This is a genomic window from Paenibacillus amylolyticus (assembly GCF_036894225.1).
Taxonomy (GTDB): domain Bacteria; phylum Bacillota; class Bacilli; order Paenibacillales; family Paenibacillaceae; genus Paenibacillus; species Paenibacillus amylolyticus.
Window position 1 is genome coordinate 3,575,627 of record NZ_CP145892.1, and the last position, 57,671, is coordinate 3,633,297.

Sequence of the window (57,671 nt, forward strand, 5' to 3'; positions counted from 1 at the left end):
GCAGGTGTGTTGGAGAACAAAAATTTCACAGCTTATGTAGGTTATGATCAGAAAATTGAAACCAGCGGTACTTTTAAAGAAGATATTGTTGTTAAAGATGGAAATCTGATTACAAGCCGCGGCCCCGCGACGTCTTATGCTTTCGCTTTTGCATTAGTGGATGCCTTAGGCGGAGACAGTATGGCTGTCAAAAATCGTATGGTTTATTTCAATGCATTTGATGCTGAATAGGAGGGAACTGAAATGACGAATAAAGTAGCAGTATTGATGGCGGAAGGTTACGAAGAGGGCGAAACGCTGACGATTGTTGATATTTTGAGAAGAGCTGGGTTAACCTGTGACACGTTTTATTTTGGCGATAAGCTGGTTAAGGGCATGCACGGCATCTTTGTAGAAGCAGACAAACCTTTTGGCGAAGAAGTAAAGCAGTATGACATGATCGTTCTGCCGGGAGGCCGCCCAGGTGGACAAAACCTGAAGGAAAATCCGGATGTGATTGACATGGTGCAGTACTTCAATCAGAACAATAAGTACATTGGCGCAATGTGTTCCGGTACGGTGGTACTGTCCGATGCAAAGGTCATTGAGGGCAAACAGGTAACAGGTTATGTAGGGTACGCTGAGAAATTGATTGGCGGCATCTTCAAGGATGAAGTCGTCGTAGCTGACCAGAATCTCGTTACAAGCCAAGGGCCTGCAACACCTTATCCATTTGCATACAAAATTGCAGAAATCTTCGGCAAAGATACATCAGGCCTACGTGAAAAGATGTTATACAACTTTGCCGGAGGCAAGTAAAGACAGCTAAGAGGGCGGGGGAATCATATGAAAACAGAGGAATTGGCTAAGGAGATTATCGCTAACATTGGACAGGATAATATTACGTATGCCACGCATTGTGCAACCAGATTGAGATTCAACGTAAAAGATGAGTCTCAGGTTAACTTGAAAGCGCTTGATCGACTGGAAGGTGTCCTGCGAGCCCAGTTTAACAGTGGTCAGTTACAGATCATCATTGGCGCAAAAGTGAAAAGCGTTTTTGACGCAGTAAGTGAAAAGCTTGACTTGGAAAATCAGGACATTGAAGTGAAAGCAGTACAACAAAAAAAGAATGTGATTTCCCGAGTCGTGGAAACGGTGGCAGGTATATTCGGGCCAGTCATTCCAGTGTTGATTGGGTGCGGTATGGTGAAGTCTGTGCTTGCAATCCTGACGACAATGAATCTTCTTGAGACAACAAGTGGTGCGTACCAAACCTTTAGTCTGATTAGCGATCTTATTTTCTATTTTTTCCCCTTCTTCCTTGCAGTCAGCGCGGCCAAGAAGTTCAAAACCAACGAATATCTGGCTGTGGCCCTTGCCGGGGCTTACATGTATCCCACCATTATGGAAGGTGCAGCAAAAGTGGCAGAGACGGGTGTTACCAGTTTAAGCTTTTTCGGCCTTCCATTATTGCTCGTGAACTATAAATCAACGATCATTCCGATTATTATTTCGGTTTGGGTGATGAGCTACGTCTACCGGTTTGTTAATAAGCGAATACCCGATATGTTTAAAATTTTGTTTGTGCCAATGATTGTGTTGTTCATTATGGTTCCACTTGGATTAATTGTTTTCGGACCTTTAGGAACCTACTTCGGCAGTGGAGTTGCTCAAATTGTAACGTATTTGTATACGGTGAATGGCGTCATTGGTGCATTTTTATTTGGAACATTCAGACCCCTTCTAATTATATTTGGCATGCATTACGCGATTACTCCAATTAACAGCCAGCTGATTGCTGAATATGGATACTCGGTAATTTCACCTGCAAACTTGACTGGAAATCTGGCTCAAGCCGGGGCATGTATTGGTGTATTCCTCTTATTGAAACATAAAGCGAGCAAATCCAGTGCTTTATCCAGTGGTGTAACGGCGATGTTTGGTATTACCGAACCGGCTATCTTCGGATTCAACCTTAAGTACAAGCGTCCTTTTATCTGTGCGATGCTTGCAGGAGGTATCGGAGCAGCTTACATCAATTTCTGGGGTGGAGGAGCAACGGCTCTGATTCTGCCAGGTATCCTGGCCTTGCCAACCTATATCGCTGACAGTTATATACACATCATTATCGGGGTAGCAATCAGCATTACGCTTGCACTGGTTGCCGTCTTGATCTGGGGAATTGAAGAAGAGATTCCAGCTCCAGTTACTGCAAGTGTTGGCAATGGAACAGATGGTTCTGCTGCCGCTAATGCGAGTGCGGCGACCTCAGAATCTCATGCTTTGACTCGACCAACCGGAACAATGATTGTTGGCTCTCCAATTAACGGGATAGTTAAAAATATAACTGAAATCGACGATCCCATCTTTGCTCTGGGGAGCGGTGCTGCAGTTGAATCAATCGACGGCAAAGTATACGCCCCATTTGACGGAAAGGTTGTATCGCTGTTCCCAACCAAACATGCCATTGGACTGATGTCGAATGAGGGTGTGGAAATGCTTGTTCATGTAGGGATAAATACAGTCAAGTTGAAAGGAAAGCATTTCACGGCTTATGTGCAGCAGGATCAGGTGATTAAGCAAGGAGATCTGCTGATCGAATATGATCATGAAGCTATTCGGGCAGCAGGATTTGATACGGTCGTGCCCATCATTATATCGAATACTTTTGAATATCAGAGTGTTGAGCAGATTGCTGAGGATCGGGTTGTCCAAAACGAAGCATTGTTACGCATTCACGCTTAGAGGTGGTTAATATGAGTAAATTATCTGATGACTTTCTTTGGGGAGGCGCTGCAGCGGCCAACCAGTTAGAAGGTGGATGGAATGAGGGCGGCAAAGGAGTCAGTGTTGCAGATGTCATGACAGCAGCAACACATGGCTTGGAGCGAAGAATTACACAGGGAATTGAGGAAAATGTATATTACCCTAGTCATCAGGCTAGTGATTTTTATACAAGATACAAGGAAGATATTCAGTTGTTTCATGAGATGGGATTCAAATGCTTTCGAACCAGCATCGCGTGGACTCGGATATTTCCAAACGGAGATGAGACGGAACCGAATGAGGAAGGTCTGCAATTCTATGATGACTTGTTTGACACCTGTTTGGCATACGGGATTCAGCCAGTAGTCACCATATCTCACTTCGAAATGCCATATCATCTAGTGACGGAATATGGGGGATGGCGCAATCGTAAATTGATTGACTTTTACTTAAACTTCTGCGAAGCAGTCTACACCAGATATCGGACAAGGGTTAAGTACTGGATGACGTTTAACGAAATCAATATGATTGTGCGCAAGCCATGGAAGCCGGGAGGTATTCAGTGGAACGATGGGGAAAACAAACTTCAGACCATGTACCAGGCTGCGCATTATATGCTGATAGCCAGTGCCAAAGCAGTCAAGCTTGGTAAAGAGATCAACCCAGACTTTATGATCGGCGGCATGTTCCTTCATCCAACATCATACGCAGCTACATGCGACCCTGATGATGTGCTTGCCCAGGTCAAAAAACTTCAACAAGCTTACTTCTTTCTCGATGTACATGTCAGAGGCAAATATCCACGCTCATATTATGGGTTCCTGAAGCAGCATCAATTGGAAATTGAAACTGCTCCTGAGGATGAATTGATTCTGAGAGAAGGAACCGTAGATTATATCGGATTCAGTTATTACTCCAGCTCTGTCGTTATGGCTAATCCAACCGATCAGGACAAGAGTGAGGGGAATGAAATAAGCGGTTATAAAAATCTGCTCTTGCCTGCCAGTGAATGGGGATGGCAGATTGATCCGGTAGGTCTCCGGATTACATTAAACTGGCTGTATGATAAGTATCAGATCCCGCTATTTATTGTAGAGAATGGTTTAGGCGCAGTGGATACGCTCGAAGAGGATGGGTCAGTGCATGATCCATATCGGATTGATTACCTTAGACAGCATGTGAGTGAGATGAAAAAAGCGATTCTGGAAGACGGAGTTGAAGTGATAGGTTACACTCCTTGGGGTTGCATAGACCTTGTCAGTGCCGGAACAGGAGAGATGAAAAAGAGATATGGCTTAATCTATGTCGATAAAGACAATGATGGAAAGGGTTCATTAAAGCGAGTTAAAAAAGATTCTTTCTACTGGTATAAAGAATGTATTAAAAGTCAAGGGAAGATAATATAACACTTCGTCAAGTACACGAATGATCAATTAAAAGCCCTTGTCTCCATCGGCAACAACTGGAGACAAGGGCTTAAGCTTTTTCAAAGTTTTACCCGAAATTTATTAGGGATTTTTTTTACTGGTGCTTGCTGAGAATATCAAATATGATCTTGGCATTATCTGTGTTGTCGATCAAACCGGCGAAGCGATGACTTGCCGGACCGTAGGCATAGACCGGAACATCTTCACCTGTATGTCCACCTGTTGTCCAGCCGGTATATGAACGGTTATCAATAATCGCTTCAATAGCATTATCAATCTTTGTTACATCCGCACTTTTGGCTGCTTCGTTCACCGATTGAATCTCTTCAGGTTTCAACTCCAGTTTGAGATAACTTTTCAGTGTTTCTTCAACCGAAGCACCTTTTGCAATTTGTGCTGCCATGAAGTCAGGTGTGCGCAGTGCAGCTTTGATTGGGTCTACGAAGAAGTTGTATTCTCCGTCTTTTCCAAGCGTAAGTCCGCCCGTGGAGTGGTCGGCAGTAGCTACGACAAGTGTTTCACCGTCTTTTTTGGCAAAATCAATAGCTGCCTGAAATGCTGCTGCGAAATCATCCATTTCACTCATCGCGCCAACGATATCATTATCATGTCCTGCCCAGTCGATCTGGCTGCCTTCGACCATTAGAAAGAATCCTTTGTCGTTCGAACTGAGGCGATCAATCGCTGTATTGGTCATCTCAGCTAATGATGGAGTTGCAGCAGTACGATCAATCAACTTGTCCAGCCCTCCGTCCGCAAACAGTCCAAGAACTTGTTGATTCTTATCAGCAAGGAGAGAGGAACGATCCGTCACATAGCTGAAACCGGCCTTCTGGAACTCCTTCGTCAGGTCACGACCCTCACGTACAAAATTGGATTTCCCTCCACCCAGAAGTACATCCACCTTATGCTTGCCATTAATCAACTCATCATAATAATCGTCCGCAATAGCATCCATATTTTTTCGACTGATATCATGGGCACCAAATGCAGCTGGTGTGGCATGAGTGATCTCCGATGTAGCCACGAGTCCGGTGGCTTTCCCGTTTTCTTTGGCCTGCTCAAGTACGGTTTTGACTTCCTTCTGCTCAGGGTCAACCGCAATGGCCGCATTGTATGTTTTCACGCCCGCGGACATGGCCGTTGCCGCGGAAGCGGAATCCGTTACATTTTGTTTATCATCATCCGGATAGGTCATTTGTGCTCCAACCAGATAAGGGTCGAATACGGTTTTATCCATGCCCTTCGTCGAAGGATCATCTTTCATATAACGGTAGGCGGAAGTATAAGAGGTCCCCATGCCATCCCCAATGAGGAAGATGATGTTCTTGATTTGTTTTTTCTCCACACTTACAGCTTGAACCGCACTTGCTTGTCCTGCAGACAAGAGAGTAGAAGCCGATACAGCCAGAGTCAGCGCTACCGCTGGTAATACTCTTTTGGATAATTTCACAATGATTCCTCCTCATAATATCTCAACAACAAAAATGAATGCATGAATCTATATTCATTTGTTCATCATTAAGAAGGTTAGCATTTATATGTAAATGAAAACCAAGAACTTTGTATACCTGATGTAAATTAAACAAATATACGGCGATAACTTTAATTTCTTTGCATGAGGAGCAAGTCAAACATTCCAATCAGGACAATATATTTCCTGCGATAGATTCACATGATCTTCTACATACGAGATTACAAAAATATACTTATTCCGCTGTTTTTGAAGTATGATACAACATAAGTAGAACGCTTTCATTTTTTATATTACTGTTAGTATACAATCAATTTCATTTTCAGGAGGCTCTTTACCATTGACCAAAACAACTCCAAATTATGATGGGTATCTCTTTGTACATTTTATTGGCGAACAACCAGACGGAGAGCAGGTTTATTTCTCCTATAGCGAGGATGGTCTTCACTGGAAGGACCTTAATGGCGGCTCACCTGTGCTGTTTTCCGACCTTGGAGAAAAGGGGGTACGGGACCCGTTTCTGGTTCGTTCAGTCAAGGATAATAAATTTTATCTGATTGCTACGGATCTCCGCATCGCAAGCGGCAAAGGATGGAGTCATGCTGTTAATGCCGGGAGCCGTGACGTAATTATATGGGAATCCAGCAATCTCGTGAACTGGTCATCCCCATGGAACGTTACACTAGGTGTTGAGGGCGCTGGATGTGTCTGGGCACCGGAAGCTGTCTATGATGAAATGGCAGATGAGTTTCTTGTATTCTGGGCTTCTGCGACGCAGGAACCTCAGGAGCAAGAACGAAAACAAAAAATATACAGTGCTCGTACAAAAGACTTTCGTACGTTCTCTGCATCGGAAAAATACATTGAGCGTGATAATCATATTATTGATACAACGATTCTTCCTGCGGATGGCTCTTATTATCGATACTCCAAGGATGAAACAACCAAAAACATACGGGTAGAAAAAGGAGACTCTCTCGACAAAGGGGCATTTGTTACACTTCAAGCTCCGGTACTGGAGGCTATGGCAGGTGTGGAGGGACCTCAAATCTTTAAATTCAATGACCGGGAGGAATGGTGCCTGATTGTTGATCGATTTGCTGAAGGCAAGGGTTATCTTCCTCTGCTGACTACGGATCTGGGAAGTGGAGAATTCCGAATCGTCCCTGATGGTAAATTCGATATGGGATCAACTCAAAAGCGGCATGGAAGTGTCCTGCCAATCACAGCTGAGGAGTGCAGCCGGCTTCTCGTGGCTTTTGGGGATGGTCATCAGGTGCTTCCCGGACAATATGCCGATCCTGATGTCGCACAGTTTGGGGATCGTTACTATATGTATCCCACCACAGATGGCTTCGAGGGGTGGTCGGGGACACAGTTCAAAGTGTTTTCTTCTTCAGACCTGAAGCATTGGCAAGATGAAGGTGTTATCCTTGATCTGGGAACAGAGGATGTAGCTTGGGCAACCGGTAATGCCTGGGCACCGGCAATAGCCAACCGTAACGAAAAGTTCTATTTTTATTTCTGCGGCAAAATGCTGAACGGCGACAGTGCCATTGGCGTTGCTGTAGCAGATACACCGATTGGTCCATTTCTGGCCGAGTCGCAGCCTTTAATCACAATGGAGCAGTTGAAACGTCTGGGCATTACTATGGGCCAAGCTATTGATCCCTCCATCTATGTCGAAGATGATGGAAGACCGTATCTGCTATTTGGCAATGGACATGGTGCCATTGTGGAGCTTGGTGAAGACATGATAAGTGTCGTTGAGGACACAATGAGCAATCTGGCAGGCTTGCATGATTTTCGTGAGGCGGTAACCGTGTTGAAGCAGGGTGGACTATACCACTTTACATGGTCCTGTGATGACACAGGTAGCGAAGACTATCATGTGAATTATGGTACGGCAGAGCAATTATATGGTCCAATTACCTATCGATACCCAATCCTGAGCAAAAATGTGGAGAAGAGCATGCTGGGAACAGGTCATCACTGTATCTTTAATGAAAATGAAACCGGTCAACTACGGATTGCCTATCACCGTTTTGTAACGCCACTATCCAGATTTTCATCTGGAAAGGGGTATCACCGCGAAATATGTATGGACCCGATTCTTTTTGGTAAGTACGGACTGATTCAGCCGGTCATACTCTAACATAAGATGTTCAATTAAATCGCTATTTAATGAAGGCTTGATACAGCATGAATGCCTGTCAAATGTCGCTTTTAGCGGTTTTGGCAGGCATTTATCATCCACCTGGAACAAGCAAAGCCGTAGGGTTGAGCGGGTATGCGACTTATTAAACGCATTAATTCCAGAATACATTTGACAGACGAATCAATAAATCGTATTATTACGATATAACGATTTAGGAGGAATACTTTTGAACACTCCCGCTTTTGACAGCAATAACATTAAACAGTTCGATGAACCAGCTAATCTGCTGAAAGCTTTATCTCACCCCATTCGTTTATGCATTGTGCGGGGATTGATGATGAAAAAAAAATGTAATGTTTCTTATATGCAGGAATGTCTGGATCTTCCCCAATCAACAGTCTCACAACACCTCCAGAAGCTTCGTAGTGCAGGTATTGTTGCTACGGAGCGAAATGGTCTTGAAGTGAACTATGTGCTTGCCGATCAACGGGTTGAACAGATTATTAAAACTTTATTTGAAAAGGATGATTGTGAATCATGAGCAAAAAAGTACTAATAGTTGGCGGTGTAGCTGGAGGGGCATCTGCAGCTGCACGTCTTCGCCGTCTGGATGAACATGCCGAGATTATTATCTTTGAGAAGGGACCCTATATCTCATTTGCCAATTGTGGATTACCTTATTATATAGGTGGCACAATCGATGATCGAGAGCGTCTGCTGGTGCAAACGCCAAAAGGGATGGCAGATCGCTTTTGTATCGATGTGCGTACAAGAAGTGAGGTTATAGCTATCGATTCGCAGAAGCGAGTGGTTAAGATACAGTCCCAGGAGCGCGGTGCATATGAAGAAAGTTATGACGAGTTGATATTGTCACCAGGTGCTAAACCGATCATTCCCGATCTGCCGGGCAAGGACAATCCACTAATTTATACCGTACGAAGTATTCCAGATATTGATCGGATCAAAGACCAGGTAAGTTCGTCTAACAACCGATCTGCGATCGTAATAGGCGGTGGGTTTATAGGCGTGGAAATGGCTGAGAATTTAAAGGAAGCTGGTCTGGATGTAACCCTGATTGAGGGGAACGCACAAGTACTCACACCCTATGATACCGAGTTAGCAGCCGCATTAGCACAGGAAATGGAGAATCATGGTGTAAACCTGCTGTTTTCCAAACGTGTTCAGGGATTTCATTCCCTAGAGCAGGGCATAGGGGTTGAACTTGCCGATGGTCATGTGTTGACAGCTGACATGGTTATTCTTGCGATAGGCGTAACGCCGGACACCTATTTTTTGAAAGATAGCGGAGTTTCGCTGGGTGCACGTGGACATATTATCGTAAATGAAGCCTTGGAAAGTAGTGTGCCACATATCTATGCTGTTGGGGATGCCATCGAAGTAACGGAAACCATACATGGTACGAAGGCAACGATACCACTTGCCGGACCTGCCAACAAACAAGGTCGTATTGTTGCCGACCGTATCGCAGGGCTTCCTTCTACCTATAGAGGAACACAAGGTACGTCCATTATCAAAGTATTTGGAATGACCGCAGCGACGACAGGCAGTAATGAAAAAACACTACAGCGTCTCGGCATGGACTATCAAACCGTTATCGTACACCCTGCTTCTCATGCATCGTATTATCCGGGTTCAAGTGCAATTACTCTTAAACTGCTGTTTACTCCGGAAGGCAAAATTTTAGGCGCACAAGCAGTCGGTTATGATGGAGTGGATAAACGAATTGATGATATTGCTGTAGCCATTCATTTCGGAGGACATGTCCGGGATTTAACAGAGCTTGAACTGAGTTACGCGCCACCTTATTCTTCTGCCAAAGATCCCGTGAATATGGCTGGATATGCAGCAGAGAATATGATCACCGGACGTGTTCAGACGTTCACCTATAATCAACTGGCTGATCGTCAGCCGGGGCAGTCGATACTTCTGGATGTTCGCAGTGAAATTGAGCATCAGAATGGTCATATTCCGGATTCACTCTCTATTCCAGTTGATGAACTTCGTCAACGTTTAGATGAATTAGACCGATCCAAAGAAATCTGGCTATACTGTCAAGTCGGCTTACGTGGTTACACTGCTTCGCAAATTTTGCGTCAGCATGGTTTTAGTGTAAAAAACTTGAGTGGTGGTTATAAAACATACCGTCAAGCCCAGTTTAAGCCTGCTCCATTTTCTGCTGCAAAACAAGATCATCATGATCCTGTGATAGACGCAAAGGAAAAGGAGTCTATTCCCACTTCCTTAACACAGCCGCAACGTATTGATCATGAGTTGAACGTCTGTGGATTAAGTTGTCCTGGTCCGCTAATTCAGGTTAAGCAGAAAATGGATAAACTCTCGAACGGGGAAACCCTTCGCGTGAAAGCTTCCGATCCAGGATTCTATGAAGATGTCAAAGCATGGGCGACAATGTCGGGTTCCACAATCTTGCAGTTGGAAAGACTGAAAGGCGGTACGATTGAGTCTGTCATTGTAAAAAATACAGCACAACCCGTATCGGATTCCCCCATCAGCGATCCTGCCAGCACGATGGTTGTTTTCAGTGGTGATCTGGATAAAGCGATCGCCTCACTCATTATTGCTAATGGGGCAGCAGCGAGTGGACGGAAAGTAATCCTATTTTTCACTTTTTGGGGATTGAGTATTATTCGTAAGCAGCAACCGCAGAAGTTATCCAAAACTATGATCGGCCGTATGTTTGATATGATGCTGCCTCGCGGGAGCCAGAAGCTTGGCATGTCCAAAATGAATATGCTTGGAGCAGGCCCGAAGATGATCCGTGGTTTGATGAAAAAACATCATGTGCCGTCGTTGGAGGAATTGATTGAGAGCGCAATTACACAAGGAGTAGAGATCGTTGCCTGCCAAATGTCCATGGATTTAATGGGAATTCAGCGTGAAGAATTAATAGATCAAGTCAAAATTGGTGGCGTAGGTTACTATCTTGGACAAGCATCACAAGCCAATCATAATCTGTTTATTTAAAAAAATTAGTAATGCTGAGCAGGATAATTGAATGCGTACCGAGAGAATGCCACGATGAGTGGCATTTTTTTGTTCAAAAATAATGAACGTTTCATTCAAAAACGGTTCTTTGACTTACATTTAACAGCAACATAGAGTGATGACAAGGACGGTGGTTGATTTTAGCTAGGCAAATGAGAAGCATATACACCCTTGACTTTCCCCTGTACGGGAAACTATATACTCGCATTATGTTAAAAGATTGGAGATGATATGTTGTTCAAAATCAGTGCGTTTTCCAAGCTAAGTAGGGTCTCATTAAAAACACTGCGTTATTATGACCAGATTGGCATACTTAAGCCGAGAAAGGTAGATCACGATACGGGTTACCGTTACTATTCCGCAGATCAGCTTCTCGAGCTTAACCGAATCTTCATTTATAAAGAATTGGGGTTCACGTTGCCACAAATCACACAGCTGTTACAGGAGCATATTACATTGGAGAATATTCAAGGCATGTTTAAGCTAAAAAGAAGCGAAATTCAGCAGGTTATCGATACGGAACAAGCCAAACTCGTCCGGATTGAGGAACGCATGCAGCTTATAGAGGAAGAGGGGCACGTCGAAACTGGGCAAGAAATCCGAATCAAAGAGGAAGGTGCTCGGCAGTTTCTTTTTCAGACAGGTTGTGGGAGGGAAGAGGATATCCCGAGTTTATTTCATCAGTTTGATCAATCATTAACAAAAGAAATGCGCCAACTGATCGACGGACCTCAGGTTGTTTTGTGGAAAGAAATCGCAGGACAAGAGGAAGAGTTCGAGTTTGAAATAGGTTACTTCTTAACCTGTGAGCTGCGATCACCTCCCGACCCATTTCAACGGCGGACTCTTCCTGCCGAGCCCATGATGGCCACCATAGCTTATCGTTCCAATGCCACCTTTGCCTGTAAAGCCTGTGTTCATCTAGCTACATGGATTGAGAATAATAACTATCAGATCAAGGAGAACGGAGCTGGTAGGGAATTATATTTACCCTTATCTCAAGAACAAGATGTACAGTTTATAGAAATACAAATTCCAATACTAAATAGATAACTAGAGAAGACGGAGTGGATTAAAGTGAAAAATAAATGGATTATATATATCTTGGCATTAGCTGTTTTTCTGATCGGAACCCTTGAATACATTATTACAGGAGTCATAGAAATGATCGCCTCAGACCTGAGCGTATCTACTTCCGAAGTGGGTTTACTGGTGACTGTATTCGCTCTGGCAGCGGCCATTATCGCTCCGATTCTCATTGCAATTACAATAAATATGGATCGCAAGAAGTTACTGTTGTCTGCCCTCAGTGTGTTTATTGCCAGCAACGGACTTATGCTTGTTGACCTTTCTTACGAAACTTTACTATGGGTGCGAATTATTCAAGGTGCTAGCGGAGGAGTGGCTACCGTAGTAGCGATGGCCGTATCGACACGACTGGTTGAAAAAGAAAAAAGAGGCAATGCCATCGGCATCATTTTGATGGGGCTAAGCAGTTCGCTAGTGCTCGGTGTCCCATTGGGCACATTTTTTAGTGAAATGTTTGGATGGAGAGTTCTATTTATATTCATTGGATTGTTAAGTGTTCTTCCATTACTTATTATCTACAAAAAGGTTCCGGCAATCAAAGAGGAAGAAAAGATCACCCTCAGAATGCAGCTCTCCATTTTAAAAAATCCACTCATTCTGACTGCCTTGCTTATTACATTATTGTATATCGGCGGCTATTCGACACTGTTCACGTATATTACGCCTTTCTTGCAAGCCACATCCACTCTTACTATGACCGAGATAAGCGGTGTTCTGTTTCTCGCGGGAATTTGCAGCTTTGTCGGATCAAAAGTGGGCGGACAATTGGCAGACGCAAAGGGATCAAAGTTTACAATTTGTCTAGGCCTTCTGTTACAAGGCGTAACTCTGCTTTTGTTTGCTCTAGCTGGAGTTAATCTTATGATGTTAATCTTGGTTTTAATGATTTTTATGTTAGCAACGTGGAGCATATCTCCGGCCCAGCAACTATATCTGGTTACACTGGCACCTCGTAATCCCGACATTGCCCTTAGCGTAAATACGTCATTTATCCAGTTTGGTTTTGCACTGGGATCTGGATTAGGTGGGATTGTGATCAGTCGTACATCTGTCCTGTACTTAAATTGGTTGGGGTTTGGAGCTGTAGGAATTGCTTTACTTCTTGCCATACTGCTATTTAAGAAATCGAGAAGCAGAACTGGAACTCCAGATCCAGTGTAATTTCAGTGATGGGTAATTCTTGCTTATAAGTAAAATAAAAAGATCTCTTCAGCATTCACTGCTCAAGAGATCTTTTTGGTGTATAACAAAGTTAATATTTTTGGAGTTAGATGTAAAATATAGCTCATATATTATTCAATGGATAAATTTTTAATAACGATTAACAACCGGCAAGATTCTTTTCTGGACTGATCAGTTCAGATATGTTATATTTCTGAAACGGGAGGTGTTACTTATCGCCAGGACTAAAGAATTTGACAAAAATCAAGCGTTACACGAAGCGATGCTGTTGTTTTGGAAAAAAGGATACGAGGCTGCTAGTATACCGGATTTACTGGAAGTGATGGGCATTAGCCGATCCAGCCTTTATGATACTTTTTCCGACAAGCAAACCTTGTATAGAGATGCCCTGGAGCATTATAAAAAAGGGAGTTCCAATAAACAGACCATTCTTGAACAAGCGTCCAACGTTAGAGAAGGAATTCTTCAATTTTTTGAGTATCATATTGCTTCAGCATACGATACCAGCCTACCGGGCGGATGTTTTGTAACAAATACAGCAACAACATTGGAGTCACCAGATGAACAGATAAATGTCTTGATACAGACTAGTTTTTCGGATTTGGAACAAGCATTTTGCGAGCTTTTGGAAAAGGGCCAACAATCGGGAGAGATAGATAAAACAACAGATATCAAAACATTGTCTTATTTATTGCTGAATTTACATCAAAGCATAAATATTATGGCCAAAACAGGTCAAAATCCAGAACGTGCAAAAGAGATGATTAGCTTTGTAATTGCAGGGATATAATTTTTTTTAGCAATATTGGAATGATTGTTCCGTTATTATATTCCTCATATTTTGAAGGTGCCATTTGAAAAGTATCTGCAAGACCATAATTTTTTTAATCATTCTGGAACATTCATTCCGTTATCGAAACATTCCATCAACAATAAGGAGATGCAACCAATGAAGGTATCGTTTATTGGACTTGGTAATATGGGGCTTCCAATGGCACAAAACCTGTTGAACGCGGGGTATGAATTAGTCATCTTTAATCGGACCCCTGAAAAAGCTGAACCATTAATAAAACAGGGAGCACGGTATGTCCAAACACCTCTAGAGGCAGCGAAAGAAAGCAATCTTGTAATTACCATGTTATCTGATGATGCTGCTTTGAGAGAGATTGTCGAGGGACCACATGGAGTTCTGAACGGATTATCTGAAAATGGAATTCACGTATCTGCCAGTACGATCAGCGTAGATCTGGCTCGAAAATTATCCGCTTTGCATGCGGAGAGACACCAGCACTTTGTGTCTGCCACCGTAATGGGGCGCCCGGATGCCGCTAAAGCAGCTACATTGCGCATTATTTTAGCTGGTCCGGAACATGCAAGACAACGAGTACTTCCCATGTTAACAGTACTAAGTCAAGAGATATTTGAGATTGGGGATCATGGCGAAGAAGGTAACATTGTCAAAATAGGCGTTAACTTTCTAATTGCTTCAATGCTGGAAGCTTTGTCGGAAGCGCAGCTCATGGTTGAAAAGCACGGTATTAAGCCGTCCCGATATATCGATGTTGTGAATGCTCTTTTTCAATCTCCGGTATATCAGAACTATGGCGCGATCATGACCGAACAGCGGTTTGAACCAGCCGGTTTTAATATGAAGCTCGGGTTAAAGGATGTTGCATTAGCTATCGAGGCAGCCAAGTCAGTTCAAGCTCCACTACCTTTAGGTCAGCTTATTCATCAACACCTCTCTGAAGGAATTACCCATGGTTATGGTGAGTTGGATTGGACGGCTTTAATCCGTTGTCTTGAGCATTCCTCTTAAGGAAAGAAAATCTAAGGAGAGATTAATTATGGAAATAGGTGTTACTTCATTCGTAGAAACAAAGCCTGATACTAAGACCGGAGTTGTGATGAGTCACGCACAGCGATTGCGAGAAGTCGTGGAAGAAATCGTCCTTGCAGATCAGGTAGGACTTGATGTGTTTGGCATAGGTGAGCATCATCGTGATGATTATGCAGCATCTTCACCAGCAATGGTGTTGTCCGCTGCCGCGCCCCTCACAAAACGGATTCGATTGACAAGTGCTGTGACGGTCCTATCTTCAGCAGATCCTGTCCGTGTGTTTCAGGATTTTGCCACGCTTGACGGTCTCTCCAATGGACGTGCCGAGATTATAGCGGGTCGAGGTTCCTTCATTGAGTCCTTTCCACTGTTTGGTTATAACCTGCATGACTACGAGGATTTATTTAATGAAAACATTGAATTGCTTCTTAAATTACGGGAATCCGAGAAAGTAACATGGAATGGAGGCCATCGACCAGCGATACATAATCTGGGGGTATACCCGCGTCCTGTTCAGAATTCTATACCTGTATGGATTGGTAGCGGAGGTACTCAGGAGTCTGCCATACGTGCTGGAATTCTAGGTCTGCCACTAGTTCTGGCAATTATCGGTGGTAATCCAACGAAATTTGCGCCACTTGTAGAACTGTATAAAAAGGCGGCAACTCATGCTGGTCATGATGTATCACAGCTTCGGGTAGGTTCACATTCTATCGGATTTGTTGCAGAAGATACAGAAAAGGCCGCAGAACTCTTTTTCCCGTCCACTCAGTACGGCATGAATAAACTCGGCAAAGAGCGGGGGTGGGCATATTACGATCGTTCCAGCTATGACGCTGCCCGCAGCTCTGATGGTGCGTTGTATGTAGGGGATCCGGAAACAGTTGCTCAAAAAATTATTCATCTGCGCAAGCATGTAGGAATTACACGTTTCATGATGTATGTTCCCTTAAGCACGATGCCACATGAGTTGGTAATGCAGGCTATAGAACTGCTCGGTAAAGAGGTTGCACCGCGAGTACGAGAGGAAATTTCCAAGTGGGAAGCTGAAATGAGATAAGGATTAACTAAAAAACATAAATGAACGAATTCATTATTATATTTGGAGGAATTATCATGAGTATTGAGACACGTATATTACCAGAATTAAGAGAGGTATATTCACAATTTCCAGGGTTTGAATTGGAGAAAAATTTAGAGTGGAGCAGAAACTTAGTATCGGCTGCATCGGTGAAAAAATCAGAGCATGTAAACACAACTAGCCGGAAAATTCCGAGGGATGGAGGTGAGATGCTGGTCAAAATTTATGAGCCAGCCGAACGAACGAATGATTTACTACCAGCCATGTTATGGATTCATGGGGGTGGGTACGTGTTAGGACATCCAGATATGGACGACAAATTGTGCGAACGTTTTGTTCAGACAGCAGAATGTATTGTCGTATCAGTCGATTATAGGCTCGCTCCTGAGCACCCTTATCCTGCGGGGATTGAAGATTGTTATGCTGGATTGGTATGGATGACGGAGGAAGCAGCAATGCTTGGCATTGATGTGAATCGGGTTGCGATTGCCGGTGCTAGCGGTGGCGGAGGACTGACAGCAGCACTCGCGCTGATGGCACGTGATAAAGGAGGTCCGTCTATTATCTTCCAAATGCCATTGTATCCGATGTTAGATAATCGTAACATCACGCCATCTAGTCATGAGATTACAGAAGAGGGTTCAATCTGGAACCGAACGGACAACGTGGCTGCTTGGAATATGTACCTTGGTGAGGAGAACGATATCAGTGGAAGTTCTTCTTATGCAATACCTTCGAGAGCAGAGAGCTTGGCCGGATTGCCACCAGCCTATACTTGTGTAGGTCAGCTCGATCTATTCCGAGACGAGACGATGGAGTATGTGGCACGATTAGCACAAGCAGGTGTGGATGTAGAATTTCACCTCTATCCAGGTTGCTTCCACCTTTTCGAAATTCTTGCTCCAGAAACAGAAGTGAGTCAACGTACTGTTAAGGGTTATATGGATGCAATGGCTCGTGCTCTTCATCCCAATAGAACCCTTAATTAAGGATTGATGAATCAGAACCTTTTAAGTTAAAGAAAATTTATAATAGGAAACTTTATGTCAGAAGAAGTCACTAAATTAGTGACTTCTTTTGTTTGGAGACATAAGTATAGATAAATAATCCAAAAAGTTCGAAATGGGGTTAAGCTGCAGGATTCCAATCAGGAAGACTCTTGGATTTGGTCTTTCCAATGTAATCAATCTGTTCAATCCAGAAGTGATTATTGTTGGTGGAGGAATGTCGGCAGCCGGTGACCGCTTGCTGAATACAGTACGTGACACGGTTAAAAATCATGCATTGCATCTCTCATCCGGTGTATGTCCTATCGTACAAGCAAAGTTAGGTGGGCAAGCAGGAACGATCGGCGCGGCTGCATATGCAAAAAATAAGATGCCATTATAAGGTATCACAATATGATAATTGATCAATCATGCTTGAGAATATGTCATTGCATCATACAGTCTAAAACCTTAACTTAAAATGACAGCAGAGAACGCTAACAACCTCGATGACGTTTATACCGATTGAATGGCTAAGGTATGTGTAAACGCCCATTGGACAGAGTGGGAATTTTTCCATTGATCTAAAGCACATCCCCCTTAAAAGTGAGATTTATATCCCAACTCTGTTAAGTCAGCCGGGACACCTTCACGTCGTTTATGAAACTGTTTAGGCGAGGAACCGGTCATTTGTTTGAACTGCCTGCAAAAATGCTCGACATTACGGTAACCGCATCGATCGGCAATCTCTGCAACCGTATACAAATGATGTCTGAGATATTCTTTGGCCAAACGTATTCTGCTATGAATAACATCCTCCATACACGAGAGGCCAAACGATTTCTTGTACATCAACTGCAAGTACCCCGGACTGACGTTTATGATCTTCGCCATTTCTGATATTGTCCAAGGATGGCTGGGATGGTTATGAATTGCCGTTCGAAGCTTCAACAGAGGATAGTGCTGAGGACTAATATCCTCTTGGACACAAGACTCAAGCAATTTATTGAACAAGGTTCGCAGCAGGCAATTGATGGATGATTCCCGGTAATCGTTCTGAAAAGAATGCTCTGCAACAAGCAATTGGAACAGCTTATGACAGTATTCCGGATCATCCAGTGGGAAAGGTGTGCCTGGCGGAAGGGAGGTATCGGTTACAAACGGTTCATCACTTTCAAAACGAATCCAATCATTTATATAGCGCTCTGAACAAGCCCGATAATATATTTTTTGATACGGTTTGAAAAGTACAGCACAATGAGCCGGGTATTCCTTAAGTTGTCCATCAACCCAAAACTGGGCAGGGGTCTGTGTAATGACTAATAACCAGGCATCATGCCCTTCAGGGATATCAAAAACAAAATGATTCTGATGTACCGCGTCACATTCAACGTAAAAAATAGATGTCATGGTTCTTCCCCTTTATCTTTAAGTTGTAGAAAAGAATAACCCATACACTACTTAAGCTATTTTCTATTATACGAGAGTTATCTTTATTTCATAGAACGAATGTACTATTACAATTATATGAGGAGTGTAGCTGGAATGAACAAGCAGGGGTTCAACCCATATCTTCCATCCTGGGAGTACGTACCTGATAGTGAGCCTTATGTATTCAATGAAAGAGTGTATGTGTATGGTTCACATGACCGTTTTAACGGACATGCCTTCTGTCTGAACGATTATGTATGCTGGTCTGCACCGGTGAATGACCTGGGGAATTGGAGAAATGAAGGGGTGATCTACCGAAAAACAGATGACCCGTTGAATCCGAATGGCCATATGTGCTTGTATGCGCCAGATGTTACGCTGGGTCCTGATGGGCGGTATTATCTGTATTATGTGCTCGATAAGGTACCCGTTGTTTCGGTGGCTGTATGTGATGCACCTGCTGGCAAATATGAATTCTATGGTTATGTACAATATGGCGACGGCACTCGTCTGGGCGAAAGAGAAGGGGACGAGCCCCAGTTCGATCCCGGCGTGATGACTGAAGGACAGCACACTTATCTGTATACCGGCTTCTGTGCGGCCGGAGACCAATCAAGACATGGCGCGATGGCCACGATGCTAGGTCCGGATATGCTGACGATTGTAGAAGAACCCATATTCGTAGCACCGAGCGAGCCTTACAGTGAGGGCAGCGGTTATGAGGGCCATGAATTTTTTGAGGCGCCTTCCATTCGGAAGAGAGGTGATACCTACTATCTGGTGTATTCCTCCATCGTTATGCATGAATTATGTTATGCCACCAGTCGATTTCCAAATAAAGGATTTACATATCAGGGCGTCATCGTAAGCAACTGTGATCTCCATATCGACTCCTACAAACCTACTGACAAACCCATGTATTATGGAGGCAATAACCATGGCAGCATTGTGGAGATCAACGGAGACTGGTATGTCTTCTATCACCGTCATACCAATGGGGACGCATTCAACCGGCAGGGCTGTATTGAGAAGATATCTTTTGAAGAGGACGGCAGCATTCCTCAGGTGGAAATGACCTCCTCTGGTCCAAGTGGGAGACCGCTTGAAGGAAAAGGCGAGTACCCCGCATATCTTGCATGTAATCTTTTGACCAAAGATGATCAGAAGTACACTGGAGGTTTCGGGGCAGGAGCCTGGCTGGACAGCCGCTTTCCAAAGATCACCCAGGATGGTAGAGACGGTGATGAAGAAGTCGGATATATCGCCAATATGGTTGAATCCGCAACGGCAGGTTTTAAATACTTTGATTGCCGAGGAATTCGCCAGGTCTCGATCAAGGTACGGGGATATTGTCACGGGGTATTTGAGGTCAAAACCGCATGGAACGGTCCTGTCCTGGGTACAATCCCGGTACATTTCACCAATCATTGGAAACCCTATTCAGTCGAGATGACCATTCCGGATGGTATACAGGCTTTGTATTTTACGTACAGAGGTTCTGGAAGTGCAAGCCTTGCATCATTTATTTTAGCGTAATCCTCAAACACATGATCTGAGCAATCCAGACAAAACAAAGCAGCTGCTGGTCATCCAGTAGCTGTTTTGTTGACCGATCAGCCTATGCGGCTCAGACAATTGGGGGGGTTATGATTAAACTTTTAGTCATCCACAACGTTGGCTTCTCCTGCCTGCTGCGAATGGCTGCGATATTCGCTTGGCGCGATGCCTGTCCACCGCTTGAACTGGCGGCTGAAATGCGCATTGGTCTTATACCCCAGCATCATCGCAATATGGTCTATGTTCAAGTCGGTTTGCTTTAACAGCCGCTGCGCTTCGTTCAGAAGGGTTTCGGATAGAAACTTGCGTGGAGCGATGCCGTATACCTCCCGAAAAATACGATTAACCTGTGACGGGCTTATGCTCAGCGATTTGGCAATGTCCTGAATCCAGGTTCGATCGCTCTCCTGAATTTCCCCGTGAAGATGGATATACCTTACCGAATCCTCAATGTGCTCAGCAATCTGATGGGCAATGGTTTCTTTTCTCGACAACGTAACGGATGCTTGCTGAGATAACTGACCGACCAGGGAACCGAGCAGTTCAAACACGGCGGCGTGTACCTTCATTTGTTTGGAGGAAGATAGCGAGCTAGACAAATGCTCTGTAGCCAAACTATACAAGGTAGACAGGGAAGGGGAGAGCCCCAGAGCCAAATTCGAATTTGCCGGATAATAGATGTCTTTGCAACGGTTAAGTTCTCTGCAAAAGGATGTATCGTGTATGCTGAAATGCACGGAAAAATAAGTGAACCCCTCCGGTCCGGCTCCGGTGCAAGAGTGGGTCATACCAGGCCGGATGAACAGAAGGTCACCAACCGACTGACGATAAGACTGCCCGTTGACAACCATGTTCATCTGCCCGTCCATCATCCAGTGGACTTCATACATTGAATGTTCATGAGACGGATAAGTCCAGCTGGAATCTACCTTTCTTGCATGCAGCCCCAATAATTGAAAAGACATGCGAACATCGGGTAGACGACCTAAATACACAGCATCCGAAAGCTTGGTCACAGCAAACCAACCCCCTTGTACTATTCTATATGCCAACATCCTGTCATCGGATTGTCCTCGTAAATTATCTTTAGTTTAATGGATCTAACCTCATCTTAACAGAAAAAAATGCGTGAAAAGGGTAAATCGTCGGAGTGATTAGAACATCGTCATGAACCATAGCGGGTGCTATGGTAGTATTATCAACCCGATGGGGAAAAATGGAGGCAAGCCTGAATGAGAATTATTCGATTTCTGGACGGACAACAGAAGTGGCTGGCAGCCGTTACGGATGATGAACAAGCGTATCGTTTGCCACAAGCAGATTTTATGACTTTGATCCATCTAGCAAGAAAGCAGGGGATTTCTCCAGTTCAACTTGTTGAAAGCGCTTTTAAACCGTTAAACAAGTTAACTGACGATTGGACTTCCTTACATCTAATCACTCCATTGGAAGCTCCGGAAGTATGGGCGGCGGGTGTGACTTATCAGCGCAGCCGGGAAGCGCGAAATTATGAAGCAACGGAAGGCAAGCTGGATGCAAAGACCTTTTACGATAAAGTTTACGATGCCGAAAGGCCGGAGATCTTTTTTAAATCTACAGCAGCCCGCACCGTCGGGCCCAATGAGGCTGTCACACTTCGCAGCGATTCCAATTGGCAGATCCCTGAGCCGGAGCTGGGGTTGGTGCTTTCCGGGGATGGCAGCATTGTGGGATACATCGTTGGCAATGACATGAGCTGCCGCGATATTGAAGGGGAGAATCCGCTATATCTACCGCAAGCAAAAATGTGGCGCAATTCCTGCTCGATAGGGCCAGCCATTCGTCTAGCGGAAACGGTGCAGAATCCATATGCGTTCAACATCGTCTGCGAAATATATCGCGAAGGTGAAATAGTTGTCAAAAGCGAGGCAAGCACAAGTGAGTTAAACCGAAAACTCGATGAGCTGGTCTCCTTTCTGGCCAGAGATAACGATTTGTTTGACGGTACGGTGTTATTGACAGGTACTAGCATCGTGCCACCCAATGATTTTACACTTGCACCAGGGGACCGCATTGAAATATCCATTAGCGATATCGGGACACTTATTAATCCAGTCATTTCAAACTAATGTACAAGGAGGATGAATACAATGACCACATTTCAGGTAGAGCAGACATACAGCAATTACATTAACGGAGAATGGGTAAAGGCGACATCCGGTGAAACCGAACCGAGCATCAACCCGGCGAATCGGAAGGAGGTAGTTGGCTACGTACCCACCTCAGGCGTAGAGGATCTGAACCGGGCTGTTGCAGCCGCGAAGGAAGCAGCAAAAGATTGGCGGAGGTTATCGGGCGCGGAACGCGGAAACTATCTATTTCAAGCAGCCAATGTGCTGGAACGCCGGGCCGATGAAGTTGCAGAGGCGATGACCAGGGAAATGGGCAAAACACTCCCAGAAGCTAAAGGAGAGACACTGCGCGGTGTAGCAATCTTAAGGTATTACGCCGGAGAAGGCATGCGAAAAACCGGGGATGTCATTCCATCAACGGACAGCGAAGCACTGATGTTTACGACTCGCGTACCCCTTGGCGTTGTTGGGGTTATTGCTCCTTGGAATTTCCCGGTAGCCATTCCGATTTGGAAAACGGCTCCGGCCTTGATTTACGGCAATACGGTTGTGTTGAAGCCTGCTCAGGAAACTGCGGTCACTGCGGCTAAAGTAATGGAGTGTTTTGAAGAGGCGGGCATTCCGGCAGGCGTTCTTAATCTGGTATGCGGCAGAGGCTCAGTGATCGGATCTGCACTTGCTGAGCATCCGGATGTGGGCGGAATAACGTTCACAGGTTCCAATGAAGTGGGCAAACGGGTCGGCGGCGCAGCACTGGCACGTGGGGCCAAGTATCAACTTGAAATGGGTGGGAAAAACCCGATTATTATCGCGGCTGACGCTGACCTGGATTTGGCTGTGGAAGCCACGATCAGCGGTGGGTTGAAATCGACCGGGCAAAAATGTACGGCCACCAGCAAGGTCATTATTGAACGAAAAGTATACGATGCCTTCAAAGAAAAGCTGCTCTCGCAAATCCAGGAAATTCGGCTGGGTGACGGCATGTCTTCTGGAAGCTGGATGGGTCCATGTGCAAGCGAAGGACAGCTCAATACCGTGCTGAGTTATATTCAAAAAGGCCAAGATGAAGGTGCCGTTCTGCTCACTGGCGGAAAAAGAGGGGACGGTCCGGGACTGGAAGAGGGATTCTATGTGCAGCCGACCGTATTTGAAGGGGTCGAATCCCATATGTCCATCGCCCGGGAAGAAATTTTTGGCCCGGTTCTGGCCTTGATTGCGGTAGATTCCCTGGAGGAAGCGATCGAAGCGGCTAATGATAGCGATTATGGCTTGAGTGCTTCCATCTATACACAGAACGTCGGAGCCATGTTGTCTTTCATCCGGGACATGGATGCAGGACTGGTCAGAATTAATGCAGAAACAGCCGGCGTAGAGCTGCAGGCTCCGTTTGGCGGAATGAAGATGTCAAGTTCACACTCCAGAGAACAGGGGCAAGCGGCTATCGAGTTTTTCACGGCAATCAAAACGGTCTTTGTGAAGTCATAAACTGTGGGAGGCTATCATGTACGAACAGATTACGTCGATTATGGGAGAGACCGCGTCCAACTGCTTCGATATCATAGCACATGCTCCAGGGGCTGCCGGACGTCTACCTTTAACGGATGATTTGCTGCGGAATGCTCCAAGCGGCGACTTGTTCGGCATGTCCCAGAATGTTGGAATGGGCTGGAAGCCCGGGGAATTGAACGGAAAACAATTTCTGATCTTGAGTACACAAGGTGGCATACGCAATGAAGATGGCAGCCCCGCAGCACTCGGTTACCATACGGGCCACTGGGAGGTCGGCCTGCTGATGAAGGCTGCCGCAGAAGAACTGTCAAGCCGGGGAGGAATCCCGTTTGCTGGATATGTCAGCGATCCGTGTGACGGCAGATCACAGGGGACAACCGGCATGTTTGACTCGCTTCCGTACCGGAACGATGCCGCTATGGTATTTCGCAGACTGATTCGCTCGCTGCCAACTCGTAAAGGCGTGCTTGGTGTCGCCACTTGTGACAAAGGTCTTCCAGCGATGATGCTCGCACTTGCCGGCATGCCGCAATTGCCTGGTGTAATCGTTCCCGGTGGCGTCACACTTCCGCCTACCGACGGAGAGGATGCCGGTAAAATTCAGACCATTGGTGCACGGTACGTCAACGGGGAACTTTCTCTGGAAATGGCGTCGGATTTAGGATGTCGAGCTTGTGCTACACCGGGAGGAGGCTGTCAGTTTCTAGGTACCGCGGCTACGGCCCAGGTTGTAGCAGAGGCACTGGGTATGACAGTGCCACATGCCGCGCTTGCACCTTCCGGGCAGCCCATCTGGTTTGAAATGGCGCGCCAATCGTCACGTGCACTCATCCATATGGAGTCACAGGGGATGAGGATGGCAGACATTGTCACCGATGCATCCATTCGCAATGCGATGACCGTTCATGCCGCGTTTGGCGGATCGACCAATCTGCTTCTTCACATACCGGCGATTGCCCATGCCGCCGGTTTAACCGTACCCACGGTACAGGACTGGATACAGGTCAACAAAAATGTTCCAAGGCTGGTTAGCGCCCTGCCAAACGGACCGATCTTTTATCCGACCATACGTGTCTTTCAGGCAGGAGGTGTACCGGAGGTCATGCTACACCTCAGACAGCTTGGTCTGTTGGATGAGTCTGTACCAACGGTTACAGGTACTTCATTGGGTCAGGTACTGGACTGGTGGGAATCGTCGGAACGCCGTCATCTCATGCGGAAGCAGTTAAAAGAGCAGGACGGCATCGATCCGGACAGTGTCATCATGAGTGTAGAACACGCTCAGCGGCTTGGAATCTCATCGACTGTAACATTTCCAACCGGGAATATCGCTCCAGAAGGTTCTGTCATCAAATCTACCTCTATTGATCCTGCTGTGCTGGATGAGCATGGCGTATACCGTCATCGTGGCAGAGCAAAGGTGTTTACCACTGAACGTGAGGCGATCCATGCGATTAAGACCGGAGGTATTCTGGCTGGCGACGTTGTTGTGCTTCTCGGGCGAGGTCCATCGGGAACTGGAATGGAGGAGACGTACCAGCTTACATCTGCGCTTAAACATTTGCCTTTTGGCAAATACGTGTCACTGATTACGGATGCCCGGTTCTCCGGTGTTTCCACCGGAGCGTGTATTGGTCATGTTGGCCCCGAAGCGCTGGCAGGCGGACCGATTGGCAAGCTGCGGAACGGAGACCTGATTGACATCACGGTTGATCGTAACACGCTGGAGGGTAGCATTAACTTTGTCGGAGAAGGCGATCTGGAGTTTTCGCCGGAAGAAGGTGCTCTCATCCTGGCACAAAGGCCCTTTCATCCAGATATGAGGCCTGATGAAGCTTTGCCGGATGATACAAAGCTCTGGGCTGCATTGCAATCGGTCAGCGGTGGGACTTGGAGAGGGAATATATATGATGTCGAGCGGATCGTAACCGCCCTGGAAGCCGGCAAAAAAGCGCTGGGCTGGTACTGATATCCACCTTTTGTGTATCTGTTGTTGTACAGATCATTACTTTCATACCGGAGGTTTCTTCCATGAATAAGACCAAGAAAATGATCACCAATCCCATCCTTCCCGGTTTCCATCCCGATCCGTCCATCTGCCGAGCAGGGGAGGATTATTATATCGCCACTTCCACCTTTGAATGGTTCCCTGGTGTACGGATTCACCAGTCCCGGGATCTGGTTCATTGGCGGCCCATCGCTTCTCCGCTGACTCGTGTAACGCAGTTGAACATGGAGGGCAACATTAATTCCGGAGGCGTATGGGCACCCTGTCTTAGTTACAACAACGGTGTGTTTTACCTGATATACACCGATGTCAAAAGCCGGGTAGGCGCTTTTAAAGATACCCACAATTACCTTGTGACAGCAACGGATATCGAGGGACCTTGGTCCGAGCCGGTTTATCTGAACAGCAGCGGTTTTGATCCTTCCCTGTTTCATGATGAAGACGGACGTAAATGGCTGGTCAATATGATATGGGATCACCGTAAGGGCAAAAATCGGTTTGCAGGCATCGTTCTTCAGGAATATTCCGTCCAGGAACATAAGCTGATCGGACCGGCCGTTAACATATTTAAGGGAACAGAATTAGGCCTGACCGAAGCACCCCACCTGTATAAACACAACGACTATTATTATCTCATTACGGCTGAAGGTGGAACCGGTTATGAGCATGCGGTTACCGCAGCACGTTCCCGTACGTTACAAGGTCCTTATGAGGTCGATCCTGTCAATCCGATCCTCACTTCATACGGCAGACCAGATTTAGCTCTGCAAAAGGCAGGCCACGGTAGTCTGGTCGAAACGCATACCGGCGAATGGTACATGGCTCATCTGGTCGGACGACCCGTTCAGCACAAATATTGCATTCTTGGACGTGAGACCGCACTTCAGCCATGTACGTGGAGTGAGGACGGCTGGCTGAGACTTGCGAGCGGTGACCGATATCCGGAGGTTCAAGTGCCTGCACCGATGATCCAGTCCCATCCGTTTGAGCCGATTGCTGAAATGGATCATTTCGATCACTTTGAGCTTCTGCATGATTGGAATACACTTCGCATTCCACCCGATTCAACTTGGCTCAGCTTGACGGAACGTCCCGGTTACTTACGCTTGCACGGCATGGAGTCGATGAGTTCAACGCACAGGCAAAGCATGATCGCACGGAGACTTCAGGCCTTGGAGTGTGAAGTCGAGACGTGTCTGGAATTTACGCCGGACCATCCACAACAAATGGCAGGATTGATTTTGTACTACGATACCCAGGACTATCTCTACTTACGTGTAACTTATCATGAAGAGAAAGGGCTCTGCCTGGGGATCATTCAGTCCAAATACGGGGTATACGACGAACTGCTGGAGGATATTCCGCTAGAGTTGGTGAGCACGCTCCGTTTAAAGGTTGTGGTGGATCAAGATCGCGCCCGCTTTTATTATGCGTTAAATACTGATTCATCCTGGAATACAGCAGGCGAGTGGGTTGATATCACACATCTGTCCGATGAATCTCCAGAGTATATCCGGTTTACGGGAACTTATATCGGTCTTTGTGTGCAGGATCTAGGTGGAACCCGAAAACATGCCGATTTTGATTACTTTAAATATAAAGAAACAAAGCATGTAGCTGGTGTATTGGAAAACATGTGATGGTCTTTTTGGAAGGAGCAGAGGACCATGAAATGAAATTGGGTAGTATAGCAGCAGAATAGAGGAATACATGCTCACAGAAGAAATGGATGATGGGATAGTGCGGGGCGGTAAGGCTGCGTGGAATTGTGACGATTCTGCTGGGGCTGGACTTCGAGACACTTCGTACATTAACATAGATGGAGTGAGTCAAAGATCGGTACAGTAATGTACCGTTTTTTTTGTGTTTAGAGAGATTGTTTTGAGATAGTACTTGATAGAGGTGATCAAGCATGAGTGATTATTCGAAAGACAAACCGTATACAAGCTCCCGATCTGATATTCAAAATGTTCTGCGTGATTCTCGTCTGCCTGCTTTGATCTGGGGTATTCTGATTTATTTTTCTGCATTGTACTCCCAGCTACCGATGTTGCCCACATGGTTTGAATTTATGATGTTTACAGCTCTCATTCTGGTTCACGTTCTGCTGCATTGGTATGCAGGATACGTTGTCGATCGAAGACCCTGGATTTATTTTGTGACACAAGGATGTATTGTCTGGGGGTGTGCGTTATTCATGCCTAATGCTCATTCTCTCATTTTTGTAAGTCTATTGACGGCTTTGGCCGGTCAGAGTATTGGCGTATACGCTCAACGGATGAAGGTGCTTCTGGTATGTACCTTTTACTGTACCTTGTTTTCTGCCTCCCTGGTTTGGCTCGGGACTACCGAGGATTTGCCATCTACAGTACCATCGCTCTTCTTCATCATGTTTTTCGTAATCGGCTATGCTGCTTTGTTCTATAAACAAGTTCGTGCCAAATTGCGGACCCAGTCGTTTTTACGTGAATTGGAACGAGCGCACAGGAAAGTGGAGGAGCTAACGATTGCCAATGAACGTCAAAGGATGGCCCGTGATTTACATGATACCCTTGCACAAGGGCTGGCAGGTCTTATCATGCAGCTTGATGCCGTGGATGCGCATTTAGAAAATGATAATAACCATCGTGCCCACGAGATTGTTCAGTTGTCAAAAGCCCAAGCAAAGCGCACGCTTTCAGAAGCGAGAAGCGCAATTGACGACTTGCGTTCGTATTCTGCAGAGGTCATAGATATTTCTAAAGCAGTGAAGGAAGAGGCTGAACATTTCTCACATATAACAGGGATTCGTGTTGTCACTCGGTTATCGATGCCCCATCTGGTGGTGCCGAAGTTGATCTTCGAACATAGCTTACATATCATCCGAGAATGCTTGGCCAATACAGCTAAATATGCTAATGCTACGAATGTAGAAATCGTGGTTGCTGCACGGGAAAAGGAAGTCGAGCTAAACATAACGGATGACGGAATAGGGTTCGATACCAACCTCATCGAGAGACAATCCGGTAGTTATGGTTTAATTGGTTTATATGAACGAACTCGAATTATGGACGGGGAGATCGAAATTGAAAGCGGAAAGCAAGGAACCCAAGTTTCTGTTCGCATCCCATTACAGCAGGAGGAAACCAACGCATGACTATCAAGATTCTTATCGTGGACGACCATTTCGTCGTTCGGGAGGGACTTAAGCTGATCCTGGAAACCAATCAAAGGTACGAGGTAATTGCAGAAGCATCTAACGGTAAGGAAGCGATTCGACGGGTAGATACTTACAATCCGGACATAATTCTATTGGATTTAAACATGCCTGAAATGGGCGGCCTGGATACCATGACAGCGCTCAGAGCTAAAGGAATGGATATACCGATCATTATTTTGACTACATATAACGAGGATGAAATGATGATCCGCGGGCTGGCTTTAGGTGCTAAAGGGTATTTGCTAAAGGACACGGGAAGAGAGATGATATTTCGCTCGATTGATGCAGCGATGCGGGGGGAAACGTTGCTACTTCCGGAGATCAGCGAGAAAGTATTTGCTCACAAGACATCAGAAAAGGCGAAAGAGTCATCCTCCGCGAGGATATCTCTTACAGACAAAGAGCTGATCGTGCTTCAAGCAATTGCCCGTGGCTCTCGAAGTAAAGAGATCGGCTTTGATATGGGCATATCCGAACGGACTGTAAAGACTCATTTAACGAGTATTTACAATAAATTGGGTGTGGATTCGAGGTCGCAGGCCGTCGCCGTCGCCGTAGAGCGTGGAATATTGCATTTATAATCAAACATTTCATAGATTTGCCCGATCGTACACTTGGGTCTTGCCCTTTTGTACGATTTTTTATTTTTCTCATCCGTTTATGATAGTTGCATGAATACAAATTGGAGGAGAAATGATGAAAAAAAGACTGACAACGATTCTAGCAACTGTTCTCTCACTGACCATGCTCTCCGCTTGCAGCATCACTAATAGCGGGACTTCAACACAGGAGGAAATTCCGAAACCTGAAAATAACGTTGCTTCCGCACAGAATGAGTTTCCGAAACCAATGGGAAGTTATACGGTCGGGCGTACACAGATGGACTTCAAGTACACAGCATCAGACCAATCAGAAAGAGAACTGACAGCATTATTTTTCTATCCGTCCGACAGCAATGAGGGCAAACCAACGGCAGAGTATGCATTTCCGGAGTTTCATTCACTGAGGGATGAGCTTTTGGTTAGATTAGGGGGCACCGCGGGTGGTGAGCAGCTTTTTGATTCCAATTTCAAGACATGGTCTTACGACGATCTGGCCTTGTCTGAAAAGGAAAAACAATATCCGGTTTTATTCTTTGTTCATGGCGCAGGCGCTTACCCACAGCAAGGCACTTTGTTCGCACAAGACCTGGCAAGCGCCGGCTATATTGTGGTATCCATCGGCCATGCCGAAAGTGGCGTGTACAAACTTAAAGATGGACGAACGATGGGTATGTCAGAGAAATTTATGGACGAAGTAACGAAATACGGAATGGAAGCGGCCACCCTAACCCCACCTGAAATTGTGACAGAGAAGCTTGAGGAAGAAGAAGCTATTGAGATTGCTCGCAAATTAACTTCCGCGCCTGAAGCAGTCAAGTTTGCTAACTATGCCGTTTTACAGAGCGAGGATATTCGATATGTTGCAGATAACTTGTACAAAATGAATACAGGTGACATGGAATCTATGTTTAAAGGCAGATTGCAGCTTGATCTCGGTATGGGTGTGTTCGGACATTCTTTTGGAGGAACGACAGCGGCAATTGTTAGCCGTGACGATGACCGATTTGTCGGCGCTGTAAACCTTGACGGTAATATGTTAGGTGCCTTGGATAGTCATTTTAAGAAACCCTTCATGCAGCTCAGCACTGTACTTGCCTATAATACGAATGCATTTCTTCTTGAATCCAACAGCAAGGACACCTACTTTGCCATTATTGATAATGTAGTCCATGGTGACTTCTCCGATTCCTTGTTTACAACTACGGATAAAGCATCCAGAGGAACCCGGGACGCGATGGAACAGCGCAACATTATCACTTCTTATACAAAGGCGTTCTTTGATAAATATATGTTGAAAAAGGATGCGGATATTGATAGCCTTACCTTTGACGGCGTAGAGATGATTAAAAAACCTCAAAAGCCTTAGTATTGATTTGCCTGAATTTCGGGAGGGTTTATCGCGTAATAAAAGGAGAGAACCGGGTGGTCGGATTTAACTGCACGTGATTCAACTCTGATCTTGAAATTAAAATGATAAAGAGACCTTACTTTTGCTTTAAAACGTTAAGGTCTTTTTATCATTTGGGGAAATATATTTCGAATGAGAGAATGATACATAACTTAAAATAGTTCATATTTAATAAGTTTTAATCATTGATTTGTTCAATACTCACAACCGTTCTAATGGGTGGCGAGGGTTCTAGTTGGTCAAAGCCAGTAGTAATTCTTACTCTTTGCCCTACCTCAATTGTTTCATATGTTTCTCTATTGACCAAATAATACGAAGCTTCCTGGTCTTGTGCTAATTCTATAAAATCCTCAAGATTTCCATTCTCCAGGTCTTCCTTACTTACATTTTGAAGAACAAGGAATTTGTACTTGTCATTTTCATCTGTTTTAAATACTACAGTGCCCTTGAAAACTGGATAATTCTCTTTCTCATCCTTGTTAGAACAGCCCGAAAGTATAATCATACTAATGAAGATAAACAATATTATTTTTTTCATAATGACCTCCTTGATTTGAAATAAAGTTTTCCCCTTGTTTTTAAGTATACCCTACGTAAAAAAAGCAAATTATTACTATAAGGTAATTCATACGAAAAAAGTATGCAACATGGCATGAGAATTCCTTTAAATAATAAGTCCCTAGAGTAGAAAAAACAAAAAAAGAGGTCACGATGATGGATATCCTAAAATGGATTCAAAGCTGGTATTATGAAAACTGTGACGGTGATTGGGAGCATTCATACGGTGTGCGAATTGATACGGTGGATAATCCTGGTTGGTCTGTCGAAATCGATTTGACGGATACCTATTTAGAAGATGTGCCATTTGATTCGATTGAAGAAGAGAGAAATGAAGAAGATTGGTTCTACTGTATCGTGAGAGATGGAGTGTTTCACAGTGCAGGGGGAGCAAAAAATTTAGAAGAAATGCTTAATTGCTTCAAAAATTGGGCTTCAAGTTTGGATAGAAGTTAATAATGCACTAACCATCGGGAGTAATCTAAGGAGAGAACCAGATGTATCTAAAAGAACTCAATTTGGATTTACCGTATATTGTAGATGATGAAAATATTGAATCTATAATAAAAAAACAAAAATGTGAGTACAACGAAGCAACAAAATTAGATTATGCGTTGAATTGGAAATGGAAAAGACGCTCTTTTAGTTTGGAAACTCGCTGTATTACAGCGATGTATGAACGTCTGTTGGGGAAATACAAAACGAAAGATTGTTGGAAAGTCCTAATAGATTGTGTAGAAAACATTACGGATGAACGTATTGTTAACGATTCTGGTGTGTGTTCGGTACCGATCCAATTTAGTTTGAATGACTTTAGTGGAAAAAATGAGTTGGAGAAAAAAAAGGCTACGCTTCGCCTGCTAATGGAAGGCATAGAGAAACTTGCTCTACGTAATAATTGGGATATTGATCCATTTAGGGAGATAGCTTTGCAAATAGAGGAGTTAGATTATGTAAATGAATGGACTTGGAAAAAAGACGTGAAGAGCCCTAATAAAGAGTACAATGCTAGAGTCATTTGTCATCATAATGTAGATAGCATGGATATATTCCTATCTATTTTACAACGTGATGGTACGCAAGTACATTTAGAGAAGGTCATATCAGAACAACCAGATGAATTTGCCTATGCTGAACATCTAGGTGAACTTACATGGGTATCTGATTTTGAAGTTGCTTTAATTAATAAAACTGGTACTGAAAAGTATTCTGCAACCCTGAATAATTAATACGCTGTTAAAACTTCCACTTAGAAGACTAGGTCGAATAAAAAAGAAATAGTAAAGGATAAAATAATGAAAAAAAGAGTTTCGGTGAAGATAGGAGATGTCTTCTCAATAAAACTAAATCAGGATTTGAATTGTTATGGACAAGTTGTTTCTGAAGGAAGAATATCAGATTGTATGATTGTATTTGATTTGATATCAATGGAACACCCAACAGTAAGTGAGATCACTTCTAATCCAATCATTTTCTTATTACAGACTGTAAACTCCAGGATTGAAGATGGTATCTGGAAAGTGATTGGTAATGCTCCAATACCTAGGATGACATTTCCCATGTACAAAGAGGAAACTGAAGATGGATATACATTGGTAGATCATAAGGGTGATATTGTGACTGAAAATCCCAGTGCTTCACAGATTGAAGTTGCCTCCGAACTGGAGTCTTGGTCACCTGTTAGTTTAGAAAAAGCAGTCATTGCTAGATTTGTAACTGGAGAATGGGACCCGTATTATAATGATTTAATTTATATAGAGTAGTCTATGTTCAATGGTCTAGAGAAAAGGACATAGTCCGTTTACCGCTTGGGCTTGTATCTAATTAATTTTCACTTAGGCATGCATGTACCTTGAGGATTTTATTCCTCTCGTGTAAATGCATGCCTGTTTTTTTTATTTGTGCTGTAAATCCCTTGTGATTTTGCGTCCTGTTGGTGTCTGGGCATGTCCCTGAGTAATCAGGAGCATCTGCTCCATCTGCAACTAGCCTGTTATCTAAGGCAGACATATCGTTCATCGTGATGTTCACAAATCAACTTACTCGAGATCATGATTCAAACGTGTTACCGACATAATGAAAAGAGTGAATATGCGTTTTGGTGAGTTCAATCACGTTTTTGATAAATGCCTCGCGTGATTCACGATATCCGCTTAATATCCAATTGTTTAGTAGTCCAAAAAAACCGTAGGCGGTATAGTACTTGAAATAGTCCATGTTCACTGGGGAGTTGTTGATCGTCTCAAAGACAAATTGCTCCTGATAGATTTTGAGTATGGTTTGTGGAAAGCCTGTATGTAAACCGGGTAACGTATCATCGTATTGAATCAACTCGAAGAAGTCACGGTGTTCGTAGATATAATCCACGATTTGAAAAGATTCGGCATCCAGCTTGTTTGTTGAAACCTTTTGACCGTGCCAATAAGGTTTGCCTACTGCGCCCCTCAATCCTTCGAGTGTCATAATTAACAACTCTTCGGCGAGAATATATTTATCCTGGTAGTGTAAATAAAACGTGCTGCGATTATAACCCGCCTGATCAACGATGTCTTTGACAGAAACACCATGGAATCCTTTTTTCTTAATGAGCTGAATCAGAGCAGTTTTTAGGTGCTCCTTGGTTCGATTACGATGTTGAGATGTCACAATAAGTTCATTATTCATTCAAAAAAACTCCTATAAATATAGACATAGTTTTATAAAGTGTCTACGAGGTAGACACTTGGTCACATCTTAATGATTGGATTGTTACAATTTTAAGCATAGAATTAGTTTTGTAAACATCATATAGCACTATTTATATAGGCGTTATTCAAAATATTATACTGGGGGATTTATTCATGGGCAAACTTCAAGATAAAGTTGCAGTCATCACAGGAGGAGCATCCGGGATTGGCGCAGCGACAGCTCGCTTATTCGTTTCCGAAGGAGCTAAAGTGGTCTTGGTGGATCTAAATGAAGAAAAAGGCAAGGCGTTTGAGCAGGAACTGAAAGCGCTTAAAGCAGAGGCTCTCTTTATTAAAGCAAACATAACAAGTGAAGAAGAGGTTTCTGAGATTTTCAAACAAACCGTAGAAGCATTTGGTCAAGTCGATATCGTATTCAACAATGCGGGAATCGGACGTGTTCATCCTACGCATGAGCTTGATTATACCGAATGGCGCAATACAGTCAATGTTGATCTGGACGGCGTATTCTTGGTTGCACGTGAAGCGATTCGCGAAATGCTCAAAATTGGTGGAGGTACAATCGTCAACACGGCTTCCATGTACGGATGGGTTGGTTCACCTGGCTCTGCAGCCTACAATGCAGCTAAAGGCGGCGTTGTGAACCTGACTCGTTCGCTCGCGCTGGAGTATGCTGAGCAGAATATTCGGGTGAACTCCCTTTGCCCAGGCTTTATCGATACACCGATTATCCCGGAAGAGAGCAAACAAGCACTTTCAGCGGCAACACCAATGAAACGTCTGGGTCAAGCAGAAGAGATGGCCAAAGCCGTTCTGTTCCTAGCTAGCGACGATTCTTCATATATGACAGGAAATAGCCTGATCATAGACGGAGGATACACCGCTCAATAAGTGCAGCAAATATCGAAGCACACAAAGAACATATTTCCATTAAAAGTCGCTATTCTAGCGGCTTTTTTTATTGTATTGGTATAAGAGCAGTTCCCAATCCAAAGACGACTAGCAAACGGCGGTTCGGTTATTCATAATAGATGGCCTCATAAGGAAACTCTAACTTATTCAAGCGATATTCTTTGGGAGACATGGACATATATTGCCGAAAAACTTTGCCGAAATAGCTGGGACTCTCAAACCCGCATTGTTGACCAATCTGAGAAATCGGAAGTTCCGTTGTGCGGAGTAGTCGGATTGCAACCTCAATGCGTCTGTCTTTGAGATAGGCTAGCGGTGATGTTTTCTCGGATTTCTGAAATAACCTGCACAAGTAGTGTTTATTGATATCGCAATGGCTGGCTAGAAGATCCAACGTCAATGGAGATGCATAATTCTCTCGGATGAACTTTTTACATTTCTCAATCGTTGTTATGGATAGGGCACCGATATCCTTCTCCGCATCCCGACTCGTCTGTACCAGGATAAGCAACCACCGATAGATTTGCATGGACAAGCGATACTTGTCCGTAACCTTCTCTTGATGAATCAAATGGATAATTTGCCATAACTCTTGAATCAAGGGAGAGTCCGCGTTTCGTCGAATGACATGTCCCTCATTATCATGCATCATATCCCAAATTCGGTTAGCTTCATCCCCGCGAATGTTGATCCATATAAATTCCCATGGTTCGTTGTTCTCTTGTTTATAGTAATAGCAATGTTCTCCTGCAATTTTGACAAGTAGGGCATGTCCCTTCGGTAAAGGGAGCGTTTGATTGTCAATATCCAGATAACCCTGGCCATTAAGCGTGTATTGAAAAACGACGTGCCCCGGGTCCGGTCTATCATCACTTGGACAACGATATTCCTCGCTAGAAACGATCTGCCATCCAATAGAGTCCAGTGTCATGATTGATGTATCGTCATTACGAAAAGCATAAGAAACCGTATGAACCATCGTTTCATCTCCTTCCTAAAAAAGTCAATTATCTTATATAATACGTCACATTTTTTAGATTGTCTGTCTTTTTTTAGACCTGTAAGATAAATGAAAGCGGTAACATAAAAAGGAGGTGGCTGTAAATTGTGTTCATATGACAACAAGCTGGGCAGGATCGAACTGATGATTCTAAAAATGAATTTTTAGATAAGGGGGAGTTAATCGAATGATCCGAAGAACTGTTTCCATCCAGAAATCGATGTTTGTATCTTTTTTAGCACTCCTTATGGTTATTTCACTGGCTGTCCCTCCGGCGCCAATACGTGCAGAGTCATCAAGCAGCCTGCCGGGTCGCCAAGCAGAGTATCTTAACCGGGGGTTGGTTGCGGTTCTTGTAGACAACGGCGTTTTTCTAAGCTGGAGGTATTTGAACAACGACCCAGATGATATCGCTTTTAATATATATAAAAATGGAATCAAAGTGAACGCATCGCCCATAAGCGATGTGACGAACTATGTGGACACCACTGGTTTCGACAGCTCGCAATATCAGATCTCCACCGTTATTGCAGGCAAAGAGCAAATGCAGCCGGAGGTTGTATCGGTCTGGCATAACGATTATCTGCCTATTCCGCTCGATAAACCGGCCGATGGCCGGACTAAGGATGGTGGAACCTACTCCTATTATGCAGGTGACGCTTCCGTAGCTGACTTGGATGGGGATGGCGAATATGAAATTGTTTTCCTGTGGAGTCCGAGCAATTCCAAGGACAATTCGCAGGCCGGTTATACCGGCAATGTGTATATCGATGCTATCAAACTGGATGGCACAAAGCTGTGGAGGATTGACCTGGGTGTCAACATCCGCGCCGGAGCGCATTATACGCAGTTAATGGTGTATGACCTCGATGGCAACGGAAAGGCCGAGGTTGTTGTCAAGACGGCGGACGGCACAAAGGACGGCCAAGGCACGGTCATTGGTGACGGCACGAAGGATTATCGCAACGACGGCGGATACATACTCTCAGGTCCAGAATATCTCACGCTGTTTAACGGTGAGACTGGCGCGGCTGTATCTACCGTGAACTATGATCCTCCAAGAGGCAACGTCAGTGATTGGGGTGACGGCTATGGCAACCGTGTAGACCGTTTCCTTGGCGCCATCGCTTATCTGGACGGTACGAAGCCAAGTGTCGTGATGAGCCGGGGTTATTATACCCGCACAGTGCTTGTTGCTTATGATTATGTTGGCGGGGAACTCGTCAAACGCTGGACGTTCGACACAAACGAAGCAGGATCACAATATCAATCACAGGGAAACCATAATCTAAGTGTGCTGGATGTCGACAAGGACGGCAAGGACGAAATTATGTTTGGCGCCTTGGCCATTGATGATGACGGCAGCTTGCTGTACAGCACTGGACTCGGCCACGGTGACGCCATGCACGCCGGCCAGCTCGATCCGAACCGGGAGGGCTATCAGGTCGTAAGCGTGCATGAGCATTCGGATGCGGCATACGGACTGGAGATGCGCGATGCAGCAACAGGTGAAATCCTCTGGGGTGAGAAAACAGGTTTTGACACCGGTCGCGGGATGTCGGCGGACATTGATCCGAACTATCCAGGTTACGAATCATGGGCCACGACCGTTACCAACGGGCAAAGTGTACCTGTAACCAATACCTATTCAGCAGCCGGAGAGGCTATCTACACTGTGGAGGAAGGGCCCAAAACCGCCAATTTCGCCATCTGGTGGGATGGAGATCTTCAGCGGGAGCTGTTGGACCATGAGTGGGATAATAGCACAGCCAAAGGTATTCCACTCATCTATAAGTGGGATTACCAAAACAAAAAGCTGAATGAAATCTTCCGGGCGACCGGTACGTTAACGAACAACCATACCAAAGGCAATCCGGCACTTCAGGCGGACATTCTGGGCGACTGGCGTGAGGAGCTTCTGCTGCGGAGCGAAGATAGTTCGGAGTATCGTCTCTACACAACGACCATTCCTTCAGACTATCGCATCCCTACGCTGATGCAGGACCCTGTGTATCGACTTGGCGTAGCCTGGCAAAATGTAGCCTACAACCAGCCGCCTCATACCGGCTTTTATCTTGGAGCGGAAGCTACAGCATTCCCTAAAGCCGATCTGACTCTGACCCGCGAAGCTGAAATGCTGGAGCCGGTCTACCGCTTTAATTTCGGTACAGAGACTGCGTCAGGAAGTACGAACATACAGGATACGCTCTACGCACAAGATCCGGGATACGGCTTCAAGGATACAAGTGATGTTACGGTAGGGGCAAACCAGGTCTCGGTCGCTACAGGTACGACATTTGCTGTTGACCTGCCAAATGCCAACTATAAGGTGACGCTGCGATTGGGCAATGATAAAAAAGACTCGAACGTTGGAGTCAAATCCGAATTCGTCCAGAAGCTCGCCTTAACCAATGTGAAAGCAGGAGCACCACTGCAGTATTCCTATGATGTTGCATTGGTGGATGGACAGCTCGATCTTCTCTTCACGGGTACAGCCATAGACATCCAAGACGTCATCATCGAGAAATATCCAGAGAAAGCGGCTGGTGCGGCAACGACGATCTATATGGCTGGTGATTCAACCATGCAATCTTACAGTGAAGCGCAGGCTCCTCAAGAAGGATGGGGGCAGCAGTTCGGACGTTATTTCTCCAATGGGGCAGTCGTCGTGAACGATGCGATCGGTGGCCGAAGCAGTAAATCCTTTATGGTAGACGGTCGTCTCGATACGATCCTGCAGCGAATTAAGCCGAGGGACTTCTTCTTCATTTCCTTTGGTCATAACGACGCGAGTGCAGGGATACCGGACCGTTACGCATCACCGGAGGACTATAAGATTTACTTGGCTCGTTATGTAAACGGTGCCAAACAGCGCGGCGCCACACCGGTATTGCTGACTCCGGTTGGACGCAGAGATTTCAATACAGTGACTCAGGAATTCAACGTCAGTTTCCCTGCCTATGTGCAGGCTGCCAAAGAAGTGGCTGAAGAGCAGGACGTGCCGCTGATTGATCTCAGCAAGTTGAGTATTGCTTACTACGACAAAATTGGAAATACAGCTACGGAAAAAGTGTTCCTGTATGCTAATCCGGGTGAATATCCAAAATACCCGAATGGGATCAACGATAATACGCATTTCAGCAGCTATGGTGCGCAGAAAATAGCCGGACTCGTTGCTGGTGCAGTCAAAGACATGGAGCTGAGCATTTCATCACTGGTCATCGACCCGGATATTTCTGAGCCAGAACCAGAGCCGGAAGCCCAGCTATATGAGGAGGACTTTGAAGGCGACGCTGCCAACTACCAATATGCGATGGTCAATGCCACGGGTATTGCAGGAACCATGACAGGAACCGTTGTTGAACAGTCTGGAAATAAGGTACTGTCCGTCGCGGGTTCCGGATCGGGTAATCGGGCCAAGGTATTCCGTCTGTTCGATGCCGTAAACGGCGATCAAGTGAACGTGAATTTTGACTGGCAATCCGGTAATGTGAGTGCCTATCCATCAGAAGGTCACCTCACAATACAGGATTCTAACGAAAATGCCCTGTTCACGCTGTATACCAAAACCGGAAGCACCAAAATTCATTATTTTGTCGGTGCATATAACCCAGACTACGGCACAGGGGATACAGCCATACCCGAAGGGGGAACGGCTACAGATATTTCCAAGAACCAGTGGGTCAATGTGGATGCAACCGTTAATTTTGCCGAGAAGACATTGGATCTGACATTAACGAACCTAGCCGATCCGACAGTTACCCAAACGATTGCAGATATCTCGCTGAGTTCCGGTGCATATGCGGACAACGTCAGATCCATGCGGTTCCTGGGAACGAGAAAAGGCGGTGGAGGCACGTTGAACTGGACTACCCAGATCGACAACGTGCGGATTGAAGGCACTCAGCTCTCTTCGGAGAGTGGCGATCAGACGGCCTTAATCGCTCTGTACGATGAGATCAAAGCACTGAATCTGTCGGATTATACAGATGCATCGAAGGCCGTGGTGAACCGGGCTTTGGCAGCTGCGGAAGCTATATTCAATACGGAAGCCACGCAAGCTCAAGTTGACCATACGTTTAACATGCTAACTGTTGCGAAGGATTCATTGACAAGTGAACCGAGCGAAGAGACAAGTGAATACAAATTTGACTTTGGTGCCGGCAGCGCAGCCGACGGATACATCAAGGTAGATGCCAAAAGAGCGTACATTGAAGGCAACGGGTACGGTTTTGCCGATACTGCACTCACCAAAGATGAGAACCGGAAAACCGGAGATTTGCTCAAGGAAGATTTCACACGAGTAAACGGTACCTCTTTCCTGGTGGAAATGGAGCCGGCGAATTACCGGGTAACGATGACCATCGGGGATGCGGAGGAATTGACCAGCGCAAATGTCGTTGTAGAACAGATGACAAAGCTGCCGCTTACAAGCATTGCCAAGGGCGAATTCAAAGAAATCACGTATGACATTGCCCTGATCGATGGGGTCTTTAACTTCAATCTCACCGGAAATGCACCGAAGATCAATGCGCTGAAGCTGGAGCGTTTGCCAGATCACAGTGCAAGCGATAAACCTGTTATTTATTTGGCCAGCGATTCCACTGTGGCCAATTACGCGGAGAACTACCGTCCGCAAGCGGGCTGGGGAGAAACGTTAGGTGGATTTTTTGATCCAAATGAAGTCAGTATTGATAACCGGGCAGTTGGAGGTTTGAGCAGCAAAACCTTCCTGGTCGGTGGATATCTCAACGATATTTTACTCGACATTCAAGAAGGCGATTATCTGTTCATGCAGTGGTCTCATAATGATTCCACACCTTCACGTCCAGAGCGTTATCTTACGCCTGAGCAATTTAAGGTATATCTAAAAGAATACATTAACGGTGCTCTGCAGAGAGGGGCAATTCCAGTTCTGGTCACGCCAGTGAATCGTCGTGATTTTACCGGAGAGGTGCTAAATAAAAGCTTCCCGGAATACGTACAGGCGATGAAAGAAACGGCGCAGGAAACGGAAACGCTTATCATCGATCTGAACCAAGCCAGTTGGGAGCATTTCCAGGAGCTTGGCACAGAAGGAACCAAATCGATATTCATGTGGGTAGGCACAACGGAAGACAATACACATTTGCAAATGAACGGTGCAATCAAGGTGTCTGAACTCGTAGCACGCCTTGTGAAGGAATTGAATATACCTTTATCTGATTTTGTTACGTTGGAAGGAGAATCTCCGGAGCAGGAGGCCCCGCATACTACGGCAACTGTGGAAGGAGAATTGCAGAACGGCTGGTATACTTCTCCGGCACAAGTAACCTTCACAGCAAGCGATGAAGATTCCGATATTGAAGGGACCTATTATCAAATTAATGGTGGCGAAACGGTAAGTGGTACACAGTTGACTCTAACTGAAGAAGGTACACATACCATCACCTACTGGAGTGTCGATGTCGACGGTAACAAAGAGAGTGAACAGTCTTTGTCCATATCCATTGATCTCGTACCTCCAACCATTGAAATTCATGGTCAAACCGAGTACACCATTGATCAGCAGGTGGAAATTGGCTATACAGCCTCCGATTCGGTATCCGGTGTAGAAGAACCAGAGGGTGTGCTTCTCGACACTCCTGCGTATACATTGGAACCCGGACTGAACCAGGTTACGGCAACCGTCTCCGATTTGGCTGGGTGGGAACAGACGGTAGAATATAGTTTTGCAGTTATTACTACATTCGACAGCCTGATTAATCTGACCAACACCTTTGCTGATGAATCGATCGATCCTAATGCCAGCATTCTTGCTGATCAGCTCACAAACACGTTACAGCAGGCCAAACAGGCAGCAAACGATCGTGAAGGAGCAAAAGCGCGTCAATTGCTTGCAGCCTACGCTAATGACGTTCAAGCAGTTAGAGGAACCGTATTTACGGATGAGCAGACAAGTGTGCTGATTAAGTGGGAGGAATGGCTCCATCAGACAACGCCACTTGCAAACGGTGCCCCAGGTACTCCGGTGTTATCTGATAATAATGGTTACGTCACGGGGCTCAAAGACGGAGACTATACAATCACTATGAATCTGTGGTGGGGGAATAACGGCAATCAGTTCAAGCTGTATGAGAATGGTGAATTGATTAAAGAAATTTCTCTGGTCGATCAATCCCCGTCCGCCCAATCTGTTCAAGTTGATATTACTGGAAAGAAAAATGGCACCTATATCTATACTGGAGAATTGATCAATGCACTGGGTTCAACCATGAGTGTTCCACTGACAGTCATCGTCACGGATGCTTCCCCGGGGCAAGCTGTTCTGTCGAACGACAACTGGGATGGTGACGGCAACTATAATGTCACCATGAATCTGTGGTGGGGAACAAACGCAACCGAATACGAACTTTACGAAAATGGAGTATTGATTGACACACAATCGCTGCAATCTCATTCTCCTGTTGCACAGTCTGCGGTTACCTCAATCTCTGGAAGGGTACCTGGAATCTACGAGTATGAAGCTGTACTTCGTAATTCTTCAGGGGAAACCAGATCACACAAATTAAATGTGACGGTACGAGAGTAGACTGAAATGTTCGAGCATTCCATTAACAAGAAGTGATACAACTGAAGTAAGGTACGCATACAAAAGTGCTATTCCTCATCATTTTGAGGAGTAGCACTTTTTATATGCGCACAGTATGAAAGCGTTTGACTTATTTGAATATCAATCTATAATGATGAAAGGAAATTGGACTTGGACGAGGCCTATGGAGAAAACGATAACCGGCATAGCTGTATGTATATCCATAGCAAGCTTCCATACGCAGGAGGCTTGCTGTTTCATTTTCAGAAGGAGAATAGGTTCCCATGACACTTAAAAAAAGAATATTTTTACTGTTCTTTCTCAGTGCGTTTATCCCCTTTATCAGTATATTTGCGATTTCTTATTATACGATCGACTCCATTTTCGCAAATAAGATCGATGATGGTATCCGTAGCAATTTACAGCAGGTGACATCCTCATTGGAGAATTCCATCACCAATCTGAATCATGTGACGCAACAATTATCTTACAGGGGTACTTTAGGCAAAAGAATGGATGAATTCTTGAATCCGTCCTCCGATATCTTCGAACTGATTGAGGCCAGGGACGAATTAAAAAACGAGTTAAGTGTTGTGACCTTCACCAATCCTAATATCGGATTGACCCTATATTACTTTCAAAAAGAAGGTACTACTCAGTTCGGCAACTTTCCGATCAAGGATCGTTTCTCTCCTGAGTCTCTGCCTGTGCTCTTCCAAACCTATGGCATTAAGTACTATGGCCCCCATATGAGTATGAACCGATTTGATGATCAACTCGTTCTGTCTGCTATGCGCAAAGTGCAACTATCCGAGAGGAACGACGTGTTCATTTACGTAGAATCAGGCTTTCGCCTCACTCAAGATATCTTGGGTTACAATCAATACAACGGCGCATTATCTCATCTCATCCTGGATGGTGAAGGCAACATTGTGTACAGCGAAATACCGGAAGCCATGAAGGTAGGGGAGAATTTCACCAGCTTAACGGTCGATCCTGCCAAGGACGGAATATCCCGCGGGTATCACTGGTTCAAGGAGGATTCCTCACAGAAATGGAGTGTCGTATCGGTCATTTCGCAGTCTCAATATCAACAGGAGAAAAACCAGTGGTTGCTTCAAATTTTGCTGGTCGCTTTATTTTTCCTCGGCTTTACCGTGTTTCTCGCTTGGCTCCTGTGGAAGATGGTGTACAAACCACTCGGTCTGTTCCATTCGGAGATCAATGGAATGTCCAAAAATCCACAAACAAAAGGGAGCCGAGCTCGCACTCAGATTCCCGAATTTGATTTTCTGTTGGGTGAATTTTCGAACATGCAGCATCAGATTGGTGACCTCTTCAAGGAAGTACAGCAGAAAGAGAAGATTCGTGCAGACCTGGAAGTGGAAAAGCTGCTCTATCAGATCAACCCGCACTTTCTGATGAATACGCTCGATACGGTGCACTGGCTGGCCGTCATGAACGGACAAGGGGAGATCGACAAGCTGGTACAATCGTTGAACAAGCTGCTCTATTACAATCTAGGCAAATTAGGGCAAGTATCCACCATGGAAGAGGAGATCGATGCGTTAAGACAGTATCTGATTTTGCAGCAAATTCGCTATGACTTTGAATTTGACGTCCGCATTACTGCAGATGAACAAGTGCTTCAAATTGCTGTGCCCCGCTTTATTCTGCAACCGCTGGTTGAAAATTCGTTATATCATGGATTAAGTGACGAAGGTTTTATTCAGATTGAAGTGACATGCACTTCAACGTTGAACATTATGATACAAGATAATGGTGCAGGTATGACTGAGGAAACCATTCATAATCTGCTGAACAATCGTGAAGCTGAACAACAAAAAGTAGGGATGGGCATCGGACTCAATTACGTTCACCGCATGTTGAAAGCACAGTACGGGGACCAAGCACAACTGGTGATTGAGAGTGAATTGGGAACAGGGACAAGCATACTGCTCGTATTGCCTATTAAAGGAGAAGATATCTCGGCATGATTAAGGTATTGATTGTAGATGATGATAAGCTGGTACGCAAAGGTATTAGCTCTGCGATGCCATGGAACGAGTTCGACATGGAGGTTGTAGGGGAAGCAAGCAACGGGGCGAAAGCACTGGATTTTCTGAAAACCCAACCGGTCGATCTGATGCTAACGGATCTTGCGATGCCCGTCATGTCAGGGATCGAACTGATGCGAGCTGCGAGGCAGCTCTATCCCGAACTTCATATCGTTGTGTTAACACTGCATCAGGATTTCGATTATATCCAGGAAGCACTAAGACTCGGAGCCATCGATTATATAGCCAAAGTGCAGCTGGAGAAAGAGCAATTCGAACATGTTCTGCAACGAATTCATACCCGAATTAACGGGTTGACAAGCACCATAAGAAAGATGCCTTCGCTGGATGAAATCAATGTCCATTATCGAAATGTGTATGCACTTGTTTCACAGGAGCGGAAATCAGAGCATAAGTGGCCAACGGAGTTAACTGCGCATGAAGATGAGATAAGGTGGGAGGTTGAGCGTAATAGCTGCATGTGGGCTGCACCCCCGTCCGAAGAGGATCAACTATTTCATCAATTGAAGGAATGCCTGCATCAAGTTCCCCAGTGTACGTTGTTAGTTTTGTCTGATGTACAAGAGCGAACATGGTCGCAAATCAAAAACTGGATTATGAGTTATACAGAGTCGTCTTTATTCTATGTTTACAACCCCAATAACCAAGTCATTACCATTTCCATGAATGAGGAAGATACATGTTCAAATGAACCGCAAGATGAGGACCTTGACCGGATTAAACAAAGTTGGTTCCAAACCCCATGGACCCACCATGAGAGTTACTATAACCAACTCATTGACCAGTTTATATCCTTACGATTACATAAAGGTCAGTTGATGGGATTGCTGTACTCAATCGTGATGGAATGGAACCGTATTTTTGCCCAAACTACGCTTGGAAGAATCGCGATGATCCATTCTTTCGAGTCTTGGTACGAGGTTGAAGAATGGATCAAACAGACTGCTGCAAGCATTCGAAAGGCTGATGAACAGACTTCGTACTCACAGGAAATCATCGATGCCGTGAAAAAAGCGGTGATGATCGTGCAGCAGGATTTGGAGCAGGCCTATACAGCTTCAGGTCTCTCCCAACAACTCAATATCAGCCGAAGTTATTTCAGTCAATGTTTCAAAGATTTGATGGGGAAAACCTTTAATGAGTACTCCCGCTTCATCCGGGTAGAGAAATCCAAAGAGTACTTGCTCAATACGAATAATACGATTTTCTGGATTGCGGAGCGAGTGGGTTATTCGGATGAAAAATATTTCAGCCGGATTTTCCGCGAACTGACAGGTCTTCTGCCAAGCGAATATCGGCAGCTAGGTAGAGGAAATAAATAGCCGACAGTCTCCTGTTTTAGGAGCTGCCGGCTTTTGTTTTTTGATCGAGAAGAGGGGTAGATAGACAAATGTTGGTCAGTAGGTAGGGTAAATGATCACAAGTTAACCATACTTCATAATACGGACTGAAAACTGTAACCATTTCTCTATCCAAACGGACGTGTAATCCCTATCTCGATTGGCCTTCACTTCATTTTATAATGAAAGCGCAAACAAATATATTGAACATCAGAATAAAGGGGAATCGAACTAGATGAGAACAAAATGGTCTATGAAAAGCAAGCGGATGACAAAGCGTCTGGCCGTGCTGTCCATGTCCGCCTTGATGGTTGCAGCCCTAGCGGCATGTGGAGACTCTTCCAATCCTCCTACTGCAGAGGAAGCAGGCAAATATGAGGTAACGCCGGGAGATCCGTTCAGTGCCTATAAAGACGAAATCACCGTAACCATGGGACGGGTAACCACAGCCAACCCAAAACTGCCGGCTGGTGATACCTATGAGAACAACGCATATACTCGGCTGGTCAAAGACACGTTTAACGCTCAGATTACAGATCAATTTGAAGCCAATGGTGAAGATTATAGTCGTCAAGTATCGCTTGCCATTGCATCCGGGGAATTGCCTGACATGATGCGTGTTGATTCCAAAGATGAACTGAAAGAACTGGTGGATAACGATCTGATTGAGGATCTGACGTCCATTTACGATCAATATGCTACGGATAACATCAAGCAGATGTACGATTCCTATGATGGACGTGCATTAGAAAATGCAACGATTGATGGACGTTTGATGGGCCTTCCGGCGACTTCCCTGGATTCCGCACCAACGATGGTTTGGGTTCGTCAAGATTGGCTGGATCTGCTGGGGATTCAACTGGATGCAGACGGAGACGGTGCCCTTTCACTGGATGAAGTGGAGAAAACAGCGCTGGAATTCCTGAAAAGAGATCCTGGCCAATCCGGGAACCCGGTAGGTATTCCATTTGTGAACACGATGAATACAACAGATTATAATGGCTCTGCTTATACGATGCTGGGTGTGGCCTCAACCGAGGGAGCCTTCCCGCAATATTGGATGAATGGTGAAGACGGCAAAATCGTGTATGGTTCCACGACAGAAGAAACGAAGAAAATGCTGGGCACCATGGCAGATTGGTTCAAGAATGGCATCATTGACCCGCAATTCGGAACCCGTACGTTTGATGATATTACCGCACTCTACGCCAATGGCCAAAGCGGTATCGCCTTTGGACCGTGGCATATCCCTGACTGGGGACTGATCAGTGCAAAACAGATGGATAAAAATGCGAAATTTTCGGCTTATACGCTGGAGGATGCAAATGGCAAGGTCAACGTGGCGCATGCCAACCCATCCAATCAGTTTATCGTGGTGAGAAAGGGATATGAACACCCTGAACTGGCGGTTAAGATTGTAAACCTGTTCTACGATAAACTGGCCAATGATAAAGATGCCGCAGCAACCATGCCGGAAGCTGCCAAGTATCAGGAGACCGGCGTAGACGGTTCCACGAGACCTTTTAATATCGAAGTCAATTCGGCTACATCGCTGTTGGATGATTACTCTGACGTTGTTCGCGGGATTAAAGGAGAGATCAGCCTGGATGAGGTTCGCACTACCGAATCGAAGAACAATATCGGAAGCATCAAAACCTATTTGAGCGACATGGATACGGATGATGTGACTGCTTGGTCAAAATATCATTCGCGGATCAACGGTGTTGGACTGATCGACAAACTGACACAAGAAAACAAATTTGTATGGATGACACCTGCTTTCTCTGGCACTACACCAAGCATGAAACAGACGTGGGCCAATCTGACAAAGTTGGAGCAGGAATCGTTTATCAAAATTGTAACGGGTTCAGAACCGCTCGATTATTTCGATACATTCGTCAGCAATTGGAAGAAACAAGGTGGTGATCAAGTCATTCAGGAAATTGAAGACGAGATCGCATCGAAACAATAATATCCATGAACAGTGGAAGGGCTGCGATACGCAGCCTTTCTTCAGGAAAGGGGTTCATCCATGAAACAGGGGAATTGGAAAGCGCGAGGGCGGCTCGGCCCAGGTGCCATGTACCATATGATGATGCTTCCGGGCATTTTGTTTTTGCTTGTATTCAGCTATGTTCCTATGGTCGGCATCATTACGGCGTTTCAGGACTATATACCGGCCAAGGGCATGTTTGGCTCCGAATTTGTAGGCCTGAAGCATTTTATGTATATGTTCAAGCTTCCGGATATCGCGCAGGTCGTCAGCAATACGTTGGTGATTGCGATTGGCAAGATTCTGCTCGGAACGATGATGGCCATCATTTTTTCTGTTTTATTAAATGAAATTCGTATCAAATACGTTAAAAAATCCGTGCAGACGATTGTTTATCTGCCACACTTTCTATCCTGGGTTGTACTGGCATCCGTCGTTGTCAACATGTTCAGTTTGGATGGCATTGTGAATCAAATGATGGCGTTCTTTGGCCTCGAAAATATTAATTTCCTTGGCAGCAACACATGGTTCCAGCCACTGATTATTGGTACAGACGTATGGAAAGAGTTTGGTTACAGTTCTATCGTCTATCTGGCTGCCATTACGTCGATTGATCCTGGGTTGTATGAAGCAGCAGGAATGGATGGAGCCAGTTGGTGGAGAAAAGTGTGGCATATTACATTGCCAGGCATGTTACCTATTATTCTGCTCATGGGCGTAATGAGCTTGACCAACATTTTGAGCGCCGGTTTCGACCAAGTCTATAATCTGTATAACCCGGTTGTCTACGAGTCAGGCGACATTCTGGATACCTATGTTTATCGGATCGGTCTCGTTGGACGACAGTATAGCTTCGGTACGGCAGTTGGCTTGTTCAAGTCCGTCATCGGTATTGTTTTGCTCATGTCTGCCAACCAGTTGGCCAAAAAATATACGGACCGAAAAATATTCTAAGGAGGCCAAACCTGTGTCCTATTCTGCAAACTTAAAAGATCGAATTGGCCGGTTTGCCATCTATGCCATCGTCATCATGCTGGCATTGGTCTGCCTTCTTCCGTTATGGAATATCGTCGCCATTTCATTCAGCAGCAGCGAGGCAGTATCCGCGAACGCAGTAGGTCTCGTTCCAGTTAATTTCACAACAGCAGCGTATACCAAAATTATCGAAGATGCACAGTTCTGGCGCTCCTTTGGTATATCCGTTCTACGTGTTGCGCTAGCTCTTGTGCTCAACATGATTCTGATTATTTTAATGGCGTATCCGCTATCCAAATCAAAAAGAGATTTTAAAGGCAGAAACATTTATATGAATATCATGATTTTTGCCATGTTGTTCAGTGGAGGCATGATTCCGAGTTACCTTCTGATCAAAAACCTGGATATGCTGAATACGATCTGGGCACTTGTTCTGCCAGGCGCTGTCCCGATATTCAGTGTCATTCTCGTGATGAATTTCTTCTCCGCTGTACCTAAAGCGCTTGAAGAAGCAGCATTCATCGATGGGGCCAATCCGCTCCAGGTCTTGTTCAAAGTGTATGTTCCCGTATCCATTCCTGCACTGGCGACAGTCGCCTTATTCAGTATAGTGGGTACGTGGAATGACTTTTTCGGCGGTTTGATCTATATGACCAAAGTTAGCAACTACCCGCTAATGACCTATATTCAGTCCCTTAACGTGAATATTGCCGATTTGCTTCAAGCCGGCACGAATTCCAGCGAACTCAGTAATCTGACTGAAATATCGAACAAAAACCTGAATGCAGCCAAAATCGTAGTCGCTGTTATCCCGCTATTGCTGATTTATCCCTTGCTGCAAAAATACTTTGTGACGGGCATTGTCGTAGGATCGGTCAAAGAATAACCTTAGAAAGGTTGAATGGAACATGGAAAATAAAAAATGGTGGAAAGAAACCGTTGTATATCAAATATATCCACGTAGCTTTCAAGATCGAAACGGTGATGGAATCGGAGACTTGGAGGGCATAGTGTCCCGATTGGATTATTTGCAGCAACTCGGCATTGGTGCGATCTGGTTATCACCCGTGTGCAAGTCTCCTCAAGATGATTTTGGATATGATATTTCAGATTATCAGGACATCGATCCGATGTTTGGGTCTTTGGAAGATATGGAAACATTAATTCAGGAGGCCGGGAAACGAGACATTCGAATCATTATGGATTTGGTGTTGAACCATACCTCGGATGAACACTCCTGGTTTCAAGAAGCCAAAAAAGGTAAAGACAATCCGTACCATGACTACTACGTCTGGAGAGATGGTGTTGAAGGAACACCTCCAAACGACCTGGGGTCCACCTTTGGTGGTTCAGCCTGGGAATGGGTGCCTGAGATCGGGCAATATTACTTACATCTATTTTCCGTAAAACAGCCAGATCTCAACTGGGAAAACCCCAAAGTCCGGCAGGAGATATACAACATGATTAACTGGTGGATCGACAAGGGTGTGGGTGGTTTTCGCCTTGACGTGATCGACTTAATCGGTAAAGAACCGGATTTGAAGATTACGGGAAACGGACCTAATTTGCATAAATATATCAGGGAACTGAGCAAGGAGACGTTTCAAAAAGCGGAAGACCTGCTAACCGTTGGAGAAACATGGGGCGCCACTCCGGAAATCGCCAAACTGTACAGCAATCCAGACGGCAGTGAGTTTTCAATGGTCTTCCAATTTGAACACATCAGCTTGGATGAACAAGAAGGCAAAGGAAAGTGGGATCTTAAACCTTTGGATGTGATGGCATTAAAAAAAGTGCTGTCCAAGTGGCAGACGGAGCTCAAGGGTGATGCCTGGAACAGTCTATTCTGGAACAACCATGACTTGCCACGTATCGTATCTCGTTGGGGAAATGATGGAGAATTCAGAGTTGAATCGGCTAAAATGTTGGCTACCCTTCTTCATGGCATGCAAGGTACGCCTTACATATATCAGGGTGAAGAATTGGGTATGACGAATTTCCAATACGCTATCGAGGATTATCGGGATATTGAATTGCTCAACTTTTATAAGGAAAGAATGGGGAAAGGTTATCCTGAACAAAGCGTGATGGAGTCGATCTACGCCAAGGGCCGTGATAATGCACGCACACCTATGCAATGGGATACTTCCGATAACTCGGGTTTTACACAAGGGGAACCTTGGATTAAGGTGAATCCAAATTATAAGCATATCCATGCCGAGGAAAGTTTGAATAACCCTGAATCCATATTCCATTATTACCGGAAGTTAATCCAACTCAGAAAAGATCATGAAGTCATTGTATATGGTGATTATGAGCTGATCTTTCCAGAGAACCCAGACGTGTTTGCTTATACCCGAACGTTGAATAGTACGACAATTCTTGTGGTATGCAATTTCCAAGGATATACGACTGAACTTCCGCTTCAGGAGCAATTAACAGGGTCCTATCAGCTTTTGATAGCTAACTATACAGGTGAACTCTCGGAGAGCGAATTGCGTCCATATGAAGCCAGAATGTACCTTATCCATGATTAAAGCAAAATACGTTATATAATGTTCAGTTCTCAAGAAAGAAGGATTGTATTCAATGAAAAGAGTATGGTGGAAAGAAGCAGTAGCTTATCAAATCTATCCGAGAAGTTTTATGGATTCCAACGGAGATGGGGTTGGTGACATCAAGGGGATCATATCTAAACTGGATTATATTCAAGATCTCGGTATTGATCTGATATGGATCTGTCCGATGTATAAGTCACCCAACGATGATAATGGGTATGACATCAGTGATTACTGTTCCATTATGGATGAATTCGGCACGATGGCGGACTTTGATCAATTGCTGCATGAAGTTCATCAACGCGGCATGAAACTCATCATGGACTTGGTGATCAATCATACAAGTGACGAACACCCGTGGTTTATTGAATCCAGAGCTTCGCTGGATAACCCCAAACGGGATTGGTACATCTGGAGAGATGGGAAGAATGGAGACGAACCAAATAACTGGGAGAGCATCTTTGGCGGTTCTGCTTGGGAATATGATGAAGTCTCCGGACAGTACTATCTCCATCTGTTCTCCAAGAAACAACCGGATTTGAATTGGGCAAATCAGGAAGTTCGGAAATCCATATATGAAATGATGAATTGGTGGCTGGATAAAGGGATTGATGGTTTCCGTGTGGATGCCATCAGCCATATTCACAAAGAAGAGGGCCTCTTGGACATGCCAATCCGAGAAGGCGTCAAGTACATCTCCTCTTTTGAAAAGCATATGAATGTGAAGGGAATCCAGAGTTATCTGCAAGAAATGAAAGAGAATACATTATCCAGATATGACGTCGTGACTGTTGGGGAAGCAAATGGAGTTAAGGTGGAGGACCAAGAAGATCTGCTGGATTGGATCTGTGAAGTCAGAGGGAAATTTAATATGGTCTTTCAATTCGAACACCTGGACCTTTGGAAAAACAGTACAGACAGGCAACTGGATGTTCCCAAATTGAAAAACGTCTTGACCAAGTGGCAAAAATCACTGGAAGGCGTAGGCTGGAATGCTTTATTTATTGAAAATCACGATCAGCCTCGTAAAGTTTCATCTTGGGGAAATGATACGGAGTATTGGTATGAAAGTGCCACAGCACTTGGAGCCATGTACTTTTTCATGCAAGGAACCCCTTTTATATATCAGGGGCAAGAGATAGGCATGACAAACGTAGCTTATCCTTCCATAGCGGATTATAACGACATAGCCGACCGGAATTTATATCAGATCAAACGCGATGAGGGGATGTCGCATGAGGAGATCATGAACATCATCTGGGCTTCGAGTCGCGATAATTCCAGAACGCCGATGCAATGGTCTTCGGCCAAAGAGGCCGGGTTTACCAGCGGTGCGCCATGGCTAAAAGTGAATGACAATTACGTCCATATTAATGTAGAGAAACAACTCCAGGAACCAGGTTCCATCCTTCACTTTTATAAACAAATGATTCAGCTGCGAAAAGAGCATGATACATTGACTTATGGTATCTATGAGCTTCTGATGCCGGATCATCCGAGTGTATATGCATATACACGTACACTGGCAGATCAACAGGTGCTGGTAGTAATCAATCTTTCTGAACACATGGTGGAGCTTGAGGAAGATGAGCTTGGCCTCGACTTCTCAGAGATCTGGCTTACCAACTATGAGAATGGCATGCTGCCACTGATGTTGCGACCGTTTGAAACCATTGTTGGATTAAGCGTTAAAGTTTAAGTAGGATACGTAAAAAGGCGCCTATATCATGGTTTGAATGATATAGGCGCCTTTTATTGTTGTGTAATCACATGAAAATCAACTGCGACTATTAGTTTTATTGATGGAGAACATCCGCGTATTCAGAGATACGTTCGAAACGTCCCTTGGCAAACGGACATAGAGGTAAAATCTTAATACCGTTTTCCCGCGCGTATTCCACCATAGCTTTGATAAGTTCATCGCCAAGCCCTTGTCCTCGGTAAGCATTTTCCACCAAAGTGTGATCAATGATGTATAGCTCTGGACTCGAGATTACATAGGTCATCACCGCAGCAATGTCACCGTTATCTTGAATAAGAAATCTTTTATTGGCAGGTTCATGTTCTACGTTATGCATGTTCATCCTCTTTCTTTGTTGAATATTCACCGTCCAGAAGCTTATACGTCAATGCTCCGCTTGGACATGTGTCAATATGCCGGGCAATGGCCTCCGAAGTGTCACCATCAGGATCAACCCAAGGACGCTTGCTTAAATCAAAAACAGCAGGAAGGCCCTTTACACAAATACCGGAATGAATGCAAACATCCGAGTTAAACATAACCTCGATATCTTTACCGTAATATAATTTCTCTTTAACCATAATGCATTCACATCTTTCACTGTTGAGTTTGAGTTTGTTTACAGATCGATATCCCAGGCATCCATGGTAAGTCATGTCTGGCAGGCTCTTAATGTTCGAATTATAAATGAGGAATCATTATTAAGTCAACGTGATGAATCTCCTAATTCGTTGGTGGAAGCTGCTGATCAGAACCCTGAGTCCTCCGAAAAATTAACGCTCCAAGAAAGTTATGTTTCCGGCGGCGATTCTAAATTGTCATCTAACAACACCCTTAGCAAGATTGGGAACTTATTTAGTGACTTCGATCTGAAATTGATCGGAATATGATTTTAGGTTGCCTGCAAGACCAGCGAGTTCCCCGGAGATGTTCGACAGTTCGTTTGCCGATCGCTGCTGCTCCACAGCACTAGCCGTGACTTCTTCGGCCATGGCTGAAGTTTCCTCGGTTGCGGAAGCAATATAACTGAGATTCTGTTCCAACTCCTGACGAATAGAGTGCATGTCCATCGTCCGGCTGTCTAAACTCTGAGCCAACTCATGCACTTCGGTCGATAAGCGGCTAACCTGTCCAAATGCCTGGAGACAATCAGCGATCTGTTTCTCCTGTTCCTTAACAGCTACCATATTTGCATCAAAATGACTGCCCATCCGATGTATCTCTTGAACAAATGAACCCAGGATCTCATCAATCTCTTGGATCGAACGTTCGGATTGTTGAGCGAGCTGTCCCATTTCACCTGCAACGACTGCAAAGCCTTTACCCGCTTCTCCAGCTCGGGCAGCTTCAATTGAAGCATTCAGGGATAGAATTTGAGTTTGTTTTAAAATGTTGTGAATTTGACCGCTAATAGAGGAAGCGAGTTCGGATTGAGTCGTCAGAGACCTGGAAATATCCTGTTGATGCTCAACACGCTTGGCATTCTCTCTGCCCTTCTCAAGCAGAACCTCATGTTCACGTGTAACTTGTACTTGAACAGAAGATAGCTGCTCTGAAGTATAAGTAAACTGTTTCACATATGAACCTACTTCATCCATTATTTTGCCCAGATTCTCTGAATGCTGGACGGAGTGTTCTGTCTCTTCAGCCTGTTTCATTGAACCTATGGCAATCTCCTCAATCGCTCTGGAAAGTTCTTCGCTCTGACGCTGGTTTGTCTGAGCGGTTTCCGAAATATCTTTTGATGACTGCTGTAATGTATTTGAACCTTGCTGTATTCCCATCAGAATGTTCGTCAATTGGGCAACCATGATGTTAATCAAATCACTAATGTCACCGAGTTGATCATTGGACATGTGTGTGGATACGACTTTGAGATTCCCATCAGCAACCTGCTCGAGACTTGACTTAATATCGCGTACTTGTCTAAGAATACCTCGTACTACGAATAACATCATGACCAAAGAAAGAATCAGTACAACCACAAAAATCGGGATAATGGTCTGATAAGCATTATTCACAGATGTCGCGGAGACTTGATTCACTGCTCCAGCAGAAATATCAATGCCCAGATAGCCAATGACAGCACCTTGCGAATCCTTGATTGGTGTAAAGGAGGACAATAGCTGTCCCCAAGTTGGATCATCTACAATGCCTGTTGTGACGACTTCACCGCGTAACAAGCGTTCCTGAATCTGGGGATTGAATTCCATTGCAGTGCCGTAAGGACTATATTCCGTATCGTCCCAATTCGCTCCATCTACGGTGTAGATCCACCCGTCCGAAGTTTTGTTATACATATAAACATACAAGGCTCCCGATTGAAGCCTAACTTTAACGAGTTCGTCCCTAAGACTTTTATATTCGTTGCTCTCCTCTGAAGCAGGAGAAGATAATGTCTTAATTAATTCCGACTCCTGACCTAGTTGAGAGGCGGTATTCACAGCCAGCTGCTGATTGTTATGCTGCATGGTCATTAATGATGCATTTTCACTGGAGTCGATGGTTGCCCATATGATTAGACCGCCCATGGCCAGTAGCGGAACCAGAATAATCAAATACAGTTTGAACCTTAAATCCATCTTTTTTTTGCGAGTCTGTTTCACGTACGGTTCCCCCTTGGATGTAATAAAGTAAATATGGCTATTCGTATAACCCCATACTATTTATCGTAATATTGAAGGGGGAAATGAAGACTAATCCTAAATTTGTATATACATATACGCAGATTATAAACTAACAGTATGCAAGGACACCTTGCCATTAACCAAAAAAAGGCTCCACCAGCTTTATGCCAGTGGAGCGCTTAATTTTTCTCTTAGAGATTCTGTTCAATATACAAACCTACTCACGGATGTTTATTGCAGAAACGGTCGATATAATCAGAACATTGCCCCGGCTCATCTTCCATTACGAAATGACCAGCTTTGGGAATGACATGTAGGCAGGCATGGGGAATATCCTGGACAAGCCTCTTTGCGTACATAAGGGGCTGCCATTCGTCTTCTTCCCCCCATAAAATTTGAACGGGAACTTTCAGCTTGGGTAAATCTGTTCCATAGGATTCAGTATATTTTGCATTATAATGAGCTACCTGATGGGAGAAAAAAGAGGCTTTGCCCAATGAACCTGTATGGGGTTCCAGATATGCATCCAGTGCATTGCCAGTCATAAGCTCTTTATTATACACTGCCATGGATAATTGTTTCTTTAGCATGGTATCAAAATCAGCACGGGACATTTGTTCAACCTGTTCAAGCTGTTCTTCGATAATTTTCTTCCAGGTTGGTGAGGGCCACGAATCATAGCTGGGCATGTTGAGTAACGTAAGCGATTGTACACGTTCAGGCTGTTCCAAGGCCAGTTGGACTCCGACAATTCCACCTAGATCGTGGGCTGCGACATGTAAACGATCCATTCCGAGTTCGTCTAAAAGCTGACTAAACAGCGTATATTGTGCTGCCACAGAAGTATCTGCTTCGAGTGGTCTTTCGGATGCTCCATATCCAAGAAGGTCATGTACGTAGACTTTATACCCTTTTTGAACCAGCGCGGGTATTACTTTTCTCCATTCATAGCTATAAGAGGGTGTTCCGTGAAGGAGCCATATGGGAGAGCCTTCTCCGTATTGCTCATAAGCGATTCGATATCCATTAATCAAGATGGATGACGTTGCTACTGTTTGCATAGTGATTACTCCCTTCCATAAACGATTGAGATTAAAAATGAAATGGGCTCTTAATGAGCTACATTGAATATAAACGATTGCTTTACATTAGTTAAATTGATAGTTTATATGTAAACGATCAGTTTTAATGATGTTACAAAGAAGGGAGCCAATGATGGAAATACGTCATTTGGTCACATTTATTACAATTGTGGAACACGAGGGATTTACCAAAGCTGCTGAACATCTTGGATACGCGCAATCTACAATTACATTGCATATTAAGGCGTTGGAAGAGGAGATTAACTACCCTTTATTTGATCGAATTGGTAAGCGGGTTATTTTAACGGAGACCGGAAAAAAATTGTTGCCACATGCACAGAAAATGCTTGACCTGTATCACATGATTAAGGAAGTGACTGCTGCACAAGGTGAATTAACGGGTAATATCGTGATCAGTATTGGGGAAACGTTGTTGATCTATCGTTTTCCTCCTATTATTGAAGAGTTCAAAAAATTGCATCCCCATGTCAATATCGAATGGCACCAATTAGATTCCGTACAATATAAAGAGAATTTGATGCAAGGTAAAAGTGATATTTCCTTCATGCTAGGGACAGAGGTGCATGATCCCAATCTGTACAGTGAGAAATTGGCTGAGGAGCCCATGATGCTGTTGTACCCCAATTCATTTGAGCTACAACGCGACATCGTACGAAGCAATTTACTTTTTACCGAAAGAGGTTGTGGTTAT

At 44.7% G+C, this 57,671-nt stretch carries 46 protein-coding genes (2 of these 46 running past the window's edge); 35 read left to right on the top strand and 11 right to left on the bottom strand.

Annotated features, from left to right (window positions below):
* The 4 genes in view from V6668_RS15915 to V6668_RS15930 are tightly spaced (at most 27 nt apart) and all read left to right on the top strand, a layout consistent with a single transcriptional unit that may run on beyond the window.
* A protein-coding gene (locus V6668_RS15915) for a DJ-1 family glyoxalase III (protein ID WP_076317806.1) crosses the window boundary here: on the top strand, positions 1-231 show its 3' end. Its footprint begins 327 nt before the window's first position; the window shows 231 of its 558 coding nt (coding positions 328-558); its start codon lies beyond the left edge, outside the window; its stop codon occupies positions 229-231.
* Positions 232-243: 12 nt separating this feature from the next.
* Entirely contained in the window at positions 244-798 is a 555-nt protein-coding gene (locus V6668_RS15920) for a DJ-1 family glyoxalase III (protein ID WP_036615521.1), read from the top strand.
* A gap of 27 nt (positions 799-825) precedes the next feature.
* Complete coding sequence (locus V6668_RS15925) at positions 826-2,727, top strand: glucose PTS transporter subunit IIA (protein ID WP_338706081.1); 1,902 nt, start codon at positions 826-828, stop codon at positions 2,725-2,727.
* An 11-nt stretch (positions 2,728-2,738) separates the two neighbouring features.
* Positions 2,739-4,154 (top strand): 6-phospho-beta-glucosidase, encoded by a 1,416-nt coding sequence (locus tag V6668_RS15930; RefSeq protein ID WP_338706083.1) that lies wholly within the window; start codon positions 2,739-2,741, stop codon positions 4,152-4,154.
* A gap of 115 nt (positions 4,155-4,269) precedes the next feature.
* Here V6668_RS15930 and V6668_RS15935 read toward each other — a convergent pair whose 3' ends face one another.
* Positions 4,270-5,631 (bottom strand): alkaline phosphatase, encoded by a 1,362-nt coding sequence (locus V6668_RS15935; protein ID WP_338708957.1) that lies wholly within the window; start codon positions 5,629-5,631, stop codon positions 4,270-4,272.
* Between the two features lie 358 nt (positions 5,632-5,989).
* Here V6668_RS15935 and V6668_RS15940 point away from each other — a divergent pair, with 358 nt between their 5' ends.
* From V6668_RS15940 to V6668_RS15980, 9 genes are all read left to right on the top strand, one after another.
* On the top strand, positions 5,990-7,804 hold the full coding sequence (locus tag V6668_RS15940) for a family 43 glycosylhydrolase (protein ID WP_338706084.1): 1,815 nt from the start codon (positions 5,990-5,992) through the stop codon (positions 7,802-7,804).
* Positions 7,805-8,033: 229 nt separating this feature from the next.
* Entirely contained in the window at positions 8,034-8,348 is a 315-nt protein-coding gene (locus tag V6668_RS15945) for an ArsR/SmtB family transcription factor (RefSeq protein ID WP_036615511.1), read from the top strand.
* Positions 8,345-10,813, top strand: a complete 2,469-nt coding sequence (locus V6668_RS15950) for an FAD-dependent oxidoreductase (RefSeq protein WP_338706085.1) — start codon at positions 8,345-8,347, stop codon at positions 10,811-10,813. Before V6668_RS15945 ends, V6668_RS15950 begins: the two co-directional genes overlap by 4 nt.
* A 255-nt stretch (positions 10,814-11,068) precedes the next feature.
* Positions 11,069-11,887 (top strand): helix-turn-helix domain-containing protein, encoded by an 819-nt coding sequence (locus tag V6668_RS15955; RefSeq protein WP_338708958.1) that lies wholly within the window; start codon positions 11,069-11,071, stop codon positions 11,885-11,887.
* A 24-nt stretch (positions 11,888-11,911) separates the two neighbouring features.
* Positions 11,912-13,084: an MFS transporter gene (locus tag V6668_RS15960; RefSeq protein WP_338706086.1), complete on the top strand. Its 1,173-nt coding sequence runs from the start codon at positions 11,912-11,914 to the stop codon at positions 13,082-13,084.
* A gap of 226 nt (positions 13,085-13,310) precedes the next feature.
* Positions 13,311-13,895 (top strand): TetR/AcrR family transcriptional regulator, encoded by a 585-nt coding sequence (locus V6668_RS15965; RefSeq protein WP_235200832.1) that lies wholly within the window; start codon positions 13,311-13,313, stop codon positions 13,893-13,895.
* Between the two features lie 159 nt (positions 13,896-14,054).
* Positions 14,055-14,924, top strand: coding sequence for an NAD(P)-dependent oxidoreductase (locus V6668_RS15970; protein WP_076317796.1), 870 nt, complete (start codon positions 14,055-14,057; stop codon positions 14,922-14,924).
* A gap of 28 nt (positions 14,925-14,952) precedes the next feature.
* The gene (locus V6668_RS15975) at positions 14,953-16,005 is read left to right on the top strand and encodes an LLM class flavin-dependent oxidoreductase (protein WP_036671403.1); all 1,053 of its coding nucleotides are present in this window, start codon (positions 14,953-14,955) and stop codon (positions 16,003-16,005) included.
* Positions 16,006-16,061: 56 nt separating this feature from the next.
* Entirely contained in the window at positions 16,062-17,015 is a 954-nt protein-coding gene (locus V6668_RS15980) for an alpha/beta hydrolase (RefSeq protein WP_338706087.1), read from the top strand.
* Between the two features lie 139 nt (positions 17,016-17,154).
* Here V6668_RS15980 and V6668_RS15985 read toward each other — a convergent pair whose 3' ends face one another.
* Complete coding sequence (locus tag V6668_RS15985) at positions 17,155-17,307, bottom strand: hypothetical protein (RefSeq protein WP_338709016.1); 153 nt, start codon at positions 17,305-17,307, stop codon at positions 17,155-17,157.
* Between V6668_RS15985 and V6668_RS15990 the strand changes: the two genes are divergently transcribed.
* Complete coding sequence (locus V6668_RS15990) at positions 17,236-17,415, top strand: ROK family protein (protein ID WP_338708959.1); 180 nt, start codon at positions 17,236-17,238, stop codon at positions 17,413-17,415. The genes V6668_RS15985 and V6668_RS15990 overlap by 72 nt on opposite strands.
* A gap of 197 nt (positions 17,416-17,612) precedes the next feature.
* Here the strand turns inward: V6668_RS15990 and V6668_RS15995 are convergent, their stop codons facing one another.
* Positions 17,613-18,422: a helix-turn-helix transcriptional regulator gene (locus V6668_RS15995; protein ID WP_282321317.1), complete on the bottom strand. Its 810-nt coding sequence runs from the start codon at positions 18,420-18,422 to the stop codon at positions 17,613-17,615.
* 135 nt (positions 18,423-18,557) lie between these two features.
* Here V6668_RS15995 and V6668_RS16000 point away from each other — a divergent pair, with 135 nt between their 5' ends.
* Complete coding sequence (locus tag V6668_RS16000; RefSeq protein WP_338706088.1) at positions 18,558-19,979, top strand: family 43 glycosylhydrolase; 1,422 nt, start codon at positions 18,558-18,560, stop codon at positions 19,977-19,979.
* A gap of 122 nt (positions 19,980-20,101) precedes the next feature.
* Here the strand turns inward: V6668_RS16000 and V6668_RS16005 are convergent, their stop codons facing one another.
* Positions 20,102-21,016 (bottom strand): helix-turn-helix domain-containing protein, encoded by a 915-nt coding sequence (locus tag V6668_RS16005; protein WP_076327521.1) that lies wholly within the window; start codon positions 21,014-21,016, stop codon positions 20,102-20,104.
* Positions 21,017-21,232: 216 nt separating this feature from the next.
* On the opposite strand from V6668_RS16005, the gene V6668_RS16010 reads away from it, so the two are divergent.
* The 7 genes from V6668_RS16010 (at position 21,233) to V6668_RS16040 (ending at position 30,795) form a co-directional block, all read left to right on the top strand.
* Positions 21,233-22,108, top strand: a complete 876-nt coding sequence (locus V6668_RS16010; protein WP_338706089.1) for a fumarylacetoacetate hydrolase family protein — start codon at positions 21,233-21,235, stop codon at positions 22,106-22,108.
* Positions 22,109-22,129: 21 nt separating this feature from the next.
* Positions 22,130-23,596, top strand: coding sequence for an alpha-ketoglutaric semialdehyde dehydrogenase GucD (gene gucD, locus V6668_RS16015; RefSeq protein WP_036671416.1), 1,467 nt, complete (start codon positions 22,130-22,132; stop codon positions 23,594-23,596).
* A 16-nt stretch (positions 23,597-23,612) separates the two neighbouring features.
* Positions 23,613-25,589 (top strand): YjhG/YagF family D-xylonate dehydratase, encoded by a 1,977-nt coding sequence (locus tag V6668_RS16020; protein WP_338706091.1) that lies wholly within the window; start codon positions 23,613-23,615, stop codon positions 25,587-25,589.
* Between the two features lie 62 nt (positions 25,590-25,651).
* On the top strand, positions 25,652-27,268 hold the full coding sequence (locus V6668_RS16025; protein WP_338706092.1) for a glycoside hydrolase family 43 protein: 1,617 nt from the start codon (positions 25,652-25,654) through the stop codon (positions 27,266-27,268).
* Positions 27,269-27,540: 272 nt separating this feature from the next.
* The gene (locus V6668_RS16030; protein ID WP_036671421.1) at positions 27,541-28,764 is read left to right on the top strand and encodes a sensor histidine kinase; all 1,224 of its coding nucleotides are present in this window, start codon (positions 27,541-27,543) and stop codon (positions 28,762-28,764) included.
* Complete coding sequence (locus V6668_RS16035) at positions 28,761-29,408, top strand: response regulator (protein ID WP_036615473.1); 648 nt, start codon at positions 28,761-28,763, stop codon at positions 29,406-29,408. Before V6668_RS16030 ends, V6668_RS16035 begins: the two co-directional genes overlap by 4 nt.
* A gap of 112 nt (positions 29,409-29,520) precedes the next feature.
* A complete protein-coding gene (locus V6668_RS16040) occupies positions 29,521-30,795 on the top strand; it encodes a choline esterase (protein WP_235193830.1) in 1,275 nt (424 codons plus the stop codon).
* A 220-nt stretch (positions 30,796-31,015) separates the two neighbouring features.
* Here V6668_RS16040 and V6668_RS16045 read toward each other — a convergent pair whose 3' ends face one another.
* A complete protein-coding gene (locus V6668_RS16045; RefSeq protein WP_036671424.1) occupies positions 31,016-31,375 on the bottom strand; it encodes a DUF3221 domain-containing protein in 360 nt (119 codons plus the stop codon).
* 173 nt (positions 31,376-31,548) lie between these two features.
* Between V6668_RS16045 and V6668_RS16050 the strand changes: the two genes are divergently transcribed.
* The 3 genes from V6668_RS16050 to V6668_RS16060 all read left to right on the top strand — a co-directional run bounded on the left by V6668_RS16050 (position 31,549) and on the right by V6668_RS16060 (position 33,158).
* On the top strand, positions 31,549-31,851 hold the full coding sequence (locus V6668_RS16050) for an immunity 53 family protein (RefSeq protein WP_235193831.1): 303 nt from the start codon (positions 31,549-31,551) through the stop codon (positions 31,849-31,851).
* 41 nt (positions 31,852-31,892) lie between these two features.
* The gene (locus tag V6668_RS16055) at positions 31,893-32,624 is read left to right on the top strand and encodes a hypothetical protein (protein ID WP_338706094.1); all 732 of its coding nucleotides are present in this window, start codon (positions 31,893-31,895) and stop codon (positions 32,622-32,624) included.
* A 66-nt stretch (positions 32,625-32,690) separates the two neighbouring features.
* On the top strand, positions 32,691-33,158 hold the full coding sequence (locus V6668_RS16060; RefSeq protein ID WP_084650243.1) for an Imm26 family immunity protein: 468 nt from the start codon (positions 32,691-32,693) through the stop codon (positions 33,156-33,158).
* A 286-nt stretch (positions 33,159-33,444) separates the two neighbouring features.
* Here the strand turns inward: V6668_RS16060 and V6668_RS16065 are convergent, their stop codons facing one another.
* Entirely contained in the window at positions 33,445-34,059 is a 615-nt protein-coding gene (locus V6668_RS16065; protein ID WP_338706095.1) for a TetR/AcrR family transcriptional regulator, read from the bottom strand.
* 176 nt (positions 34,060-34,235) lie between these two features.
* Here V6668_RS16065 and V6668_RS16070 point away from each other — a divergent pair, with 176 nt between their 5' ends.
* Complete coding sequence (locus V6668_RS16070) at positions 34,236-34,973, top strand: SDR family NAD(P)-dependent oxidoreductase (protein WP_076317783.1); 738 nt, start codon at positions 34,236-34,238, stop codon at positions 34,971-34,973.
* Positions 34,974-35,100: 127 nt separating this feature from the next.
* Here V6668_RS16070 and V6668_RS16075 read toward each other — a convergent pair whose 3' ends face one another.
* On the bottom strand, positions 35,101-35,973 hold the full coding sequence (locus V6668_RS16075; protein WP_036671442.1) for a helix-turn-helix transcriptional regulator: 873 nt from the start codon (positions 35,971-35,973) through the stop codon (positions 35,101-35,103).
* A gap of 208 nt (positions 35,974-36,181) precedes the next feature.
* Here V6668_RS16075 and V6668_RS16080 point away from each other — a divergent pair, with 208 nt between their 5' ends.
* The 8 genes from V6668_RS16080 to V6668_RS16115 all read left to right on the top strand — a co-directional run bounded on the left by V6668_RS16080 (position 36,182) and on the right by V6668_RS16115 (position 53,208).
* The gene (locus V6668_RS16080; protein WP_338706097.1) at positions 36,182-42,565 is read left to right on the top strand and encodes a GDSL-type esterase/lipase family protein; all 6,384 of its coding nucleotides are present in this window, start codon (positions 36,182-36,184) and stop codon (positions 42,563-42,565) included.
* Between the two features lie 284 nt (positions 42,566-42,849).
* Complete coding sequence (locus V6668_RS16085; protein ID WP_036615449.1) at positions 42,850-44,562, top strand: sensor histidine kinase; 1,713 nt, start codon at positions 42,850-42,852, stop codon at positions 44,560-44,562.
* Entirely contained in the window at positions 44,559-45,965 is a 1,407-nt protein-coding gene (locus V6668_RS16090; protein ID WP_036615446.1) for a response regulator, read from the top strand. Before V6668_RS16085 ends, V6668_RS16090 begins: the two co-directional genes overlap by 4 nt.
* 253 nt (positions 45,966-46,218) lie before the next feature.
* The gene (locus V6668_RS16095; protein ID WP_338706099.1) at positions 46,219-47,955 is read left to right on the top strand and encodes a sugar ABC transporter substrate-binding protein; all 1,737 of its coding nucleotides are present in this window, start codon (positions 46,219-46,221) and stop codon (positions 47,953-47,955) included.
* 60 nt (positions 47,956-48,015) lie between these two features.
* On the top strand, positions 48,016-48,930 hold the full coding sequence (locus tag V6668_RS16100; protein ID WP_253508706.1) for an ABC transporter permease: 915 nt from the start codon (positions 48,016-48,018) through the stop codon (positions 48,928-48,930).
* Positions 48,931-48,943: 13 nt separating this feature from the next.
* Positions 48,944-49,837, top strand: a complete 894-nt coding sequence (locus V6668_RS16105) for a carbohydrate ABC transporter permease (RefSeq protein WP_100527586.1) — start codon at positions 48,944-48,946, stop codon at positions 49,835-49,837.
* Positions 49,838-49,859: 22 nt separating this feature from the next.
* Positions 49,860-51,488, top strand: a complete 1,629-nt coding sequence (locus V6668_RS16110; RefSeq protein WP_036671455.1) for a glycoside hydrolase family 13 protein — start codon at positions 49,860-49,862, stop codon at positions 51,486-51,488.
* 52 nt (positions 51,489-51,540) lie between these two features.
* Positions 51,541-53,208, top strand: coding sequence for a glycoside hydrolase family 13 protein (locus tag V6668_RS16115; RefSeq protein WP_076317780.1), 1,668 nt, complete (start codon positions 51,541-51,543; stop codon positions 53,206-53,208).
* Between the two features lie 97 nt (positions 53,209-53,305).
* Here V6668_RS16115 and V6668_RS16120 read toward each other — a convergent pair whose 3' ends face one another.
* The 4 genes from V6668_RS16120 to V6668_RS16135 all read right to left on the bottom strand — a co-directional run bounded on the left by V6668_RS16120 (position 53,306) and on the right by V6668_RS16135 (position 56,938).
* On the bottom strand, positions 53,306-53,587 hold the full coding sequence (locus tag V6668_RS16120; RefSeq protein ID WP_036615433.1) for a GNAT family N-acetyltransferase: 282 nt from the start codon (positions 53,585-53,587) through the stop codon (positions 53,306-53,308).
* Positions 53,580-53,831: a (4Fe-4S)-binding protein gene (locus V6668_RS16125; RefSeq protein ID WP_036616061.1), complete on the bottom strand. Its 252-nt coding sequence runs from the start codon at positions 53,829-53,831 to the stop codon at positions 53,580-53,582. The genes V6668_RS16120 and V6668_RS16125 overlap by 8 nt, the downstream gene beginning before the upstream one ends.
* 270 nt (positions 53,832-54,101) lie before the next feature.
* Positions 54,102-55,856: a methyl-accepting chemotaxis protein gene (locus V6668_RS16130; RefSeq protein WP_036615431.1), complete on the bottom strand. Its 1,755-nt coding sequence runs from the start codon at positions 55,854-55,856 to the stop codon at positions 54,102-54,104.
* Positions 55,857-56,098: 242 nt separating this feature from the next.
* Complete coding sequence (locus V6668_RS16135) at positions 56,099-56,938, bottom strand: alpha/beta fold hydrolase (RefSeq protein WP_036671461.1); 840 nt, start codon at positions 56,936-56,938, stop codon at positions 56,099-56,101.
* A 151-nt stretch (positions 56,939-57,089) separates the two neighbouring features.
* Here V6668_RS16135 and V6668_RS16140 point away from each other — a divergent pair, with 151 nt between their 5' ends.
* Positions 57,090-57,671: the 5' portion of a LysR family transcriptional regulator gene (locus tag V6668_RS16140; RefSeq protein ID WP_084650246.1), read on the top strand. It continues 282 nt past the right edge of the window; the window shows 582 of its 864 coding nt (coding positions 1-582); its start codon is at positions 57,090-57,092; the stop codon falls past the right edge of the window.

What these genes read in the sequence shown, in the direction of transcription:
- V6668_RS15975 (WP_036671403.1), top strand. Translation starts at nt 14,953, where the DNA reads ATGGAAATAGGTGTTACTTCATTCGTAGAAACAAAGCCTGATACTAAG.
- V6668_RS15980 (WP_338706087.1), top strand. Translation starts at nt 16,062, where the DNA reads ATGAGTATTGAGACACGTATATTACCAGAATTAAGAGAGGTATATTCA.
- V6668_RS16045 (WP_036671424.1), bottom strand. Translation starts at nt 31,375, where the DNA reads ATGAAAAAAATAATATTGTTTATCTTCATTAGTATGATTATACTTTCG.
- V6668_RS16080 (WP_338706097.1), top strand. Translation starts at nt 36,182, where the DNA reads ATGATCCGAAGAACTGTTTCCATCCAGAAATCGATGTTTGTATCTTTT.
- V6668_RS16085 (WP_036615449.1), top strand. Translation starts at nt 42,850, where the DNA reads ATGACACTTAAAAAAAGAATATTTTTACTGTTCTTTCTCAGTGCGTTT.
- V6668_RS15995 (WP_282321317.1), bottom strand. Translation starts at nt 18,422, where the DNA reads ATGACATCTATTTTTTACGTTGAATGTGACGCGGTACATCAGAATCAT.
- V6668_RS16035 (WP_036615473.1), top strand. Translation starts at nt 28,761, where the DNA reads ATGACTATCAAGATTCTTATCGTGGACGACCATTTCGTCGTTCGGGAG.
- V6668_RS16110 (WP_036671455.1), top strand. Translation starts at nt 49,860, where the DNA reads ATGGAAAATAAAAAATGGTGGAAAGAAACCGTTGTATATCAAATATAT.
- V6668_RS16115 (WP_076317780.1), top strand. Translation starts at nt 51,541, where the DNA reads ATGAAAAGAGTATGGTGGAAAGAAGCAGTAGCTTATCAAATCTATCCG.
- V6668_RS16040 (WP_235193830.1), top strand. Translation starts at nt 29,521, where the DNA reads ATGATGAAAAAAAGACTGACAACGATTCTAGCAACTGTTCTCTCACTG.
- V6668_RS15985 (WP_338709016.1), bottom strand. Translation starts at nt 17,307, where the DNA reads ATGATTTTTAACCGTGTCACGTACTGTATTCAGCAAGCGGTCACCGGC.
- V6668_RS16050 (WP_235193831.1), top strand. Translation starts at nt 31,549, where the DNA reads ATGATGGATATCCTAAAATGGATTCAAAGCTGGTATTATGAAAACTGT.
- V6668_RS16100 (WP_253508706.1), top strand. Translation starts at nt 48,016, where the DNA reads ATGAAACAGGGGAATTGGAAAGCGCGAGGGCGGCTCGGCCCAGGTGCC.
- V6668_RS16020 (WP_338706091.1), top strand. Translation starts at nt 23,613, where the DNA reads ATGTACGAACAGATTACGTCGATTATGGGAGAGACCGCGTCCAACTGC.
- V6668_RS16000 (WP_338706088.1), top strand. Translation starts at nt 18,558, where the DNA reads ATGAACAAGCAGGGGTTCAACCCATATCTTCCATCCTGGGAGTACGTA.
- V6668_RS16060 (WP_084650243.1), top strand. Translation starts at nt 32,691, where the DNA reads ATGAAAAAAAGAGTTTCGGTGAAGATAGGAGATGTCTTCTCAATAAAA.
- V6668_RS16090 (WP_036615446.1), top strand. Translation starts at nt 44,559, where the DNA reads ATGATTAAGGTATTGATTGTAGATGATGATAAGCTGGTACGCAAAGGT.
- V6668_RS15920 (WP_036615521.1), top strand. Translation starts at nt 244, where the DNA reads ATGACGAATAAAGTAGCAGTATTGATGGCGGAAGGTTACGAAGAGGGC.
- V6668_RS15950 (WP_338706085.1), top strand. Translation starts at nt 8,345, where the DNA reads ATGAGCAAAAAAGTACTAATAGTTGGCGGTGTAGCTGGAGGGGCATCT.
- V6668_RS16025 (WP_338706092.1), top strand. Translation starts at nt 25,652, where the DNA reads ATGAATAAGACCAAGAAAATGATCACCAATCCCATCCTTCCCGGTTTC.
- V6668_RS15970 (WP_076317796.1), top strand. Translation starts at nt 14,055, where the DNA reads ATGAAGGTATCGTTTATTGGACTTGGTAATATGGGGCTTCCAATGGCA.
- V6668_RS16075 (WP_036671442.1), bottom strand. Translation starts at nt 35,973, where the DNA reads ATGGTTCATACGGTTTCTTATGCTTTTCGTAATGACGATACATCAATC.
- gucD (WP_036671416.1), top strand. Translation starts at nt 22,130, where the DNA reads ATGACCACATTTCAGGTAGAGCAGACATACAGCAATTACATTAACGGA.
- V6668_RS16010 (WP_338706089.1), top strand. Translation starts at nt 21,233, where the DNA reads ATGAGAATTATTCGATTTCTGGACGGACAACAGAAGTGGCTGGCAGCC.
- V6668_RS16055 (WP_338706094.1), top strand. Translation starts at nt 31,893, where the DNA reads ATGTATCTAAAAGAACTCAATTTGGATTTACCGTATATTGTAGATGAT.
- V6668_RS16030 (WP_036671421.1), top strand. Translation starts at nt 27,541, where the DNA reads ATGAGTGATTATTCGAAAGACAAACCGTATACAAGCTCCCGATCTGAT.
- V6668_RS16065 (WP_338706095.1), bottom strand. Translation starts at nt 34,059, where the DNA reads ATGAATAATGAACTTATTGTGACATCTCAACATCGTAATCGAACCAAG.
- V6668_RS15925 (WP_338706081.1), top strand. Translation starts at nt 826, where the DNA reads ATGAAAACAGAGGAATTGGCTAAGGAGATTATCGCTAACATTGGACAG.
- V6668_RS16095 (WP_338706099.1), top strand. Translation starts at nt 46,219, where the DNA reads ATGAGAACAAAATGGTCTATGAAAAGCAAGCGGATGACAAAGCGTCTG.
- V6668_RS16070 (WP_076317783.1), top strand. Translation starts at nt 34,236, where the DNA reads ATGGGCAAACTTCAAGATAAAGTTGCAGTCATCACAGGAGGAGCATCC.
- V6668_RS16125 (WP_036616061.1), bottom strand. Translation starts at nt 53,831, where the DNA reads ATGGTTAAAGAGAAATTATATTACGGTAAAGATATCGAGGTTATGTTT.
- V6668_RS15930 (WP_338706083.1), top strand. Translation starts at nt 2,739, where the DNA reads ATGAGTAAATTATCTGATGACTTTCTTTGGGGAGGCGCTGCAGCGGCC.
- V6668_RS16135 (WP_036671461.1), bottom strand. Translation starts at nt 56,938, where the DNA reads ATGCAAACAGTAGCAACGTCATCCATCTTGATTAATGGATATCGAATC.
- V6668_RS16120 (WP_036615433.1), bottom strand. Translation starts at nt 53,587, where the DNA reads ATGCATAACGTAGAACATGAACCTGCCAATAAAAGATTTCTTATTCAA.